Consider the following 56,579-nt stretch of genomic DNA (forward strand, 5'->3'; position numbering starts at 1 on the left):
AGTGGGAGATAACGAAGTGAATACATCCATATCCGGGATGAACGATGGCGCCGATTCGGTCCTGAAGTCCGCCATCTCGAAAGTGAAACGCCATGTACTGCCGCTGTTCGTGATCATGTTCATCGTCAACTACATCGACCGCGTGAACATCGGCTTCGTCCGCGCCCACATGGAACATGACCTGGGCATCGGCGCTGCCGCCTACGGCCTCGGCGCCGGGCTGTTCTTCATCGGTTACGCGCTGTTTGAAGTCCCCTCCAACATCCTTCTGCAAAAAGTCGGCGCGCGAATCTGGCTGACCCGCATCATGCTGACCTGGGGCCTGGTCGCCGCTTGCATGGCCTTCATCCAGAACGAAACCCACTTCTACATCCTGCGATTCCTGCTCGGCGTGGCCGAAGCCGGTTTCTTCCCCGGAGTGATTTACTACTTCACCCGCTGGTTGCCTGGCGTTGAACGCGGCAAGGCGATTGCCATCTTCCTCAGCGGTTCGGCGATTGCTTCGCTGATCTCCGGCCCGCTGTCCGGGTTACTGCTGCAAATCAGCGGCTTCGGCATGCACGGCTGGCAGTGGATGTACTTCATCGAAGGGATGTTCTCGGTGGGGCTGTGCGTGTTCGTCTGGTTCTGGCTGGACTCCAAACCCCACGACGCCAAATGGCTGAGCCGTGCCGAACAAGACGCACTGGTCAAGGCCATCGACGACGAACAACTGGCCCGCGAAGCCGCGACGCCGATCAAACCGTCGTTGGGCACCCTGCTCAAGGACCGCCAGATCATCCTGTTCTGCCTGATCTACTTCTTCATTCAATTGACCATCTACGCCGCGACCTTCTGGCTGCCGAGCATCATCAAAAAGATGGGCGACCTGAGCGACATTCAGGTCGGATTGTTCAACTCGATTCCATGGTTGCTGTCGATCGTCGGCATGTACGCCTTCGCTTCGCTGTCGGCCAAATGGAAGCATCAACAAGCCTGGGTCGCCGCGGCCCTGCTGATCGCAGCAGCCGGGATGTTCATGTCCACCACCGGCGGGCCGATCTTCGCCTTCGTTGCGATCTGCTTTGCTGCGCTGGGTTTCAAATCGGCGTCATCGCTGTTCTGGCCGATTCCACAGGCCTATCTGGATGCGCGGATCGCGGCGGGTGTGATCGCGCTGATCAACTCGGTGGGCAACCTCGGCGGCTTCGTCGCACCGACCACCTTCGGCCTGCTGGAAGAGCGCACCGGCTCGATTCAGGGCGGGCTGTACGGCTTGGCCGCGACCTCGATCATCGCCGCGATCATCGTCTTCGCCGCACGCAATAAACCGAAATCCGCACCCGCCGTTGCACTGGCCAAACCAGCGCCCAACCACGCCTGAACACTCATGTAAGAGCACTGTTTTGAAGGACATGACAATGAACACACAAGAAACCGCCAAAGCCCCGATCATCACCAGCATGCAGGTTGTTCCGGTGGCCGGCCACGATGGCATGTTGCTCAACCTGAGCGGCGCTCACGGGCCATTTTTCACCCGCAACATCGTGATCCTCAAGGACAACGCCGGTCACACTGGCGTCGGTGAAGTGCCGGGCGGTGAGCGCATTCGCCAGACCCTCGAGGACGCTCGCTCATTAGTGGTTGGCAGTCCGATCGGCACTTATCAGAAGATCCTCAATCAAGTGCGCCAGACTTTCGCCGATCGCGATGCCGGCGGTCGCGGGTTACAGACGTTCGATTTGCGTATCACCATCCACGCCGTTACCGGCCTTGAAGCTGCGTTGCTTGATCTCCTGGGTCAGCATCTGGACGTGCCGGTCGCCGCCCTGCTTGGTGAAGGCCAGCAACGTGATGAAGTGAAGATGCTGGGCTACCTGTTTTATGTCGGTGATCGCAACGAAACCGACCTGGCTTACCGCAGCGAGCCGGACGCCGACAGCGACTGGTTCCGCGTACGTCACGAAAAAGCCATGACCGCCGACGCCGTGGTGCGCCTGGCCGAAGCGGCCCACGCCCGCTACGGTTTCAAGGACTTCAAACTCAAGGGCGGCGTGCTCAGTGGTGATGAAGAAATCGAAGCCGTCACCGCCCTGGCTGAACGCTTCCCCGATGCGCGCATCACCCTTGATCCGAATGGCGCGTGGTCGCTGAAAGAAGCCATTCGCCTGTGCCGGGATCAGCATCACGTCCTGGCTTACGCCGAAGACCCGTGCGGCGCGGAAAACGGTTATTCAGGCCGGGAAGTGATGGCTGAATTCCGTCGCGCCACGGGTCTGAAAACCGCCACCAACATGATCGCTACCGACTGGCGGGAAATGGGCCACGCGATCCAGTTGCAATCAGTGGACATTCCCCTGGCCGACCCGCACTTCTGGACGATGCAGGGCTCGGTCCGCGTGGCGCAGATGTGCCATGAGTGGGGCCTGACCTGGGGTTCGCATTCCAATAACCACTTCGATATTTCCCTGGCGATGTTCACCCACGTCGCGGCCGCCGCGCCGGGTGAAATCACCGCCATCGACACGCATTGGATCTGGCAGGACGGTCAGCGCCTGACCAAAGCGCCGCTGCAAATCGTTGGCGGCTGTGTGCAGGTGCCGAAGAAACCAGGGCTGGGCGTCGAACTGGACATGGATCAGCTGGCCAAGGCCCATGAGTTGTACAAAGGCATGGGACTGGGCGCCCGGGATGACAGCGTGGCGATGCAGTTTCTGGTTCCGGGATGGAAATTCGATAACAAGCGGCCGTGTCTGGTGCGCTAGCCATCTGAAAAACACCGCAGTACCTGTGGGAGCGAGCTCGCTCCCACAGGAATGGCATTCGCTAAACCATCTGTGCCGCTTGCAGCAGCCAGCCCTTGAACGCCGCCATCGCCGACGTTTCAGGGCGTGACTGCAAACGGGTCAGCCAGTAACTGCCGGTGGTGATCCCGATGGCGAACGGTTGCTCTATTGCACCCGTCGCCAGTTGCCGGCCGAACATCAGCGGCGGCGCCAAGGCCACCCCCGCTCCTTGCAGCGCGGCCTCCATCATCGCCAGCGATGAGTCGAAGACGATGCTTCGGGGCGACGCTGTGTGGGTCGATAGGCCGGTGGCCTGGAACCATTCAGGCCACTCGTCTGTGCGATAGGAACGCAACAGCGTTTGCTGCAACAGGTCTGTCGGTGTTTTCAGTTGCCGGGCAATCTCTGGCACACACAACACCGATAACGGTGCCTCGATCAGCCTCACCGCTTCAATGCCATGCCACGCCCCCGCGCCAAAACGAATCGCGTAATCCAGCCCTTCAGCCGCCACATCCACTCGATTGTTATGGGTCGACAGGCGCACATCTATGAACGGATGTTTCGCCTGGAAGTCGGTCAATCGTGGCAACAACCAGCCCACCGCGAACGTCCCCACCGCGCCGACCGTCAATACCTCACGAAAATGTCCGCCCTCGAATAGCTCAAGGGTGCGCGCAATACGGTCGAAAGATTCGCGCAGCACCGGCAGCAGGGTTTCGCCCTCGCTGGTCAGCATCAGCCCGCGGGGCAAGCGCTTGAACAGGGTCACGCCAAGTTGAGACTCCAGGCTCTTGACCTGATGGCTCACCGCCGCCTGTGTGACGCACAACTCAACGGCCGCCCGGGTGAAACTCAAATGCCGGGCGGAGGCCTCGAAGGCACGCAATGCATTGAGCGGTAATTGAGGCCGGATCATGCCCACTCCCAAATTTTTCTAATGGCTCGTCCGAAATATCATCGGTTGTCGAACCTCGGCAGACTGCATAGATTTGGCTCGCCCATCAGCACCCCGGATTGAAAAGCCGCTCGGAGTGTAGCGGTTAACACTCTTGAACTCATGGAAAGTGAATACATCATGCAGAACAAACTCGCGTCCTACAGCGCTTTCGCACTTTTCCTCAGCGCCGGTCATTGCGTTGCTGATGACCGTATTGAAGCCATCGTGAAGGCCGCCATCGAACCGGTGATGCAGCAACAGCAGATCCCCGGTGTCGCAATTGCGATTACCATCAACGGCCAACCTCATTACTTTAACTACGGCGTGGCCTCGAAGGAGAACGGCAAAGCCGTCACGGAAGACACCCTGTTCGAGATCGGTTCGGTGAGCAAAACCTTCACCGCGACCCTCGCCGCCTACGCTCAGGCCACCGGCAAACTGTCCCTGTCGGACAAGGCCAGCAGCGTGCTGCCGGAACTGCGTGGCAGCGCGTTCGATAACATCAGCGTGCTGCAACTGGGCACTTACAGCGCCGGTGGCCTGCCGCTGCAATTCCCCGACGATGCCGATGCACCGGACAAGATGCTCGGATATTTCCAGCAGTGGAAACCGACCTATGCGGCGGGCACCCATCGGCAGTATTCGAACCCGAGCCTGGGGTTGTTCGGTTATCTGGCAGCCAAAAGCATGGGCGCGCCGTTTGATGACGTGATGGAAAAAACCCTGCTGCCGAAACTCGGGCTGAAACACACCTACCTCTCAGTGCCGCAGGCTCAAATGGGTCTTTACGCTCAGGGTTACAACAAGGAAGGCAAACCGGTGCGAGTCGGGCCGGGGGCACTTGGTTCGGAGGCTTATGGCGTGAAAACCAGCGCGGCGGACCTGATTCGTTATGTTGAAGCGAACATGAAGCCGGCCAGCCTCGAAGACCCGATGCAACGAGCAATCGCCACGACGCATACCGGTTACTACAAGGTGGGCGAGATGACTCAGGGGCTGGGTTGGGAGTTCTACCACTACCCGGTCACCCTCGATAAATTGTTGGCGGGTAACTCGACGCAGATGACGATGGAGGCTCACGAAGTCCAGTGGCTGACCCCGCCGCAACCTCAACCGGAAAGCGTGCTGATCAATAAAACCGGTTCAACGGGCGGCTTCGGTGCCTACGTGGCGTATGTGCCATCGAAAGACATCGGCATCGTGATCCTGGCCAACAAAAACTACCCGAACCCTGAGCGGATCAAGATTGCTCATACGATATTGAGTGCACTGGCCAAGTAGCCAAGAAACACAAATCTCGTAGCAGCTGTCGAGCAAGCAAACAAAATGGGTGACCCCTTTGAGGTCGCCCATTGTCGTTACTGCGTCAGCTCAATGCCGAGTCGGCGACTGAGCGTCAGGTGCATCGCTTCTCGGATAAAGATTTTCCCGCGCCTGATTCACCAACAACTCGGTGATCGCCGCCAAGTGCTGAATCGACAGCAGCACCTTGCGGTTCGAGCCTTCCAGTTTCCCGACAAAATTCGCAATCAGGACATTCAGGGAGGCAAGGTTTTCGCAGGCCTGATTTAGCAGGGTTAGTGTGTCGACGCCAGGAGCAAGAGTGTAAATCTGCTGGGTCGTGACGGTACGCCCGGGGCTTTGGGTGACTGCGCCTTTTGCGGTTTCACACGGCTCCGCGGGGTCGAGATGATCGGCGTCGTTTGGGGTTTGCGGTTGATGCTTGCTGATCTTTTTCACAGATGAGGCTCCTTTTTGTGCCATTGGTGTTTTCGTCCCTGGATCCCTCAGTCTCGCGGATTCCCACGTCCTACCGCGTTTTTGCGGTGGCTGACGAAGGCTAGCGGTGCGCTCTGACAGAAACCAGTTCATCAAGACCGACAGGACTTGCAGGAAACTTCCGAGACCAATAGAAACCAATGCATCTCCCCCAGAAATACGCTTCTTTTTGTAGCAGCTGTCGATTTCAATGGGGTAACCATTACATCGCTGCCCAAACCCGGTACGATCGCGCCCTTTTTAACCCACCCCGCCACGCATCCGCCCCTCCAAACCGCTTTTGGCTCAGGGACTATGCTGAATCAGGGCATGAGGGCTGATCGATGAGAGTGCTGTTGGTCGATGATCACGCGGTGGTGCGCATGGCGATCGGGATGATTCTGGCTCGCGAAGGCCATGAGATCGTCGGCGAGTGCGACAACGGCGTGGATGCCCTCAACAAGGCGTTCGAGCTCAAGCCCGATGCCATCGTGCTCGACCTGGACATTCCGCAGCTCGATGGCATGGCCGTCATCGACCGGTTGCGCATCGGTGGCAGTCCGGCTCGGGTCCTGGTGCACACGGGGCTGAAAAGCCAGGCCTATGCGGCGCAATGCCTGCGCGCCGGGGCGTCGGCCTTTCTGTCAAAAATCGATGATCCAGTGGAAATCGTCACCGCCCTCAAAGCCGTCGCCAGCGGCAAGACCTGGTTTCCCGTCAGCACGTTCGACTCGGTGCGTAAAAGCGATTTCGCCCAGAACGATGCGCAGTTGCTGAGCGCCATCACCCGGCGAGAACTCAAGGTGCTGCACGGTCTGGCGCTGGGCAAAAGCAACAAGCAAATCGCCGACGACATGCTGCTGAGCAACAAAACTGTCAGCACCTATAAAACCCGTCTGATGCAAAAGCTCAATGCTTCCACGCTGCTGGAACTGATCGAGTTCGCCAAGCGTAACGACCTGGTCTGAATCATGACTGCGATCTGTCGAGTTCTGTTGGGCGTGCTGATGCTTCTGTCCTTGCAGGCATCCGCCGAACCGCTTTTGCTGCTCAGTCGCGCGGCTGATAGCAGTGTGGCGCTGACGCTCACGACCGAGCAGCGCCAATGGCTCGCGCACAAGGCTGTGTTGCGTGTCGGCGTGTACTTGCCCGACCGGCCACCGCTGGACATGACCGCCAATCAACAGGATTACGAAGGCCTTTCCGCCGATTACCTTGATGTGCTGGCGCGAGGGTTGGGCGTGCGCCTGCAGATCAACGGTTACGCCAGCCAGGAACAGGCCCTGGCAGCTCTGCAACAGGGCGAAGTCGATCTGATTCCGCGTATCAATCACCTGGAACCGAAGCATGCAGATCTACTGCTCAGTGCGCCCTATGCCTACGATCAGGCGGTATTGATCAGCAAATTCGGTACTCGTTGGCCCAACGATCAACCGCCGGCCGGCACCACAGTGCTGTTCGATCCCGACTGGATAGCGCAGGAGCGTGTGGCGGCACTGTTCCCCCGGATGCAAGTGGAATCGGTGCCTTCCACTGAACACGGCCTTGGCCTGGTCGCCTATGGCGAAGGCATGGTGCTGCTGACCGATGCGATTTCCGCGCAGTACCTGGTGGAACGCAGTTATCAGCAGAGCCTGAAACAGACGATTCAGCGCGATTCCGAAGGGCTGGGGTTCAGCTTCGCCGTGCAACGTCAGGACAGTCAGTTGCGGACCCTGCTCAACAGCGGCCTGTCGAACATTTCACCCCAGGAGCGCTCCGTGATGGCCCGGCGCTGGGGCATCGGTGCCAATCCGAAACTGGGTTACAGCCGCCTGCAACTGACCGCGGCCGAGCAACAATGGATCAAGGATCATCCCCGCATCGACGTCCTGGCCAGCGACCTGTACTCGCCCTTCAGTTTTTTCAACGCCGACGACCAGCTGCGTGGCATGGCAGCCGATCTGCTGGAGCTGATCAACGACCGCACCGGCCTGGTGTTCCAGCCGAGCAGAATCACCTCCATCGACGCCATGGTCAGCCGTGCGCAACGGGACCCCGCCAGCATCATCGGCGCGCTGACTTACGGCGAGCGCCGCGAAGCCAGCCTGGTGTTCTCCCGACCCTACGTGGTCAACCCCTTTGTACTGGTCACCCGGGCCCAGACCGAACATGCAGGCCTCACGGGCATGAAGGGCCTGCGCGTGGCGATCATCAAAGACTCTGCCGCCGCCAACTGGCTGGAGCGTGAGTGGCCGGACATTCGACAGGTGGAAGTCGATGCGCCGATCGAGACCTATGAATTGCTCGCTGAGGGACGGGTCGACGGTGTCATCCAGCCGCAATTGGGCGCCGCTTACCTGATTGACCGCTTTTTCCGCGGCCGTCTGCAAATCGATTCGGTGATTGGCTCCCAACCCGCGCTGATCAGCTTCGCCACCGGGCACCAGAACGGCGAACTGATCTCGATCCTCAACAAGGCCCTGCTCGACATCCCGCCCGACGAGTTCAGCGACCTGGCCAATCGCTGGCAAAACCCGCAGGAAAGCGAGGGCGGCTGGAACGCCTACAAAAGCTGGTTCTACAAAGCGGTGCTGGGGTTGTTGGGGGTGGTGCTGGCGATTCTGGCCTGGAACCTGGGCTTGCGCCGGCAGATCGCCGAACGCCAAAAAGCGCAAAAAGCCTTGAACGACCAACTGGTGTTCATGAAGGTGCTGGTGGATGGCACGCCGCACCCGATCTATGTGCGTGATCGCCAGGGCTTGCTGCTGACGTGCAACCGAGCCTATCTGCAAGTGATGGAAATCGAACTTGATCAGGTGCAGGGCAAAGGCTTGATCGAGGCGAACATCCTCGCCCCCGAAGACGCCTACCGCTACGAGCGAATTCATCAGGCGACCCTTGCCAGCGGCGAGCCGTCCTTCGACAACTTCGCCATGACCGTCAACGGCAAGACGTATCACATTTACCACTGGGCCCTGCCCTATCGCGATTCCGACGGCACCATGACCGGCGTCATCGGCGGCTGGATCGATCTCACCGAACAACAGCATTTGCAGCACGCACTGCATCAGGCCAAGGATCTGGCAGAAGCGGCCAATCGCGGCAAAAGTCATTTCCTGGCGGTGATGAGCCATGAAATCCGCACGCCCATGAGTGCCTTGATCGGTGTTCTGGAATTGATGCGTGACAAACGTCCCGACGCTGAACTGATCGACATCGCCCAGAAGTCGGCCGGCGGCATGATGGAACTGATAGGCGAGATCCTCGACCTGTCGAAAATCGAGTCCGGCAAGTTCGAACTGCGTACCGGCACCTGCCATCCCGAGCGGTTGGTCAACACCGTGATCCAGAGTTTCGCCAGCCTTGCCCGGCAGAAAAACGTGGCGCTGGCATTCGTGCTTCACGGGACCGACTGCACAGTGGAAATGGATTCCCTGCGGTTCCGGCAGATTGTCTCGAACCTGATCAGCAACGCGATCAAGTTCACCCCCAAGGGCAGCGTCACCGTTGAGCTGATGCTTGAGCCTGATGACGATCTCGCCCATCTGCGCCTGGAGGTATTGGACACCGGCATCGGCATGGACGAGCAGCAACGCCAGCGGCTATTTCAGCCATACACGCAGTTCGATTCCAGCGACACCGAGCTGCAGGCAGGCAGCGGTCTGGGCCTGGCGATCTGTCAGCAATTAACGCAATTGATGGGCGGGCGACTGACCTGTGTCAGCGAACCGGGACGAGGCTCGTGCTTCACCCTGGAGCTGGACGTTGCAAGGGTTGCGGGCGACGAAGCGCTGCCCTCGGTCGATGCCGGGCACCTTGCGCCATTGCCTGAGCGCAACATCCTGATCGTCGAGGATCACGAGTTCAATCGAGTGGTATTGCAGCGGCAACTCGAGGCCTTGGGCATGCGCGTGACCTGCGCCGAGAATGGCCTGGAGGGCTTGCGGTGGTGGGCTCAGGAAGACTTCGACTACGTGATCACCGACTGCAACATGCCGCAGATGAATGGTGATCAGATGACCCGACAGTTAAGAACGCTGGAGGCCAACGAAGGTCGCCAACCCACCCATGTGGTCGGATTGACAGCCAACGCCCAGCCCCAGGAAATCCAGCGTTGCCTGGACGCCGGCATGAACGATTGCCTGTTCAAGCCCGTTACCCGAACCACACTTGAGCGCTATCTTCGCCAGGTCGAACAGACGCAACAGGCCGCCGCCCCGTGCTTCGACCTGTCCAAAATCAGCGACATCACGGCCGGCGACGCGGCGATGACCCGACAATTGCTGACCACCGTGCTGCGCACCAATCAGGAAGATTTCGACGCCATGCAAGCGCAGTACGCGGCGGGCGATTTCGCGGCCATGGGCAGCCGTTGCCACAAGATCCTCGGCAGTGCGCGGATCATCCACGCGGCGTCATTGATCAGCGCTTGCGAGCAACTTGAACAGGGTTGCGAAAATGCCGTTGCGGGAAACGAATTGAGCCTGTTGCATGAGACCTTCGTCCTGCAAATGAAGCGTCTTCAGGAGAGCATTCGAACCAGCATCAACGCCTGCGTGTAGGACGCTTCCCACAAAAAGTTAGGAAACACCCGCGTTACCCACCCCCCTCGCCTACGGAGAATCTGCGCCTCAATTTCCTGCAGTCGGCGGATGATCATGTTTACGTTTGGTGTGCGGTTCTCTCCAGTTTCGGTGTCCGGCGCGTTATTGATGCTCGGTTGCGTACCTGCTTCAGCAATCGCAGCCAGCTGCGACCAGATTGACTGCCTGACGACATCGCAATCAAACGTCGTGGTGAATGATGGCAGCACGTTCTCGGTCGGCACAGGGGGTTCCCTGAGCAACAGCACCGTGAGCTTCGGATTCATCCACATCCTGGACGCAGGGACCGCATCCGCCATCAGGATCAACAACAATGGCTGGCTGCATCTCGATGACTCTGGATCGTCATTCGGCTCCGTCCTCGAAAACGGCAACATGGTCGTCGTCGGTTCAGCCACGGCACGTCGCACCACCGTCCAGGGCGGTGACCTGGACGTGGCGCAAAACGCCGTGGTCAGCGAGACCCAACTCCAGGGCGGCAGAATGTGGGTGTATACCGATGCCACCGCCGAGAACACTCGCGTCAGCAACAGCCTTATGACCGTCTATCAAAACGGTAACGCCGACCGCACGACGGTCAATGGTGGCGGCGAGCTGTCGGTCAACGATAACGCGTCGGCGATCGACACCGTGGTCAATCAGGGCGGTTTGATGGAAAGCGTGGCGGGCACTCATGTGCACTTCACCACCGTCAATCAGGGCGGCGTGATGGTGCTGGGTGACCGCGCCGATGCCAGCGACACGACGATCAATTCGGGCGGTTTCCTGCAACTCAAGGGCGATGCGATTCTGGGCGGTGCGAGCCATGTCGACGGCCAGGTCGCGTTTGCCGATCCGGCCGTCAACGGTTTTCATACTCTGACGATCAAAGGGCCGCTGACCGGCAACGGCACGTTCCTGATGAACACCGATCTCGCTGCACTGCGGGGTGATCTGCTCAGGGTGCAAGGTCCGGTCAGCGACAGCCACACCCTGGTGGTAGCCGACTCGGGCAACTCGCCCAGTGGTGCGCGACAGAAATTGATGCTGGTGAATGGCAACGGTGGCAGCGGCGACTTCAAACTCTACGGCGACACCGTGGATGCCGGGGCCTATCGCTACCAGTTACAGCAGCAAGGCAGCGACTGGTACCTGGCCAATCTGGCGGATCAGGATCCGCAGAACCCGGATACGGGTGACGAGACCGAGACGCCAAGCACGCCAGATACTCCAGATGAACCAGACTCACCAGACTCACCAGACGCACCAATTTCACCCGGCGAAACACCCGCGCAGCCAAGACCCGTCCCTCAGGCGCAAACCCTGAGCAAGGGCGCCAACGCGGCGGTGGCCAGTCACGCCGCCAGCGCAGCGTTGATCAGCGCCCAGATGAACGCCACGGCCCAGCACTTTGGCGAACTGCGCTCGGGCAAGGATCAGGGCGGTCTCTGGACTCGCGGCTACGGCACCGATCAACGCTTGGACACCGGTGCCAGCCGCGCCTTCGACCAACAAATCAACGGCATGGAAATCGGTGCCGACAAAGCCCTGCCTTTCGCCGACGGCACGCTGTACGTGGGTGGTTTGCTCGGCAAGGGTCAGGGGCGGCAACAATTCGGCGAGGCCAGCAAAGGCACGATCGACAGCCGCACGCTCGGCGGTTATGCCAGCTACCAGGACCGTAGCGGCCTGCACATCGATGGCGCACTGAAATACAGCCGTCTGGATAACGAAATCGACATCACCAGCAACCTTGGGGACAAGGTCAAGGCGCGCTACAAGAACCACGCGGTCAGTGCGGATGTGCAAATGGGCAAGAACATTGATTTGGGCCAGGGCTGGTTCGTCGAACCTCAGGCGGGACTGCAAATGGCGCACATCAGTGGGGGGCGCTACACCGCCAGCAATGGCTTGAACGTCGAGCAGGATGCGATGAACTCGGTTCAAAGCCGTGTCGGCGGGATGTTCGGGCGCCATCTGGAGCTGGGCAACGGCATCGCCGTGAAACCCTATGCCAAAGCGACGTGGCTCACCGAGCATGCCGGCGATAGCCACGTGAAGGTCAACGGGGCAAAACTGGACAGCCGCCTGCCGGGTTCACGGGGCGAGATCGGTGGTGGGGTGATGGTCAATGCGGCAGACAGGCATAACTTCTTCGTCGAAGCGGGCTACACCAAAGGGAGCGATATCGAGCAGCCTTGGGCAGTGACTGCGGGGTATCGCTACAACTGGTAAACGCTGACTTGTAGCAGCAGGCTGCGCCAGCTGCTACAAAAGTCTGCGTTTAATCATCCGGCATTTCAGGCGGCTTGGCAGGCTTCGCCGGTTTGCCCGGTTTTACACCTTTGGCACCTTTGGCGGCAGGTTCCGCTACAACAGGCGTCGCGACCGTTGGCGCTGCGGCTTCTTTCTCGGTCGCTGGCAGGGCGTCGATCGTGTCGAAAATCTTCTTCAAATTGACCGATTTTGATTCATCCCCCGAACTCTCGAACTTCTTCTCTCCGTCCTTGCCCACCAGGATGACTTTGGGTAACGCCCCGGCACCGAGTTTCAGCGAGCGGATCAGTGCCATGGTGTCCTGTTGTCCGAGATCCTTGCCGTCGAACTGACCGAACATATTCAGCACGGTGTACACCCTGATATTGCGTTGGGCGACACCCTCCTTGTTGGCTGGATCGTCCAGCGACTTTTTCAGGCCCACCCAGACTGGGTCAACCGTGCTGGGAGCGATGACAATCAATGGTCGGGACCTGCCCTTGTCCATATCCAGCGGTGAGCCGTCATCGGCAGCGAACAAGGGGCCGGCTAAAGCCAGCAGGGTAGTCAGGGTCAATGACCTGATGAGCATGCGCATCTCCTTTTGATATCCACGCTCTAATGATTGCGCATCGCGGCGTTCGTTCCGGGTGACGCCCGCAATTATGTCTCGTCTTGCCCCAAGCTTAGGTCAGGGCGGTCATTGCGCAACAGGCTGAGCTAATCTCATGGCTCAACAACCAAGCCCTGATCCGCCGTGAGGACCTGTGCATGAGCGCTCAGTTGAACCACACCATCGTCTGGTGTCGCGACAAGCAGACATCAGCCAACTATCTGGCAGACATCCTCGGTCTGCCCTGCCCCGAACCCTTCGGCCCGATGCTGATCGTCAAGTTCGACAACGGTGTGTCGCTGGACTTCTACGACAATGACCCGCCGATAGCCTCCCAGCACTACGCGTTTTTGATCGGTGACGACGATTTCGATGCGGCCTTCGCCCGCCTGCAAGCCCGACAGCAGCCCTGGTGGGCTGACCCCGGCAAACAACGACCGAACGAGATCAACGATTACGGCGGTGGCCGGCGGGTTTATTTCGATGACCCGGACGGGCATCTGCTGGAGATTCTGACTCGGGCCTAAGGGCGCCTGCCAAGCTGGTTTGTTTCTGGAACCTCTACCCGATTAAAAGGCCAGTTTGTACCCGATCAGCACCAGCATCGTGGCCAGGCAAGGGCGCAGCACTTCATCGGAGATACGGCCCGTCAGGTGGCTGCCCAGGTAAATCCCTGGCAGCGAACCGATCAGCAAGTAACCCAGCACGTGCCAATCCATGTTGCCCATGCTCGCATGGCCGAGGCCGGCCACGAGGGTCAGCGGTACGGCGTGCGCGATTTCCGTGCCCACCAGGCGGCGGGTCGGCAGCAGCGGATAGAGAATGAACAACGCGACGGTGCCCAGGGCGCCAGCGCCGATGGAGGTCAGGGCAACCATGGTGCCGAGGACCAGGCCAGTGATCACGGTCAGCGCATTCAAGCGGTTGCCGCTGGGGTTGTAATGACCGCCCGCGCGTTTGTGAGCGAAATCGAGCAGGCGCTTCTTGAAGAAAATCGCCAGCGCCGTGGCAAACAGGACAAAGCCCAAGGCCTGCTTGATGACCGCGTTCATCGCCTCGGGCGACGTTTGCAAGGTGCTCAGGAACCACAACGTCAGCGCCACTGCCGGCACACTGCCGAGGGTCAGCCAACCGGTAATGGCCCAGTCGATGTTCTTGTTCTTTCGATGAACCAGCACGCCACTGGACTTGGTAATCGCCGCGTACAGCAAATCCGTCCCCACTGCGGTGGCCGGATTGACGCCGAACCACAACAGAATGGGGGTCATCAATGATCCGCCACCGACCCCAGTCATCCCGACAATAAAGCCGACCACCAGACCTGCCACGACTAAACCGAAATTACCGAATTCCATTAACACGCCCACAAAAAACGCATGAAAAATCTGGTCCGCAGCATAGCGATTTTTCTTATAACCACTTATATCGATGCGATCTATCTTTATGCCTTAAGCGCTTGGACTATCCCTGTGGGAGCGAGCTTGCTCGCGATGACGGACTTACAGCCAACATCATTGCTGAATGTTAAACCGCTATCGCGAGCAAGCTCGCTCCCACAGGGATTTGCTGAGTTGGCCGGGTTCATTGCACGGGCAGGAAGTTGAGGAACAGCAAACTCTGCGCGTAATTCAAACCGATCCGACGGTAGCGCTCGTCCAGCATCTGCGTCAGCAGGTCCAGCCGCGCGACGATCTTGCCGAACTCCACGGCAAAACTCAGGTTGCTGCCCTCCTCCGATATTTCGTTGGAAAACAGCAACGGCTCGCCGTTCTTGTTTTGCCGCTGGCTGAGTATCCAGGTGGCTTTCTCGATGTTGCGGGCGGCGTTGCTGACGAACACCGGGTTGATCGCATCCGTCATGTAGAACTCGAGCCGATTGCCGTGGGCGGTGACGAGCATGCTGCCGATGGCATAGATGAAGGCTCCGACCCGGTCGCCGAGAAACTCCGGGCTCATGGCGTAACTCAGCGCTGCCAGGTCTTTTTTGCCACCCAGGGTCGGCAGCGGTTGTTGCTGTTCGATGGCCATGCGCACTTGCTTGCCGGCGGTGCGGGCGTCGAGGAAGCCGGATTTTTTCAACTCGTCCGGGTTGCGCAGGTAGAGCTTGCTCATCAGCAGGTAGAGGCTGTCGAGGTTGTCACGCATCGCCAGGGTCGCCATGCGGTCGACGCTGGTCTGGAGGAATTCCTGGGGTTTACCTTCACGAAACTGGCTGACGATGTCGCTGCCCTGCTGCTGACTGCACCCGGAGGCGGCGAGCATAGACAAGGCCAACAGCAGGCAATAGCGGCGGATTGACGGGGTGGTGCGGGGTAAAACTCGAGCCATGGGTTCTTGAACTTGGGCATGGGCCGGCGGTGGGGATTCGCCGCAGGCTGGCCAAGGATAGAGCCGTGAATCCTGAAAAAGTGCAGTGCCGACGGTCCGTAAGCGCTGGTAACCGTTAAGAGGATCACCACATTAGTGCGATTACCGAAGCGTCCGATGGTCACACTGAAGTACACGCGCCTGGACCCGCCAACCAAACCTCCGACATCACGCGATCATGCAGTTGCCTTGTGGCGAGGGGATAAATCCCCTCGCCACAAGTCAGCGGCTACAGGTCGATGGAACCACCGGGGTATTCTGTTGCCAACCAAAGAGTACTCATCGATTCAAAATAAGGAGATTTGAATGCGGACCCTCGAACTGGCCGGCGTCAACGTACCGGTCATCGGTCAAGGCACCTGGCGCATGGGAGAAGATCGTTCCCGGCACACCCAGGAAGTGGCGGCTTTGCGCCAAGGCATCGAATTGGGCATGACCCTCATCGACACCGCTGAAATGTACGGCGAGGGCGGCGCTGAGGAAGTGGTCGGTGAAGCCATCGCCGGCAGGCGTGATGAAGTGTTTCTGGTCAGCAAGGTGTACCCGCACAACGCCAGCCGCAAAGGCATCCCCCAGGCGTGTGAACGCAGCCTGCGGCGGCTGGACACCGACTACATCGATCTCTACCTGCTGCATTGGCGCGGCCAGTATCCCCTCGAAGAAACGGTCGAAGCCTTCGAACGCTTGCGCGAAGAAGGCAAGATCGGTCGCTGGGGCGTCTCCAATTTCGACGTCGAGGACCTGGAAGAATTGGCCTCACCGGCCTGTGCCACCAATCAGGTGCTCTACAACCTGGAAGAACGCGGCGTCGAGTTTGATCTGTTGCCCTGGAGCCGCCAGCATCAAATGCCGGTCATGGCCTACTGTCCGATCGGTCAGGGTGGGCCTATGCTGAACCATACAACGCTCAAACAAATAGCCGCCCGTCACCGTGTGACGCCGGCCCAGGTAGCGCTGGCATGGATGCTGCGTAAGGAAGGCGTGATCGCCATCCCCAAAGCGGTCCGACCCGAGCACGTGCAACTCAACGCGCAAGCGGCGCAATTGCAACTGGAGGCTGGGGATCTGGAGGCGCTGGACGAGGCGTTTCACGCGCCACAACGCAAACAGCGGTTGGCCATGGTCTGAGCCATCGCAGTCTGTCAGAGGGCTTCGGCATGAGAAGCACTGATCAGGACGATTCCTTTAATCTGCAACGCTTTATCCAGGCACAGGACCCGGTGTACAAACGGGTCCAGGCCGAGCTGAACGCCGGTCACAAGCGCAGTCACTGGATGTGGTTCATCTTTCCGCAATTCTCAGGATTGGGCGGCAGCGAGATGTCCCGCCACTTTGCCATTCGTTCCAAAGAGGAAGCCGCGGCGTACCTCAATCATCCACTGCTGGGTTCACGGTTGCGCCTCTGCACGCAATTGGTGCTGGACATCGAAAACAGCTCAATTACGGCCATCTTCGGTCACCCCGACAATCTCAAGTTTCATTCTTCCATGACGCTGTTCGCCCAGGTTGCCGGCGCTAACAGCGACTTTCATCGAGCACTTGACCAGTATTTCCACGGCATTCTGGATGACTGGACGTTGTTGCTGCTCGACTCAAAACAGGCCCAACTGCCCACCAATCAAGGTTGAAAAGTCGTCGTCCACAAAGGGCAGAATGGCGTCCGCCACCGGTTGCAGTTGCCGGGTGACGTAGTGATCGTAGTCGATGGGCGCGCTGCGGATTTCCAGCGGCTCGGGGCCGGCGACGGTGATCACGTAACTGATCCAGCCACCGTTCTGGTATTGCCGCGGACGGCCCTGCCGGTCGTTGTACTCATCGGCCATTCGCGCGGCCCGCACATGCGGCGGCACGTTGCGCTGATAGTCATCAAGGGTGCGGCGCAGGCGCTTGCGGTAGATCAGGCGATCGTCGAACTCCCCCGCCAAGGTCTTGCGTACATAGTCGCGCACATAATCCTGATAAGGCTTGCGATTGAAAATGCGCAGGTACAGCTCCTGCTGGAATTGCCGGGCCAGCGGCGACCAGTCGGTGCGCACGGTTTCCAGGCCTTTGTAGACCATTTCGTCGGTGCCATCGGCGCGGGTCACAAGCCCCGCATAGCGCTTCTTGCTGCCCTCCTCGGCGCCGCGAATGGTCGGCATCAGAAAGCGTTTGTAGTGGGTTTCGAACTGCAACTCCAAGGCACTTTCCAGACCGTATTCCTGCTGCACATGCTCGCGCCACCACTGGTTGACGTGATCCACCAGCGCGCGGCCGATCTGTGCTGCTTCCTGTTGACCGTGCGCACGGCGCAGCCAGACGAAGGTCGAGTCGGTGTCGCCGTAAATCACCGTGTGGCCCTGGGCTTCGATCAGCTGTCGCGTACGCAGCATGATTTCGTGACCGCGCAGGGTGATGGATGACGCCAGGCGTGTATCGAAGAAGCGGCAACCGCTGGAACCGAGCACGCCGTAAAAGGCGTTCATGATGATCTTCAGCGCCTGGGACAGCGGCGCGTTGTGTTCGCGCTTGGCGGTTTCGCGACCTTCGGCGACCCGGGCCACGATGGCGGGCAGGCAATGTCGGGTTCTGGAAAAACGTGCGCCGCGAAAGCCTGGCACCGACTCGCTGTCATCGGGATGTTCAAGCCCCTCGATCAAGCCCACCGGGTCGATGAGGAAGGTTCGGATGATCGACGGATAGAGGCTTTTGTAATCGAGCACCAGCACCGACTCGTACAGGCCCGGTTGCGAGTCCATGACAAAACCGCCGGGGCTGGCCTGTGCAGGCTTGCTCCCAAGGTTCGGCGCAACGAAACCCTGGCGGTGCATCAGCGGCATGTAAAGGTGCGTGAACGCCGCCACCGAGCCGCCGCTGCGATCGGCCGGCAAGCCGGTGACGCTGGCCCGCTCCAGCAGGAAGGTCAGCAGCTCGGTCTTGGCGAAAATCCGCGTCATCAGCTCGCAGTCCTTGAGGTTGTACTTGGCCAGGGCCGGTTTGTCCTCGGCGAACATGCGGTTGATTTCGTCCATACGCTGGTACGGATTGTCGATCGACTTGCCCTCGCCAAGCAGGGTTTGCGCGACGTTTTCCAGGCTGAACGAGGGGAAACTCCAGGTTGCCGAACGCAGGGATTCGATCCCGTCGATGATCAGCCGGCCGGCGGCCGAGGCGAAGTAATGGTTGCGGCTCCCGTGTTCACGCCACTGCATCTCTTCACCGCCACGCCCCAGTTTCAGCGGTACCGCCAGGCGCCGGGCGTGCTCGTGGAGCACGCGCAGGTCGAATTGCACGACGTTCCAGCCGATGATCGCGTCGGGGTCATGCCGGGCGAACCATTCGTTGAGTCTTTTCAGCAGCAGGGTTCGGGAATCGCAGTATTCAAGCTGGAAATCCACCTCGCTGTCGTCGCCATTGGGCGGGCCGAGCATGTAGACCTGGCGCTCGCCACAGCCTTCCAGGGCGATGGAGTACAGCTCGCCCTGAGCGGTGGTTTCGATGTCCAGGGAGACCAGCCTGAGGTTCGGGCGATAGTCCGGGTCGGGTTTCATCTGCGCATCGAGCAGCAGGCCCTCGGCGTTCGGCGTGCCACTGAACCGGACCGGCGCGGTGATGAAACGCTCCATCATGTAGCGTTCCGGCGGGCGCACATCGGCTTCGAACATGTCGACGCCGGCCTTGCGCAGCGCGGTTTCCAGACGCATCAGTTGACCGTGCTGCTGGCAATACAGACCGAGCACCGGGCGGTGCTCGAAATCCAGCAGCGCCAACGGCCGCAGCTCGACGTTCTTTTCGCCGCGCAGCAGCACTTCGGCCTGCTCGCGCTGGGCTGCGGGGATGAACGCCACCGACGGTTGATCAGGCAGGCGGATCCGCTGGGGACCGGTGTCGGTCGCCAGCCAGAACTCGACTTCCGTACCGGCCGGGGTGTCGCGCCAATGCCGGGTCAGGACGAAGCCCCGCTGTAAATCCACCACTGCAACCTCAAGATTTGATTCAAGGCGCAATTCTACGCGTCATCGATGAGGGACAGCGCAGATTGATCTGACGACTCGCTCCCACAGGGTTTGATGGCGCCCATGAATGAGTGAATAACTATGGAATACTCCAGGTTTTCGGAAGAAAAACCGCTGAATGGCGTTTTTTGCGCGTTATCTGCCGCTTTCTGCCTTGCCCTCAGCGCCCGTGTCTACGATTCTTCAAGGACAACGACAACACCTGAGAAACTGCCATGAAAACCGTCGCCCAACTGCTGAAGTTAAAGGCTGAACAGAACCATGAAGTCCACACCATTGCACCGCATCAAATGGTGCTGGAAGCGCTGATGGTCATGGCCGCCAAAAACGTCGGCGCCTTGCCGGTCGTGAAGAATGGCGAGGTCGTCGGCATCATCAGCGAGCGTGACTATGCGCGCAAACTCGTGCTCAAGGGCCGCTCCTCCGTCGGTACACCGGTCGAGGACATCATGGTGTCGCCGGTGATCACCGTGGACACCCATCAAACCGTCGAAACCTGCATGGGCATCATGTCCGACAAACGCCTGCGCCACTTGCCGGTGGTGGAAAACGGCACATTGATCGGTTTGCTGTCGATCGGCGACCTGGTCAAGGAGGCCATCGCCGAACAGGCTGAGCTGATTCGCCAGTTGGAGCAGTACATTCGCGGCGAATAGATCAATCCGGCCAATGCCGCGCGAAGACCGGTGCCAATGTCGGGTGCCGGTCGATGCGCGTAAGCCACGCGAAAAACCCGGGCCTTGTACTGCGTAAATGTTCCCGACTGCCGGCCCATCTGGAAACCACCGCCGCCAGCACATCCAGGGCTCCCGGCGTCTCGTCGCCCAGATACAAATCACCCGAAAACTGATCGGCAAACACCTCCCAACTCCTGTGCAGGTGCGCGCGGGCGCCGGCCATGAGGTTTTGCCTGGACGATTCATCCGCCTCGGCCAACCAGCGCTCGGGGTAGTCGATGATGCCAATGGCCGAATAGCAATTGCTGACGATGTACACCAGGCCTCGAATGGCCTGATCCCGCGCGGCGGTGTTGTTCGGCAACAGGTTTGATTGGGGGAACGTGAGCCCCAGGTGAATCAGAATTGCCGCGCTCTCGGTGAGAACGCTGCCATCAGGCAACTGCAGGGTCGGGATCTGCTTGAGCGGATTGAGCTTCTCCAGCGCGTGGGTCGCCTCGGGAGAGGATTCAACGTCGATGAAGCGGTAAGGAATTTCGCAAAGCTCCAGTGCCGCTTCTATCGCGGCAGCGCCGGAATTCTGGTGTCCGTATAGCTGGTACATATCGCACGCTCCTGGCGAAACGAAAATAGAGTCAGCAGACGAGTGGGCACGAGGCACGTTCCCTGCCATCGGGCCGGGCGATACAGGTAAGATACGCCTCCCTGGCCGCACTCATGACTACCCGTCGCGGCTCAAGCCCTACTGCACACATCAAGGAAAGAACATGCGCCAACAGGATGGCGGACTCGCCCCGTTTCTTCGTCTCTATGGATTTCTTCTCGCTGGCCTGGCCTTGAGTGGCTGCTCGCCGAGCGAACACTCGTCATCGGCCAGTTTAGCCGGTGAACAAGGGCGCGGTGGTGCCATGCTCGCCTATGAGCACGAACTGCAACTGTTGCTGCCCCAGGCGCAAATCGGGCCGCGCTTGCAGGCCACGCGCGAGGCGTGCGAAACCGCACGCTTCGGGGCCTGTAACGTTCTGCGTATCGAGCAAGGTGCCGGCCGCGCCGAGATCACCTTGCGCATTGCACCTGCCGGCGTCGAACCGCTGGTCACGATGGCCGCCGAGGGTGGGGAGCTGGGTCAACGAATCACCAGTGCCGAAGACCTGGCCGATGCCGTGGACGACACTCGTCGTCGTCAAGAGCGGCTCAAGGCTCAGCAGCAGCGTCTGGATGAGTTGGCGACCCGCAAAGACATCAGCGTCACGGATCTGATTACCTTGAGCAAGGAACAGGCCGGGATCGAAAACGACCTGCAAGCCTTGGCCCAGATTGCCGCCGGGCACCAGCGCCGACTGGACACCAATCGGGTCACGCTGTCGTTCCTGCCGACCGGCGCCAGCAGTCGCTCGTCGCACCTGAGCCAAGCGTTCAGCAATTTGCTGGACAACCTGGCCGATGGCGCTGCCGATGCGCTGGAAAAAGTCAGCTATGCCCTGCCCTTCCTGATTCTGGCCTTCCCGCTGTTCATGATGTGGGTCTGGTTGTGGCGCAAGTTTGTTCGCCGTCGCACGTGAGTCGCGGAACTGAACCATCACGCTCGCGTGAGATGCCTCGTCCTTCCTATCATTGCCGTCGATGTTCACCATCACAGCAATGAAGTTCTCATAAAAAATCCGCGGCGTAACATCAGCTCCAGACCCAACAACTACACCCCGGAGCACACCCTCATGAAACGCCAAACTATCCTCAGCATCGTTTTCTCGGTTTTTGCAGTTAACGCTTTCGCCGCTACCTCTGTTCACCCGGTTGTCGCTGAAGGCGGCTCGGATCGCCTGATTGAAAGTCGTGTGGCTGAAGGTGGTTCGGATCGTCTGATCGAGAACCGCGTCGCTGAAGGTGGCTCGGATCGTCTGATCGAGAACCGCGTCGCTGAAGGTGGTTCGGATCGTTTGATCGAGAACCGCGTCGCTGAAGGTGGCTCCGATCGTTTGATCGAAAACCGCGTTGCTGAAGGTGGTTCGGATCGTTTGATCGAGAACCGCGTCGCAGAAGGTGGCTCCGATCGTTTGATCGAAAACCGCGTTGCTGAAGGTGGTTCGGACCGCCTGATCGAAAGCCGCGCTGTATAAATGAATGGTTTTACCGCAGCACTCAATGAAAAACCCGGCCTCATCAGCCGGTTTTTTTTACGCCTGTTTTTTGCGCTCGGTCACTTGCCGGCCCGGGCCATGCAACGCTGATAACGCTCATCGACCCGCTTGGCAAACCACGCCGTGGTGAGTTTGCGGGTGATTTTCGGGCTTTGCAGCGCAATCCCCGGCAACACCGCTCGCGGTAATGGCCGACCTTCCGCTTTTTCGGCCAGGTCGAAAACCCGTGCATAGAGCTGGGTGTCCTCGAACGCGAAGTTTTTACCCTCCTCCAGTTGGTCCCGAATGGTCGGGTTGCGCATGCCCAGTTGCTTGCCGAGGGTACGCACCGCCAATTCCGTGGTGCCAGGCATGATCGAATCGTAGCGAACCAGGTCACCATCCAGCGCCAACGGTATGCCCGACGCGCGACTCACCGCGTTCTGAAACGCGGCATTGCGACTGGCGTACCAGCCGGCATTGAAATCGGCAAAGCGATACAGCGGTTGTTTGTAGCTCACCGGATAACCGAGCAAGTGGGCGATACCGAAGTACATGCCGCCGCGACGAGTGAACACTTCATGACGAATCGAGCCGTCCACCGGGTACGGATACGCCTTCGCCTGTTGCTCGGCGAAATCGATGCTGACCTGCATCGGCCCACCGGTGTGCACCGGGTTGAACCCACCGAACAGCGTCCGGCCCATGGGCACCATGCCGATGAAGTCATCGAAGATCGCGCTGAGCTCTTTCTCGCTGCGCGCCGCATTGAGCCGGTCGCTGTAGCTTTTGCCGTTGGATGAACTCACCTGCAGCGCACCGCTCACCAGCAGGCCGGGAATGTGGACTTTGTCGGCTCGGCGGTCAATCTCCTCGCGGGCGATTTTGCCCAGGCCCGGTACGGGTGGGTCCACCTGAAAGGTCGACTCCTGCTCGGTGACCGCCAGTACCGAGCACAGGTTTTGGGTGGATGGATAAATGTCTTGGGCAGCAAATGCTGCGTAAATATCGGTGGCCCAGCCCTGGCGATCGGCGGTTTTGGCCGGCAGCAGACGCACGATCTCGGCCTTGACCTCGGCAGGCTTGCGCGCAGGGAGCTCTTGCGTGCGCTGAGTACCGCAACCCGCCAGCACCAGCAGTGCGGCGACGCTCATCATCAATCGATTGGCTTGCATGTTGCTCCATCAAATCCGTTGAGCCGGGGTAACCATACGATCAATGGCATGGCGCAGGCTATGACTCTCGCCGCCCTCCACTGTTCCCCGTAGCAGCTGTCGAGCCTGCGAGGCTGCGTCCGGCTGCGCGGCAGTCGTAGTCCGATGAACACGGTTTACCTGAAGGTAACGCCAGTCAGTCACGGCGCAGAACCTGTGGGAGCGAGCTTGCTCGCGATGGCGAACTGGCAGACAACATAGGTGTTGAATGTAAGACCGCTATCGCGAGCAAGCTCGCTCCCACAGGTTTTTCACCGTAACTGAACGGCATCAGGGCAGCGGGGGCCTTTTTCCGTTTGGCAGACAGCCTGCCCGTCTGTCGCGGCTGAACCATACTTGTGCCACACACCGAGGAGGACAGTCTCATGAACCGTAGCGACGTTCTGATCATCGGCGCCGGCCCGACCGGGCTGGTGTTGGCGTTATGGCTGAGCAAACTTGGCGTGCAAGTGCGCATCCTCGACAAGTCGTCGGCACCCGGAACCACTTCACGGGCGCTGGCCGTGCAGGCGCGGACGCTGGAGCTGTATCGCCAGCTCGACCTCAGCCATGCGGTGGTGCAGAACGGTCATCGAGTGGCTGCGGCGAACTTCTGGGTCAAGGGTGAACCCGTGGCGCGCTTGCCGCTGAGCCGCATCGGCGAAGGCCTGACGCCCTATGCGTTCCTCGAAATCTTTCCTCAGGACGAACACGAACGGCTGTTGATAGACCGCCTCGAAACCTTTGGCATCAAGGTGGAGCGCAACACGGCGCTGGAAAGTTTCGTGGAAACCGGTGACGGCATCACCGCCTATTTACGCTTGGCCGATGGTCAGGAGGAAACCTGCCAGACCTGCTATCTGGCGGGTTGCGACGGTGCCCGGTCGATCGTGCGCAAGACCCTGGACACCGGTTTTCCCGGTGGCACCTACCAGCAGATTTTCTACGTCGCCGATGTGCAGGCCAGCGGGCCGACGTTCAACGGCGAACTGCACGTGGACCTTGATGAAGCGGATTTTCTCGCGGTATTTCCCTTGGCCGGTACAGGCCGCGCCCGTCTGATTGGCACCGTACGCGACGAACGCGCCGACCAGGTCGACACCCTGCAATTTGAAGACGTCAGCAGCCGGGCCATCGAGCATATGAAAGTAAAGATCGAGAAACTGAACTGGTTCTCGACCTACCGCGTGCATCATCGGGTGGCGGATCATTTTCGCACCGGGCGCGCGTTTCTATTGGGTGACGCCGCCCACGTCCACAGCCCTGCCGGTGGCCAGGGCATGAACACCGGCATAGGCGATGCCATCAACCTCGCCTGGAAACTCGCGGCGGTGTTGAGCGGCGGCGCTGAGGCCAAGCTCCTCGACACTTACGAAACCGAGCGCATCGCGTTTGCCCGCAAACTGGTCGCCACCACCGATCGGGTGTTCAGTTTCGTCACGGCCGAAGGGCGCATGGCCGATTTGCTGCGCACGCGTCTGGCGCCGTTCGTGATTCCGAAAATGGCATCGTTTGAGGCGTCCCGCGAATTCCTGTTTCGCACGGTGTCGCAGATCACCCTGAATTATCGCGGGATGCCGTTGAGCACGGGCGTTGCCGGTCATGTTCACGGTGGCGACCGCCTGCCCTGGGCTCATGACGGTGAGGGGGACAATTTCGAATCGCTGAAGTGTCTGACCTGGCAGGTGCATGTGTATGGCGACACCAGCGATGAAATGATCGCCTGGTGCCACGAACATCATTTGCCGTTGCATGTTTTTGACTGGCGGCCGGCGTTTGAAGCGGCTGGCCTGGGGCGTAACGGGTTTTACCTGTTGCGGCCGGATACGTATGTGGCGATTGCCGACAATTCTTCCGATCCCAAGGTGATCGAGCGGTACTTCCGGGATCACGGGATCAGGCCGTTTTTTGGCGCCCGCTGACTCAACACAGTCCAAATGTGGGAGCGGGCTTGCTCGCTCCCACATTTAATCTGCAGTGATACTTAGATCCCGGCCAGTGCCAGGTCCATCGCGAAGTAAGTGAAGATCAGATCCGCCCCGGCCCGCTTGATCGCGCCAAGGCTTTCACGTACCACGCGATCTTCATCGATCGCACCGGCCTGGGCGGCGAATTTGATCATCGCGTACTCGCCGCTCACCTGATACGCCGACAGCGGCAAACGCGAGGCTTCACGGATGTCGCGGATGATGTCCAGGTAGGCGCCGGCCGGTTTGACCATCAGCGCGTCGGCGCCTTCCTGCTCGTCCATCAGTGATTCGCGCACGGCTTCGCGGCGGTTCATCGGGTTCATCTGATAGCTTTTGCGGTCGCCCTTGAGCGCGCTGCCGCCGGCTTCACGGAACGGACCGTAGAGCGCCGAGGCAAACTTGGTCGAATAGGCCATGATCGCGGTCTGGTTGAAACCCGCTTCATCAAGCGCCCGGCGAATGGCCTGAACCTGCCCGTCCATGGCGGCCGACGGGGCGATCACATCGGCACCGGCACGGGCCGCGGCCACCGCTTGTTTGCCGAGATTGATCAGGGTCTGGTCGTTGTCGACCTCATGGTTGTGCAGCACGCCGCAATGACCGTGGTCGGTGTATTCACAGAAGCAGGTGTCGGACATCACAATCATGTCCGGCACCGCGTCCTTGGCGATGCGCGACATGCGTGACACCAGACCGTTGTCGCTCCAGGTGTCGCTGCCGCTGCCGTCCAAATGGTGCGACACGCCGAACGTCATCACCGACTTGATCCCCGCCCGGGCATAACGCTCGATCTCACCCGCCAGTTTCGACTCCGGAATACGCATCACGCCGGGCATGCTTTTGATCGGTACGAAGTCGTCGATCTCTTCCTCAACGAAAATCGGTAACACCAGATCGTTCAAGCTGAACTCGGTTTCCTGGAACAGGCTGCGCAGGCTTGCATTGCGACGCAGACGGCGTGGACGTGCTTCGGGGAACTGACTGGACATGAGGGGTTCCTGAAAAACGGAGGACGAGACGAAAGTCTTAGGGGGCGAAGCTTATGCCCTGAACCTTGCAGGGCACAAATCTCAGGTGAGGAAAAACCCTTACCGGTTCGGCAATAATCACTGAGATATGAGCCTTGCCGCTTACAGCGTCAGCTTCCCGCTGATGCAGGTCACCACCGCGCCGCCGATCCAGATCTCGTCGCCCACTTGTTCGACCTGAATGCGTCCGGCGCGGCCCATGGTCAGGCCCTGGCTGACCACATAGGACGCCGGCGCCAGTCCTTCGCTGAGCAACCACTGGGCAATCCCGGCGTTCAGGCTGCCGGTGGCGGGGTCTTCCGGCATGCCGTCGCCGGAGATGAACGCCCGCACTTCGAACTGTGCGTCATCGCCATCGCGCTCGGGATGCCATGGCGCGATGACACCGACGGCCAGGCCGAGCATTTGCGAATGATCCGGTTGCAAGTCCAGCACCTGCTGGCGATCCTCGACCATCACGGCCAGCCATCCGGCACCGTTGTCGACCCACTGAGTGCGCACAATCGCCCCCGATTCCAGCCCTAGCCCCCGCCGTACCCGTTCCACGACATCCGCCTCCACCGGCCCGGTTTTGAGCAATGGCGGTGCGAGAAAGGCCAGCTCTGTCCCTTGCAGACGAACCCGCACCAGCCCCACGCCGCACTCCTGAATGATCTCTTCGCCCTTGGGCACGCCACCGGCCTCCAGCCACGCATGGCAGGTGCCCAGTGTCGGATGGCCGGCGAACGGCAATTCGTTCAGGGTGGTGAAGATCCGCACGCGATAATCGGCGCGAGGATCGCGCGGTTCGAGTATGAATGTGGTTTCGCTGAGGTTGGTCCAGCTGGCGAACGCCGCCATGCGCTCATCGCTGAGCTCATCGGCGCCGAATACCACTGCCAACGGATTGCCCTTGAGCGCAACATCTACTTGCTTGAAATCGAATGAGTGCATGGCCTGCCTTGGTCTTGATCAAATCGAAGCGTTTACTTGGGGATTTCCAGCCCGCGCATCACCGCCGGCCGCGCCAGAAAGCGCTCCAGGACCCGCGTGACGTTGGTGAAGTCGTCGATGCCCACCAGCTCGCCAGCCTCATAGAAGCCGATCAGGTTGCGCACCCAGGGGAAGGTCGCGATGTCCGCGATGGTGTAGCGCTCGCCCATGATCCAGTCGCGCCCTTCCAGGCGGTTATTGAGCACATTAAGCAGGCGTTTGCTTTCATCGACGTAGCGGTCGCGGGGACGTTTGTCCTCGTAGTCCTTGCCGGCAAATTTGTTGAAAAATCCGAGCTGACCGAACATCGGCCCGATGCCGCCCATCTGAAACATCAGCCATTGAAGGGTCTCGTATCGTGCCGCCGATTCCTGGGCCAGCAGTTGCCCGCTTTTGTCGGCCAGGTAAATCAGAATCGCTCCGGACTCGAACAGCGCCAGGGGTTGGTCCCCCGGACCGTGGGGGTCGAGGATTGCCGGGATCTTGTTGTTGGGGTTCAGCGAAAGAAATTCGGGGGACATCTGGTCGTTGGTGTCGAAGCCCACACGATGCGGCTCGTAGGGCAGTCCGATCTCTTCGAGCATGATCGACACCTTGACGCCGTTGGGGGTCGGCAAGGAGTAAAGCTGGATCCACTCGGGGTATTGAGCCGGCCATTTTTGGGTGATCGGGAACGCGGACAGATCGGTCATGGGAAGCATCCACACGGAAAAAGTAGACGCTGATCATAATGTAGGGTTGCCGAAGGCTGCGATCTTTTGGCGTTATCAATATTGATGATGAGCAAGATCAGAAGATCACAGCCTGTGAATGGGGCCGGCACGTGTACTGTGTCCATAAATCCGCAACATCCTGTCGATAACCTCTGCTCTAACCCATCTCAGGTTGCCGCTACAGTGCTGCGCACTCGCTCGGATCGAACCAAATGGGCTTCAGAGGACTCTGAGCATTGCCCTTTCGGAAACGGACCGGCCCAACGACATGGAAAACACCCGATGCAGGGAGCTCGCGGTGTAAAGGTTTGTCAGCCTTAACCGAATGCGCTGAAGACCACCTATTCAAATGACGAACCTTTTGAAATTCGCCAAACGCTTCAAACATCGCGCGTATGTTGTCCTGCCCACCCTGTTGGCAGTCAGCGCGCTGTTCCTGTCCCTTGAGTCCAGCGAAAGCCGTGCCCAACCGGCGGACGGCACCCAGACGCTGGTGTTCCTGCGCCACGCGGAAAAACCCGAAGGCGGCCTCGGCCAGCTCAACTGCCAGGGCCTGAACCGCGCCATCGACCTGGCCACCTTGCTGCCGGAAAAATTCGGCAAGGCCAACTACGTATTTGCCGCCAACCCGACGCGCAATGTCGAAGAAGGCGAACTGGACAATTCCTACAGTTACATCCGTCCCCTGATGACCATCAGCCCCAGCGCGATCAAGCTTGGTTTGCCGGTGAACATCAACTTTTCGGCCAACGACACCAGCGACCTGGCCGATGAATTGCTGCACGACAAGTATCACAACTCGGTCATCTACACCGCCTGGTCCTCCGGCTACCTGCCGGAGTTGATCAACAGGGTCGCTGGAGAAGCCGTCGGCAAGAAACAGAACATCACCGACGACTGGGAATCCAGCGACTACGACTCGCTGTACGTGCTCACCCTGACCTGGCACAACGGCAAGGCCAGTGTGCAAAGCCACGCCTACAAGCAAGGTCTGGATAATGGGCGGGAGACCTGTCCGACGTAAGCTTCAAGGGATTTGGCGCCTGTCAGGGCCTCATCGCGAGCAGGCTCACTCCCACACTAGATCTCGGTGATACACAAAACCTATGTTCACTGAAGATCTAATGTGGGAGCGAGCCTGCTCGCGATGAGGCCGGCAAAAACACCATCAACCTCGTTGACTGACCCGCTCGCGCAGGTACTCAAGCACCGCAGCCCGCTCCCCGGCGAATTCGATACGACCCCCTTTCTTCTCCCGCTGAAACGCATACATCGGGTCGTAATACTCTCGGAGCAACCCTTCGATCCAGCCCCGGTGCAAGTCCACCGCCCCACTACTCGCCTGCTCCGCCAGCGCGTCTTCCATCAACATCAGCATCCGCCGATGGCGCTCACCGCCCAGACGTTTCTGCACATTGTTCAGGCTCTCCAGCAAGCGCTCGGAAAACAGTGCGAAGCCTTCATCGCCATGTACGCCGATGAACTCGGCACACAAGTCCACCACGTAATCGCGCAGGATCCGTTCGACCCGCCCTTCCAGGCTGTCTTCAAGCCAGACCATCGGAAACTGTTGCATGCCCTGAAACAGCGGCAACGGCAGCGCACAACTGCCGATCGCGCGGCTCTCGTCTTCCAGTACAAACTGCTCGATGCCGTGGGCGCGCTTCTTCAGCACATCTACCGCCAGACGGTTCTCAAAATCGATGTTGGAGGGTTGGCCGGTGGCGCGTTTACCGAAACTGGAACCGCGGTGATGGGCGTGACCTTCAAGGTCCAGGCCGTTGCGCAACTGCGTGAGCACTTCGGTTTTACCGGTGCCGGTCATGCCGCCCAGCAAGACGAAATCACACTGGGTAACGGCCTGATCGAGCGTGTCGAGCAAGAAGGTGCGCATCGCCTTGTAGCCGCCACCCACTCGCGGATAGTCGATGCCCGCCTCGTCCTTGAGCCATTGCTGGACGATCTGCGAACGCAAACCGCCGCGAAAACAATACAAATACCCATCAGGATGAGCCCGGGCAAAATCGGCCCAGGCCTGGATGCGCTCGGCTTTGATCTCGCCGGACACCAACTGGTGCCCCAGCGTAATGGCCGCTTGCTGGCCGTGTTGCTTGTAACAAGTGCCAACCCGTTGCCGCTCGTGGTCGTTCATCAGCGGCAGGTTGATCACGCCGGGGAATGAGCCTTTGAGAAACTCGACTGGCGCCCGGGCATCCATCATCGGTCGGTCGTTGAGGAAAATGTCGCGGTAATCGGTGAATTCGATGGACATCAAAACACCTCAACCGCGTTCGTCTGTCGCTCGATCAGTTCACCGATCGGCTCAAGGGTCAGGCCCAGCTCGGCGGCTACTTTGAGGAAGTGTTCGTTGCCTTCGGGGGTGACCGCAACCAGCAGGCCACCGCTGGTCTGCGGATCGCAGAGCACGCGTTTGTGCATTTCCTGAAGACGCCCAAGCTTGCTGGCGTAGCTGTCGAAGTTGCGCAGCGTCCCGCCCGGCACACAGCCTTGGTCGAGGTAATACTCGACACCCGGCAGACGCGGCACGCGATCGTACTCGATGCGAGCAGTCACGTTGCTGCCGTCGGCCATTTCCACCAAATGCCCCAGCAGGCCAAAACCGGTGACGTCGGTCATCGCGGTGACGCCTTCAAGTTTGCCGAAACGGCTACCGGGTTTGTTCAGGGTGCACATCCAGTCGCGGGCCAGGCCGATGTCGGCCTGGCGCAACTTGCCCTTCTTCTCGGCGGTGGTAAGGATGCCGATGCCCAGCGGCTTGGTGAGGTAGAGCAGGCAACCGGCGGTGGCGGTGTCGTTGCGCTTCATGTGGCGCTTTTCCACCAGACCGGTCACGGCGAGGCCGAAGATCGGCTCCGGCGCGTCGATGGAATGCCCCCCGGCCAACGGAATTCCGGCTTCATCGCAGACCGAACGCCCGCCGCGAATCACTTCCCGGGCAATCTCCGGCGCCAGTACGTTGACCGGCCAGCCGAGGATCGCAATCGCCATCAGCGGATCGCCGCCCATGGCGTAGATGTCGCTGATGGCATTGGTGGCGGCGATGCGACCGAAATCGAACGGGTCGTCGACGATCGGCATGAAGAAGTCGGTGGTCGACACCACGCCGCGTTCTTCATCGATGGCGTACACCGCCGCATCATCGCGCGAGGCGTTGCCGACCCAGAGTTTCGGGTCAAGGTTCTGCGCCCCGCTGCCGGCCAGAATCACCTCCAGCACCTGCGGGGAGATTTTGCAGCCGCATCCTGCGCCGTGGCTGTATTGGGTCAGACGAATCGGCTCGCTCATGGGGGGACACACCTCGTGAAGTCAGTGCCACAGAGTCTACATCAACGTCGTCTCCCCTGAGGCCCCGCGAATCGTTGACCGAAAGGACAGTTAAACCACCAATTCCCTAGCCTTTTCCGTGCCTTGAGAAAAATTGGTATGCCTTGTGCAAACGTTTGCGAGTCGCTGATACAAGCGTTTTCGCTACATAACTGCGCAAGCCCGCAGAACCGGGCCTTCGATCCGCACGAAAAGGGACTTTTAATGCACCGCACGTCCAGCCGCGTCACTTGCTCGCGCACTTTTGCTGTTTCCTTGCTGCTGGCCAGCGTTACAGGACTACTCAGCAGCACCGTTTTGGCGCAACCCGCTCCCGCCGAAGAATCCGCCCAAGGGGAAACCCTCAGCCCCGAAGCCAGCCCACCGAAAAAAGGCGTGTACCTCTCGGACTGGTTCAACCAGGACCTGACCGTCATCGGCAGCAAAGACATCAGTTTCGGCCCGCAACCGGCCGACGATATCTACCTGGAATACGAGTACTTCGGGCGCAAGGGGCCGTTTGAGTTGTACGGCTACATCGACATCCCGAAGATCTTCGACATCGGCAACAGCCATGACAAAGGCGTGTGGGACCACGGCTCGCCGGTGTTCATGGAGCACGAACCGCGGATCTCCATCGACTACCTCGCCGGCCGCAGCCTGGCCATCGGGCCGTTCAAGGAATGGTACGTCGCCTTTGACTGGATCTATGACCACGGCAGCAACAGCGCCAACCGTGCCAATACGCTGTACAGCGGTTTGGGCACCGACATCGACACCCATTCGCGGGTCAACCTGTCGGCCAACTTCTATGGGCGCTACCAGTGGGAAAACTACGGCGCCAGCAACGAGTATTCATGGGACGGCTATCGCGCCCAACTCAAATACATCGTGCCGATCAGCAGCTTCAGCAACGGCGCGTCACTGACCTACATCGGGTTCACCAACTTCGACTTCGGTTCGGATTTGCACAAGGACAACCCGGCTCGCACCGCCAACGCCACCGTCGCCACCAACGTCTTGCTCTACTCGTTCACCCACTTGCGTTTCACCCTGGTCGGCCGTTATTTCCACAACGGCGGCAACTGGGAGGATGGCAGCGAATTGAATTTTGGCGACGGTAACTTCCGTGCCCGCTCCGACGGCTGGGGTTACTACGCCGGTGTTGGTTACCAGTTTTAAGTCTTGTTTGAATCAGGAGGTTTTATGCATGCAATGACGCGTCTTTCCCTGGCCTGTGCCGCCCTGCTCTCTTCAACGGCCTGGGCGACTGAAGCGCCGATCCAGCCGAAAGTGATGCTGATCACAATGTTCGCCCCCGAGGCGCAAAACTGGATCGATCGGCTGGAACTCAAGCAGGAAGTGCGGGTGCCGGGGCTGTCCGCCGAGTACCCGACCATTCGCTGCAACAGCCAGCAGGTGTGCCTGATGGTCACCGGCATGGGCCAGACCAACGCCGCGGCGTCGACGCTGGCCCTGGCGCTGTCGACGAAATTCGACCTGCGTAAAAGTTACTTCCTGATCGCCGGGATTGCCGGCATCAGCCCGAAACACGGGACCATCGGCACCACCGCGTGGGCGCATTATCTGGTGGAGTTCGGCACTCAATGGGAGATCGATTCCCGGGACGCGCCGAAAGACTGGCCGACCGGTTATATCGGCATCAACACCAAAGGCCCGAACGAGAAACCGCCACTGGATTACAAGACCGAAGTCTTCGAACTCAACCCGAAGTTGCAGGCCAAGGCGTTTGCCCTCAGCCACAAAGTCGAGCTGAGCGAGAGCAAGGAATCGGCCGCGTGGCGCATGAAGTATCCGTCGGCCCCGGCCAATCAGCCGCCGGTGGTGACGCAGTGCGACACGCTCGCGGGCAATACCTGGTTTTCCGGGACGCGGTTGAGTGAGCGCGCCGAGGTCTGGACCCAACTGCTGACCGATAACAAAGGTGAGTACTGCACGACGCAGCAGGAAGACAACTCCACTTATGAGGCGCTGCTGCGGGCCAGCCGTGAAGGGTTGGTGGATGTACAGCGTTTGGCGGTGGTGCGTGCGGGTTCCGATTTTGACCGGCCGGCGCCGGGCCAGAGTGAGGTGGATAACCTGCTCAAGTATGCGGATCAGGGCGGGTTTGTGCCGGCGCTGGAGAACCTGTACCGGACAGGGAATCCGTTGGTGCAGGAGATTTTGAAGAATTGGTCGGCGTGGGAAAACGGTGTTCCCGAGGCCTGATCTGACAATACAAAACCTTGTGGGAGCGAGCTTGCTCCCACATTTTGATTGGGGTTATGGCAACAAAATCACCTTGTCACCACTGCCCTGGCTCACCTCGGCATACCGCGCCAGCCCTTCCGCCAACGGAGATTCAAACAAGCCCTCAGGCAACGGCAACAAGCCCTGATCGAAGAACGTGCCGAACTGCTCAAGCATCGCCGCACACGCCTGGACGCCGTACAGCAACGAATTGATCCCCACCACCGAACCGCCCTTGCGATACAGCGCCAGGGCCGGCAATTGCACCAGGCCGTCCACCGGCGCGGCGATGATCGCGATGCGACCGAACGCGGCCAGCGCCGGGACCGAGGCCGGCAGCCAGAAACCGGTGGTGTCGAAGATCACATCGGCACCGCCGGCATACACCACGTTCACCTGAGCGCCGAGGTCCTCGGGTTTATCCAGTTGCAGCGTCTGATACCCCTGGGCCTGCAAATCCTTGACCTGCTCGGGCCGCCGCGCCGCTGCCAATACTTGAGCGCCACGCACCTTGGCCAGCGCCAGCGCCGCAGTGCCAACCGCCCCGCCACCGATCACCAGCAACCGGGTTTCGGCTGTCACCCCACTGCGCTCCAACGCATCCCACGCCGTGGTGTACGGCACACCGAGGCTGGCCGCCTGGGCAAAACTCAGATGAGTCGGCTTTTGCGCCACGCCGTTGGCCGGCAGTTTGACGAATTGTGCGTGCGAGCCATCGGCGAAAAAGCCCAGTTCACGGCCGGTGCCCCAGACTTCCTGACCGATCAGCGCCTGCGGGCCTTCAACGACTACACCGGCGAAATCACGACCGGGAATCCGCGGCAGTGTGGTGTAGGGAAAGCGCCCCAGCACGTTCTTCACATCGCTAGGGTTGAGGCCGGCCGCCTTGATCTGGACCAGCACTTCATCGGCGCCGGGGACGGGGGTGGGCACCTCAACGTAGCGCAGGGCCGAGAGGTCACCGGTCTTGTCGAATTGCAGTGCTTTCATCAGCGTTTCCCTCGAATGAATAAACGGTTCAGGAGATCCAGCCAGTCACCAACTGCCGGCCCATTGGCCACAACTTCTCACCGGCCAACATGCCGAGCAGCCCTACCAGCGCAATGGCCGGCGGTGCGGGGGAACGAAAATCCAGAGCGCCGTAGAGCAGACCGACACCCAGACCGATGACCAATGAGATGAGGTAACTCATGGCGGACTCCGTGGGCAATTAAGGTAGGCCCAGAGTCTAAGGAGTGGCAGCGAAGAGCATCGGCCAAGTGCTTCTGAATATCGGACAAAGCACTTTCAATCCTGGCGTTGGCTCGCCGAAAACTGCGAAGGCGCGACGCCCAGTTCCCGTCGGAACATGTCGCTGAAGCTGCTCGGTGAATAACCCAGCTCCCGGGCAATCGCACTGACCGGCACGCCCTGGATCAACTCCGCCACCGCCGTCGCCAATTGCACCTGGCGCCGCCACTCGGCGAAGCCCATGCCCAGACCGTCCTTGAACAATCGGGCCAGGGTGCGCACGCTGGCACCGGCGTTTTCGGCGTGTTGTTCGAAGGCAATGTCTAGCGATGGCGCGGCCATAACCGCTTGGCACAGGTTCATCAGGCGCCGGTCGGAATCATCCGGCAACGGAATCTTCAGCAGCGAGCGCCTGGCTCGCCTGAGCTCCAGCAGCGCCAGGCCGACCAGCGCTTCGTAATACTCGGGCGCGCCATCGTCGCCCTGCTCCACCAGCCCGACGATCAGCTCACGCAGCAGTCCGCCGACTTCGATCACTTGAACCGTGTCGTCCAGCGTCGCCGCCAATGACGGCCGCAGGTAGATATTGCGCATCTGTAAATCCGAGACCACGCGAATCCCGTGGGGCACACCCGGCGGCAGCCACACCGCTCGTTGCGGCGGCACCACCAGCGCTTCATGGGGCGTCTCGACCCACATCACCCCGCTCATTGCATACAACAATTGCCCCCAGACATGCTCATGCGGCTCGATGTACAAGCCACGCGGATAGGTGCGCGCCAGCGGTTGCACGGGCACATCGGTGTCACTCAGGTCTGGAGGGGCGGCAAGGGCCATGGGCAGCAATCATTGGGGGTTTCAGAGATTGCATGGTAACGGGCCACCGGGCTTGTCGCTACGGGCGGCATCCATCTGACAATTCGACTGAATTTTCCGTAACCCCAACGATCCTTGTATTACCACAGGGAGGAATATGGGCTTTATGAACAACGCAAAACTTTTCGTCATTGAATACACCCTTCATGGCGCGCCCAAGTCTTTCATCATCCGCCTGGACAAGATGGATAACGCGGAGGCTTGGCATTGGGCAAGTTGCGACGCGGGGGTCGGACGAATCCCTCGCTTCGGGCGAGAGAAGGTGCAAAAAACCAGCAAGCCGATGGCGGAGAAGTTCGGCGTGGAAAACGTCAAGTGGCGACCGGCAAATTGAAATGAAAGTGGAGCCCGATCAGGCTCCACCTTTTTTTGGATGAGTGGTCAGGGTTTGGCGCACTTGCAGCCCTTGCTGGCACATTCTTCGCCATGTTCGTGGTGCTTGGCGCAGGCTTCACAGCAATAGTGCTTGCCGTGGCGCGCGATCGGATGTTCGCCCAGTTTGCAGGAGCATTTGGGGCAGTCGCACTTACTTTCACTGTCGATCATGAGCCTGACTCCATTGGTTGTGGTCGTCCGGGTCTGGCAAATGCGACCCGTACCACCAGTGTAGGAGCTTGCGTCAGCCCTGCCGGGTACTGCTGCGATACATGAACAGCAACGCCAACGCGAGACACACCATCGCCAGCATCCGGCTACTCGACAACTCGATCGCCGGGTTGCCCAGCCAACCGAAGTTGTCGATCAACATCCCCATCCCCAGTTGCCCGACGATCACCGCCACCGTCGCCACCGCCGTGCCGACCCGCGGCACCGCGCCAACCATCACCATCATGTAGATCACCCCGAACAGCGCGCCGCTGAGCTGCCATTTCGGCACGTCCAGCAAACTCACGGCATGGGCCGGTTCGAAAAACAGGATCAGCAGCCCGGTGGTCACGGCACCGACCACGAAGGTCAACAAACTGCTGCGCAACACGCCCACCGTTTCGCCCAGACGTCCATTAATCGCCGCCTGGACACTCAACACCGCGCCAGCCGCCACGACCACCGCCAACAAAATAATCAGATTCATCTTCAACCCCGAGCGATCAGAACAAGTGCCGCGACAATCAGCAGCAAGGCCAGCCAACGTTCACCATTGACCTTTTTGCGGGTGGCACCGAACCAGCCGAAATGGTCGATCAACACGCTTTTGCCGACCTGCCCGGAGAGGATCGCGATCATGGTCATGGCAATGCCGATGTGCGGCGTGGCCAAGGTCAGCACGATCACGTACATCGGCCCCAGGAAACCGCCGATCAACTGCCAGCGCGGCAGCTCATTCAAGGCAGGGCCCTGTTGCCTACCGCTGAACAGCAACAGCAAAAACAGAATCGCCGAGCCGACACCGAAGATGCTCAAGGTTGCCCACAAGTGCCCGACCTGAACCCCGAGCGGCCCGAGTAAACCGGCCTCCACGGACAGGCCCATGCCGGCCAGAATCACAAGTGGCAGCAGCAACAGTCGCAGCCCTGGTTGGGTGGCGACAACGCCAACGTCGTCGATTGAAGAAGATTGCATTAGGGGACACCTACCAGTTATCAGATAGAACACGCTCCCACAGGGTTTTGTGTTCTCAGTGGAATAGGTGGGCATTATCGGCTGGCGGTCCTTTGCGATAAATGGGAGCATCCTGACAACACTTTTGCGCAACTCGCACAGCAGGATTCGTCATGCATGGCCTCAACGATCTGGGATTCAAGGCACTTCGGCTGTTTGTAGCGGTGCTGGATCACGGCAGTTTTTCCGAAGTCGCACGCCGCGAGGGCCTGGCACCCTCTTCGATTTCCCGGCAGATCCAATTGATGGAACAGGCCCTCAGCCAGCAATTGCTCTATCGCCACACCCGCGCCGTCTCGCCCACCGAGGCCGGACGCATGCTCGGTCATCACGCGCGGCTGGTGCTGGTGCAACTCGAAGAGACCGAACAGGCCCTGCAGGAACAGCAAAGCGAACCGAGCGGACTGGTGCGGATCAATGCGCCAGTGGTGTTCGGTCAGCGGCACCTGACGCCGTGGCTGGGACAGCTCTGCGAGCGCTACCCGAAACTGCAACTGGATATCCAGCAGACCGACAGTTACGTCGACCCGCTACAGGAAGGCGCCGACCTGCTGTTTCGCATCGGCCCCCTGCACGATTCGAGCATGCAGGCGCGGATTCTGGCGCCCCATCGTTTTCAAGTCGCCGCGAGCCCGGCCTATCTGGAACGTCACGGCACGCCGCAACACCCCGAAGAACTGGCCGCGCATCAGTGCCTGGCCTACAAGGGTGTGACCGGCCAGCAACGCTGGTTTTTTCGCAAGGATCAGCAGGACTGGACGGCCTACTCGGTGAAGGGACCGATCACCGGCAACCACGCCGACACCCTGACCCAAGCCGCCGAACAAGGCTTGGGGCTGGTGATGTTTCCGTCGTGGCTGATTGGTGAGGCGGTGCGCAACGGCACGCTGGTGCCGGTGCTGGGGGCGTATCAGGTGTCCAACAGTCTTGAGCCGCAGCAGATTGCGGTGCTGTGGCCTGGGAGCCGACGGTTGTCGGTGAAGGTGCGGACGGTGATTGATTTCTTCGTGGAATGCTTCGGCACGGTGCCCTACTGGGACAGGCCTTCAATTAACGATTGAACACCACAATCCCTGTGGGAGCGGGCTTGCTCGCGCCCACAGGTTCCGGGGTGTCAGATACGGAACTGGCCGACTAGTTTGCCCAGGCGCTGACCGAGGTCGGCGAGGCTGCGCGACGTCTGGGCGCCGAGTTGGGTTTCGTCGGCAACGCTGTCCACGGCCACGGCGATCTGATGCACGCTGCGGTTGATCTCTTCGGCCACGGCGGTCTGCTCTTCGGCGGCGCTGGCGATCTGCGCGTTCATCGAATTGATGGTGCCGATCAGCTGGGCCATGGTGTCCAGCGATGCCCCCGCTTCGTTGGCCTGAGCCGACGTGCCGTCGCCCGCCTCGCTGGAACGGCGCATCGCTTCCACCGCCGACTGAGTGCCGGCCTGCAAGCGATCGATCATGCCCTGGATTTCCTGGGTGCTGATTTGCGTGCGACTGGCCAGCGCTCGAACCTCGTCGGCGACCACGGCAAAACCACGACCGGCCTCACCGGCACGGGCGGCTTCGATGGCGGCATTGAGGGCCAGCAGGTTGGTTTGCTCGGCAATCGAACGGATCACCCCAAGCACGCTGACAATCGACGACACGTCTTTTTGCAGACTGTCCAGAGACACGCCACTGCTGCGAATGTCGTCCACCAACGCATGAATCTTCACGATGCTGCCGGCCACCACACGCTTGGCAGCCTGGCCTTCTTCGTCGGTCTGCTGGGCAGCCACCGCGGCGTTTTGCGCGCTTTTCGCCACTTCCTGAGCGGTGGCGGACATTTGGTTGATCGCCGTGGCGACCTGATCGGTTTCGTGACGCTGACGCTCCATGGCCTGATCCGAGCGCTGGGCCTGATCGGAGACCTGATTCACCAGCCCGGTCAGTTGCGAGGTCATTTCAGTGATCTGGCGCACCAGGCCGTGGATCTTGTCGACGAAGCGGTTGAACGAGCCGGCCAGTTCGCCGAGTTCGTCCTGGCTGGTGATGGTCAGACGACGCGTCAGGTCGCCCTCGCCCGCCGCGATGTCATCGAGGTTGGCTTTCATCAGGTTCAGCGGACGCAGGATGGTGTTGGCCAGCAGCATCCCGGCGACGGCGATCACCAACAGCACCACGGCGGCAATTCCGACGATGCTCAGCACCACGCCTTGCATACGCTCCTGGACCTTGATTTCGACCAATGCCACTTGGGCTTCGATGCCGTCGAGGTTGACCGAGGTGCCGACCGCCATGTCCCACTTCGGCAGGTATTCGGTGTAGCCGAGCTTGGGCACCAGCACTTGGGTGTTGCCGGGCAGCGGCGAGCTGTATTGCAGGTAGTGCGTGCCGTCCTTGGCGACTTTCACCAGATCACGGTTGACGTAGACGCCGTTCGGATCGCGGTTGTCCTTGAAGCTCTGGCCCACGCCTTCAGGGCTGTTGGCCTTGAACAGGCGCACGGTGTTGGAGTCGTAGCCGAAGAAGTAGCCGTCCTTGCCGTAGGTGATGCTCGACAGCAACTTGACCACTTGGGCCCGCGCCGCGTCATCACCGGGGGCGGCCGCATCGTAGAGCGGTTTGATCGTGGTCATGGCCACCGCGACGTAGCTTTGCAGCGTTGCCTTGGCATCGCTGAGCAGGCGCTGGCGAGTTTCCTCGACTTCCTTGCGGGCCTGCTCCTGCAGAATGAACAACGTGGTCAGGCTGATGACCAGCGCAAAGAGCAACACCGGGAGGACGGCAAGGGACAGGACTTTAGCCTTCAGGCTCATGCGCATGACGGTTCACTCTTTTGATTTTATTGGCGTGGTTAAAGGCTTTAACGGCACGTCAGGACAAAAGTTGAGTGAAGGTCACCCCCAATCAAATGTGGGAGCGAGCCTGCTCGCGAAAGCGGTATGTCAGTCACATCAATGCTGGATGTGCCGCCGCCTTCGCGAGCAGGCTCGCTCCCACAGGGGAATTGTGTTTAGAGGACCATCGCCGCCACCCAGCCGAACGCCAGCAACGGGAGGTTGTAGTGCAGGAAGGTCGGGACCACGGTGTCCCAGATGTGGTGATGCTGGCCGTCGATGTTCAGGCCCGAGGTCGGGCCGAGGGTCGAGTCCGACGCCGGCGAACCGGCATCGCCCAGCGCACCGGCAGTCCCGACGATGCACACGATCGCGATCGGGCTGAAACCCAACTGTACGCACAACGGCACAAAAATCGCGGCCAGGATCGGTACCGTGGAAAACGACGAACCGATGCCCATGGTCACCAACAGTCCAACCAGCAACATCAGCAACGCGCCAATGCCTTTGCTGTGGCCGATCCACGAGGCCGAGGCTTCGACCAGTGTCTGCACCTCACCGGTGGCTTTCATCACTTCGGCGAAACCTGAGGCAGCGATCATGATGAAGCCGATCATCGCCATCATCTTCATGCCTTCGGTGAACAGGTCATCGATTTCACGCCACTTCACGATCCCCGACACCGAAAAAATCAGAAAGCCTGCCAGCGCACCGATGATCATCGAGTCCAGCAACAGCTGAATGATGAACGCCACCGCGATGGCCAGACCGGCGACCATCAGGCTCAGCGGGTTGTACTGCACCGCGACCTGTTCGACCTGCTCGATCTTTTCCAGATCGTAGACACGCTTCTTGCGGTAGCTGACAAACGCTACCGCGAGCCCGACGACCATGCCCAATGCCGGAATCCCCATGGCATGGGTGACGTTGATGCCGCTGATGTCCACACCGCTACGGGCGACGTTGGCCAACAGGATTTCATTAAGGAAGATGTTGCCGAAGCCCACGGGCAAGAACATGTACGGCGTAATCAGGCCGAAGGTCATGACGCAGGCAATCAGTCGGCGGTCCAGTTGCAGCTTGGTCAGCACATATAAAAGCGGCGGCACCAGCAGCGGAATAAAGGCGATATGTATCGGCAGAATGTTCTGCGAAGCGATGGCCACCACCCACAGCAGACCGATCAACAGCCATTTGACCTGTCGGCCACCGCTGGCGTGCTGGCGGTCGACCATCAGCAAGGCTTTGTCTGCCAGCGCGTGCGCGAGGCCGGACTTGGCAATGGCCACTGCGAAAGCGCCGAGCAATGCGTAGGACAATGCGACCGTCGCGCCGCCGCCGAGGCCGCTGTTGAAGGCTTTGAGTGTCGCGTCGATGCCCAGGCCACCGGTCAAACCACCCACCAGGGCGCCCACGATCAGCGCGATCACTACGTGCACGCGGGACAGGCTGAGGATCAGCATGACGCCGACCGCGGCAATTACAGCATTAATCATCGTTACCTCAAGGCAAACGGAAAGAGTCCGGCCGGCAGTCTGCAAAGAGCCGCCAGCGGATTAATGAGTGGGTTTTATTAGAGGGCGCGCACTGTGCCGGACCGCTGCCACCTTGTCAAAGCCAACACGATCACTTGTTGCCGCTGGTGATGCCCTTGTGGGAGTGAGCTTGCTCGCGATGACGGAGTGTCAGTCGACATTTGTGTTGCCTGATCCACCGCTATCGCGAGCAAGCTCGCTCCCACAAGGGCTGCGCCAGCTGCTACAGGTTTGTGTGCCTCGATATTCGTCGAGCGGCATAAAGAATGCCAAATCACGGCCGTTATAGTGCCGAGTCTCAGATATTTATCGAATAAAGGACGTCTCCATGTCGCTCAGACAACTTTCCATTCAATGGAAAATCACCCTGCTGGCCGGATTGTGCCTGGCCGGCATCGTGACCCTGCTGGTGGGTCTTTCGCTGTATCGCATGGAGCACAGCTCCGAGATGGTGAAAGCATCCAGCATGGAGATGCTCACCGAAGCGGCCCAGGCCCGGATCGAATCCCAGGGTGAAAACCAGGCGCTGGGCATTCGCCAGCAGTTCATGGACGCCTATCAATATGGCCACGGCTTTTCGCGTCAGGTGCTGTTCCTGCGCGACCAGGCCGAGAAGCGCTTCCTCGATGCCTTTGACCTGCGTGAAGACCTGACGCGTCAGGTCAAGTCGGCCCTGCAAGCCAACCCGGACCTGCTCGGCCTCTCGCTGGTGTTTGAAGCCAACGCGCTGGACGGCAAGGACGATCTGTTCGCCGGCCAGGCCGAGTTGGGCAGCAACGACAAGGGCCGTTTCGCGCTCTATTGGTCGCAGCCGACACCAGGCAAGGTGACGTCGATGGCGCTACCGGAAAGCGACATGGCCGACACCAGCACCGGCCCCAGCGGTGAACCGGCCAACGCCTGGTTCACCTGCCCGCGCACGACACTCAAGCCCTGCGTGATCGAACCCTACTTCTATGTGATCGACGGCCAGAACGTGCTGATGACCAGCATCGTTTTCCCGCTGATGGTCAACGGCAAAGTCATCGCTTCGCTGTCGGTGGACATCAACCTCAACAGCCTGCAAGCCGTCAGCCAGGGTGCGAGCAAGAAGCTCTATGACGGCCAGACCAACGTCAGCATCATCAGCCCGGTCGGTTTGCTGGCCGGTTACAGCCCGGACGCCAGCAAGCTCAGCCAGCGCCTGGACACCGTGGACAAGGCCAACGGTGCAGAGCTGATCCGCATGCTCGCCACCAGCAGCAAGACCGAAAGCCTGCACAACAATCAACAGCTCAAAGTGCTGTCGCCATTCCAGCCGATTCCCGGTGGCAAGTCCTGGGGCGTGTTGCTCGAGGTGCCGGAGAAGGTCCTGGTCGGCCCCGCTGAAGCGCTGAAAAAACAACTCGATGAAAGCAACACTGCCGGCACCCTGGTCGAACTCGGCCTGGGTGTGCTGGCCGCGTTGATTGGCCTGTTGCTGGTGTGGCTGATGGCCCGCAGCGTGACCAGGCCGATCCTGGGTGTGGCGCACATGCTCGAAGACATTGCCAGCGGCGAAGGCGATCTGACCCGCCGTTTGGCCTACGACAAGCAGGACGAACTCGGCCAATTGGCCGGCTGGTTCAACCGCTTCCTCGACAAGCTGCAACCGACCATCGCCGAGGTCAAACGCTCGGTGCAGGACGCGCGCAGCACGGCGGATCAGTCGTCCGCCATCGCCACGCAGACCAGCGCCGGCATGGAACAGCAGTACCGTCAGGTGGATCAGGTCGCTACCGCTTCTCACGAAATGAGCGCCACCGCTCAAGACGTTGCTCGCAGTGCAGCGCAAGCGGCACAGGCAGCGCGGGATGCGGATCAGGCCACCCGCCGCGGTTTGACCGTGATCGACCGCACCACCGCCAGCATCGACAACCTCGCCGCCGACATGAGCGCGGCGATGGTCCAAGTCGAAGGCCTGGCGGCCAACAGCGAGAAGATCGGTTCGGTGCTGAAAGTGATTCGAGCCATCGCCGAACAGACCAACCTGCTGGCGCTGAACGCCGCCATCGAGGCCGCTCGTGCCGGTGAAGCCGGACGTGGTTTTGCCGTGGTGGCCGATGAAGTGCGCAACCTGGCACGCCGGACCCAGGAGTCTGTCGAAGAAACCCGCCTGGTGATCGAGCAGTTGCAGAGCGGCACTCAGGACGTGGTCGGTTCGATGAACAACAGCCATCGTCAGGCTCAGGGCAGCGTCGAACAGGTGGGTCAGGCGGTGACCGCGCTGCGGCAGATTGGTGAAGCGGTGACGGTGATCAGCGACATGAACTTGCAGATCGCCAGTGCTGCCGAGGAGCAGAGTGCGGTGGCCGAGGAGATCAACAACAACGTGGCGACGATTCGGGATGTGACTGAATCGCTGTCAGGCCAGGCCAATGAATCGGCGCGGGTGAGTCAGTCGCTCAATAGCCTGGCGAATCAGCAGCAGAGTTTGATGGATCAATTCCGCGTTTAACCGGACGCCGATCGTTCCCACGCTCCGCGTGGGAATGCCGCCAGGGACGCTCCGCGTTCCGCTTTGGGATGTGACGCAGAGCGCCACGGGATGCATTCCCACGCGGAGCGTGGGAACGATCATCGACGAGGTAATCCGATCATCACCTTCAACCCGCCCCACTCACTCTCCTCCAGCCGCAACACCCCGCCCCACGTATCGACGATGTCCCGCACAATCCCCAATCCCAACCCATGCCCGTCAGTCTGTTCATCAAGCCTGGTGCCCCGGCTGAACACCTGATCGCGCTGGTTTTCGGGAATCCCCGGCCCATCGTCTTCCACGCTTAACTCAAACCTTTCGGTCGTCTCGACCACGCTCAACCGAACCTCGGCATCCGCCCACTTGCAGGCGTTGTCCAGCAAGTTACCGAGCAGTTCGAGCAAATCCTCTCGATCCCAAGGCAGTTGTAAACCGGCCGGTGCACGGTAGCTGAGATCAAGATGCTCACCATGAATCATGTTCAACGTCGCCAGTAACCCAGGCAATTCAGCATCGCAATCAAACAACGCCCCCGGCAACGCATCGCCGGATAACCGTGCGCGATTGAGTTCGCGATTGAGTCGCTGCTGGACCTGTTCCAGCTGCGCCTGAATCACCTTGCGCAGTTCCGGATGCGCATCGAGCTTCTCGCTTGAGGCCAGGCTCAACAACACCGCCAGCGGGGTTTTCAAGGCGTGGCCGAGGTTGCCCAGCGCATTGCGCGAACGCTTCAGGCTGTCTTCGGTGTGCGCCAGCAAATGGTTGATCTGCGCCACCAGCGGCTCAAGCTCTACCGGCACCTGGTCATCGAGTTGCGAGCGCTGGCCCTGCTGCAACTGGGCGATCTGCTCTCGCGCCTTTTCCAGCGGGCGCAAGGCGCGGCGCACGGTGATCCGTTGCAGCAGCAGAATCAGCAACAACCCCGCCAATCCAAGGCCGAGACCAACCTGTTGCATACGCTGGAAACTCTCGCGCACCGGCGTGTAATCCTGGGCCACGCTGATGGAAATCGATTGGCCCAAGCGCCGATAGTCCGAACGCAGCACCAGCAATTGCTGGCCTTCCGGCCCCAATTGCAGGTTGCTGTGCAGGCCGGCATGGTCGAGGCGCGGCAGTTCCTGATCCCACAGTGAACGGGAACGCCAATGGCTGTCGGCAAAATCGATGCGGAAGTAATGCCCGGAGAACGGTCGCTGATAGGCCGGCGACAGGTGCCGCTCATCCAGCTGCAAACCCTGCGGCCCACGCACCAGCGCCACCAGCAGGCTTTCGCTGTCGTTGCGCAGCCCGGCTTCGAGGTAGCGCTGCAAACCCATTTCGAACAGCCACAGGCTGGTCTGCGCCAGCACCAGGCCGACGATCACCATCACGCTGATCAGCCCCAGGCTCAAGCGGCGCTGGATCGACCTCACTGGGCTTGCCCGCCGAACAGGTAACCCTGGCCGCGACGGGTTTCGATGACGCTGCGCCCGAGTTTGCGCCGCAGGTGGTTGACGTGGACTTCGAGCACGTTGGAGTCGCGCTCGGTTTCACCGTCGTAGAGGTGTTCGGCAAGGTGGCTTTTGGAAAGAATCTGCTCGGGGTGCAGCATGAAATAACGCAGCAGGCGGAATTCAGCGGCAGTGAGCAGGATGTCGGCGCCGTCGCGAGTCACGCATTGACGGCCTTCGTCCAGGTGCAGTCCGGCAGACTTGAGCGTCGGCTGGTTGGCATGCCCATGGGAACGGCGCAACAGCGCCTGGACGCGCAAGTGCAGCTCTTCGGGGTGGAAAGGTTTGGTCAGGTAATCGTCGGCGCCGGCCTTGAGGCCTTCGATCCGTTCGGCCCAGGAATCACGCGCGGTGAGGATCAGCACGGGCGTGGACAGACCACCGGCCCGCCATTGAGTCAGCACCTCGAGCCCGGGCAAACCCGGCAGGCCGAGGTCGAGGATGATCAGGTCATAAGGCTCGCTGCTGCCCTGATACACCGCGTCGCGACCGTCGGCCAGCCAGTCCACGGCGTAACCCTGACGGTTGAGGCCGGCCATCAGTTCGTCGGCCAGCGGCACATGGTCTTCCACCAAAAGCAAACGCATCGATCAATCTTCCTTGTCTTTCAGTAACTGGCCGGTGGTGGCCTCGAGGTCCAGTTCGCGGACCACGCCTTCGGCGGTCAGCAACTCGACTTCATAAACGTAGACGTCGTGTTTCTCTTCAAGCTCGGCTTCCAGCAATTTGGCCCCAGGGTAGCGGTCCAGCGCTTGCTGCAACAGCTGCTCCAGCGGCAGGATCACGCCCTGTTGACGCAGGCGCAGGGCTTCGTCCTGATCCAGGTCGCGGGCCATGACCACCGAGCAAAATGCCAGAAGCGCCAGGGCCATTCGACCTCTGCCGCATAGATTTACCTTCATTACGTATCCTGATGATCCTTGAGAATCTGCCCGCTGACAGCGTCCAATTCCAGGTCCCACTCAATGCCCTGAGGGTCGCGCAACTCCACCTGATAGATGTACTTGCCGTACTCTTCTTCCAGCTCGGTTTCGGTGATCTTGGCGCCGGGATGTTTGGCCAGAGCGGTGGCGTTGAGCTTCTCGAAAGACACAATGGTACCAGCGTCGCGCAGTCTCAGGGCTTCGTCTGGACCGAGGTCGCGAGCGTGGGCGATGCTGGCGGTCATGCCGATGATGGACGCGGTGAACAGGGCAGTGAAGGTTTTCATGGGATATCTCCGGTTTTTTTATGTGTTGCCTACGGAGTGCACCTTAACGGGGCGAACTTAATTGAAACTGAATTGCCATCATTGGTGATGACAACGCGACATCACAGGAATGCACAAAACCCACAGTGGACTGGTGGCGTTGCCTGACCTGTTTATACTCCCCCGCTTGCCAGACATAGAGACCGGTATGACCGCTATCCACATCAAGTTCCCCTCCCTGACCCTCAAGGCCGGCCCTCGCGCCTTGGCGCGCATCCGTGAAAACGGTTTGAGCGCCGCCGATGTCGGCACACTGCCGGGTGCCGCCGGTGGTCCCAAGGCGTTGGGGATTCAAGGTCTGGACCTGGCGTTGTTCGGTGAATGGCTGCCGGCGGCACCGCGGGAGCGCTCGTTGATCGGTGCGTCGGTGGGTTCCTGGCGCTTCGCCAGCGCGTGTCTGCCGGATGCCGCCGAAGGTATCCGCCGCCTCGGTCACCTCTATACCGAGCAGAACTTCGCCAAGGGCGTGACCATGGCGCAGATCAGCCAGAGCTCCCGGCGCATGCTCGATGAGCTGCTTGATGGCCGCGATGCCTCGATTCTGGACAACGCCCATTACCGACTGAACATCATGGTGGTCAAAAGCCACGGCCTGCTGGCGGACGATCATCGCGGCCGACTGGGGTTGGGCCTGTCATCGGTGATCGCCGACAACTTGCGCGGCCGGGCGCGGCTGTCGCGGCATTTCGAGCGGCTGATCATTCACGATCCGCGCCTGGCACCGCCGGTCAATGCATTGAACGATTTCCCCTCGCGCTTCGTTGCACTGAATGCCGGCAACCTGCGCCAGGCCTTGCTCGCATCGGGCTCGATCCCGATGGTGATGGAAGGCGTGCGTGACTTGCCGGGTGCCGGTGCCGGAACTTTTCGCGATGGCGGTCTGCTGGACTATCACCTCGACCTGCCCTACAGCGGCAACGACATCGTGCTCTATCCGCATTTCACCGACCGGGTCATTCCCGGCTGGTTCGACAAAACCCTGCCGTGGCGCCGCGCGTGTCCTGCGCGGTTACAGGATATCTTGCTGCTGGCGCCGTCGAAGGATTACCTGGCGCGCCTGCCTTACGGCAAACTTCCGGACCGCAACGACTTCAAACGCTTCATGGGCGATGCCACGAGCCGACAGAAATACTGGCGCACGACGATGGAAGAAAGCCGTCGCATGGGCGATGAGTTCCTCGAACTGGCGGCCAGCGGTCGCCTCGGGGAGCGCTTGCTGACCCTTTAGTCAGTGTTTTTCCGCAACGCCAAACGCAAACTGTTAAACTCGCCGCCTGCCCACATCGCCGCGGCGATCGCCACCTGACAGAGCTGAAATCACTGTGGAAATTTTCAAAGAGTTCACCTTCGAATCCGCCCACCGCCTGCCCCACGTACCGGAAGGCCACAAGTGCGGCCGCCTGCACGGTCACTCGTTCAAAGTGGCGATCCACCTGAGCGGCGACCTCGATCCGCACACGGGCTGGATCCGTGATTTCTCGGAAATCAAGGCGATCTTCAAGCCGCTCTATGAGCGCCTGGACCATAACTACCTGAATGACATTCCTGGCCTGGAAAACCCGACCAGTGAAGTCCTGGCCAAATTCATCTGGAAAGAATTGAAGCCTCTGCTGCCGGAACTCAGCGCGATCCGCATCCACGAGACGTGCACCAGCGGTTGCATCTATCACGGCGAATAAGCCGATCGATAAAAAAACCACCGAGACCGGTGGTTTTTTTATGCCTGTCGTTTCGCCGTCCTCCCCGGTACAGTCGGACCTCATCCTTGGCCCAAAGGAACCCGCCTGATGTCGCTGCTTATTCGTCCCGCTACGCTTGAGGATATCGCGCAGATCGAGGCCATCGTCGAGGCGGCTTACTCGCCTTACATCGAGCGTATCGGCCGCAAACCCGCACCGATGCTGGATGACTATGCCAGTCAAGTGCTGGCCAGGCGCATCCATGTGCTCGCCCGCGAGCAGACACTCAGCGGCTTTGTGGTGTTGATCGACACGGAAGAGTACTTGCTGCTGGACAACATCGCAGTCAGCCCGGCGGTCAAGGGGCAAGGTTATGGCCGTCAGTTGCTGGACTTCGCCGAACGCCACGCACGCGACGCGGATTACCCATCGATCAGGCTGTACACCAACGAAGCCATGAGCGAAAACATTGCGCTGTACACCCGCCGAGGGTATGTCGAAACCCACCGGGTCGAAGAGAACGGCCTGCGCCGCGTGCACATGAGCAAATCACTGGGCTGAGTGCACTAAAAACCTGTGGGAGCGAGCTTGCTTGCGGTGGCGTCTGTACATTCAACATCAGTTTGACTGCCAGGCCGCCATCGCGAGCAAGCTCGCTCCCACGGTGAACTGCGTTTCGTCAGTGAATTTAAAAACAGCCTTCAACGGCTGTTTTTTTATGCCTATGCTTTTTGGCTCCCACACGCCAAGAGGACACCCCCAATGACTGACTGGCCGCTGCCTCAATCCTACCGCTTCAACGGGCACTCCGTTCGCTACGCCGTACGGGGTGATGGTCCGCCGTTGGTGTTCGTGCATGGCACGCCCTTCTCTTCTTACGTGTGGCACCGGATTGCGCCGCACTTCATCACCACCCATCGGGTGCATTACTTTGATCTGTTGGGGTATGGGCTATCAGAGAAAGTCGAGGGCGATGTGTCGCTGGGTGTGCAGAACGACCTGTTGGCTCACTTGCTCGATCACTGGGGCCTGAAACGGCCAGACGTGGTTGCCCACGACTTCGGCGGCGCCACCGCCCTGCGTGCTCACCTGCTGAACGGCAAGGACTACCGCAGCCTGACGCTGATTGATCCAGTGGCGCTGACGCCCTGGGGTTCGCCGTTTGTGCAGCATGTGCGTCAGCATGAGGCGGCATTCAGTGGCCTGCCCGATTACATTCAGCAAGCGATCGTGCCGACCTATATTCGCGGGGCGATCAAACGTGAAATCCCGGACGACGAACTCGCGCCTTACGTGCAGCCGTGGCTCGGCGATCCGGGGCAAGCGGCGTTCTATCGGCAGATTGCGCAGATGGACGAGCGTTATACCCGTGAGGCCGAAGGGCTGTACCCGACGATTCGGTGTCCGGTGCAGATTCTGTGGGGGGAAGATGATCAGTGGATCCCCATTGAGCGCGGGCAGGCATTGCATCAGATGATTCCGGGGTCGCGATTTCAGGCGATTCCGAATGCCGGGCATCTGGTTCAGGAAGATGCGCCAGAAGCGATTGTCGCGGCACTCCTGCGGTTTCTCCCACAACACAAATCCCCCTGAAAATACCGAATCCACTGTGGGAGCGAGCCTGCTCGCGATGACTGAGTCACATCCGACATTGATGTCGACTGACCCACCGCTATCGTCGGAACGCCGCCCGGAGCCGGCTCGCTCCCACATGGGCTCTGTGTTCCTTCAGGTGCACCTCTTTCGCGCCCTTCCTCAAGCCAAATCCCCCCGCTCGGCTATAAATAACTAAGCCACCCCACGCTTGGCACGACCACTGCAACACGCCCCCGCGTCACTCATTCAGCAAGGAACGCCCCATGACGCAGAACGATCCCGGCAACGACTACCCCCTCAGCGAAGTCCCGATGCATGCCCGTAAAGGCCTGGCCTCAACGGCCATGGTGTTGCTGGGTTTCACCTTTTTTACCGCCACCATGTTTGCCGGCGGCAAGCTCGGTGTGGCGTTCAGTTTCGGCGAGATGATGGCGGTGATTATCGTTGGCAATCTGCTGCTGGGGATCTACGCCGCTGGCCTTGGCTACATCGCCTTCAAGAGCGGCCTGAATTCGGTGCTGATGGGACGCTTTTGTTTTGGTGAAGTGGGCAGCAAGCTCAGCGACCTGATCCTCGGTTTTACCCAGATCGGCTGGTACGCCTGGGGCACGGCCACTGCCGCCGTGGTGCTGGGCAAGTATTTCGAATTGAGCGAGGGCACCGTTCTCGGGCTGATGGTGCTGTTCGGCCTGATGTTTTGCGCGACCGCGTATGTCGGTTATCGCGGTTTGGAGATTCTGTCGTACATCGCCGTACCGGCGATGATGTTGCTGCTGATGCTGTCGATGTGGGTGGCCACGGTGAAGGTCGGCGGCCTCGACGGTTTGCTCGCGGTAGTCCCGACGGGAACACTGGATTGGTCGACCGCGATTACGCTGGTGTTTGGCACCTTTGTCAGCGGCGCAACCCAGGCGACCAACTGGACGCGTTTCTCCCGCTCAGCACGCGTCGCGGTGCTGGCGAGCCTGATCGGTTTCTTCATCGGCAACGGCCTGATGGTGTTGATCGGTGCTTACGGTGCCATCGTTTACCAGCAACCGGATGTGGTCGAAGTGTTGCTGTTGCAAGGCTTCGCCATGGCGGCGATGGCGATGCTGCTGCTCAATATCTGGAGCACCCAGGACAACACGATCTACAACTTCGCCGTCGCCGGTTGCAACCTGCTGCGCACCGGCCGTCGCAAAACCGTAACCCTGGCTGGCGCAGTGATCGGCACGTTGCTGGCGCTGCTCGGCATGTACGACATGCTGGTGCCCTACCTGATTTTGCTGGGCACTGTGATTCCGCCGATTGGCGGCGTGATCATGGCGGACTTCTTCTACCGCTATCGTGGTCAATATCCACGTCTGGCCGATGCTCGATTGCCGGCGTTCAATTGGTCCGGTTTGACCGCCTACGCAGTCGGCACTGTCGCCGCGTTCAGTTCACCGTGGGTCGCGCCGCTGGTAGGGATTGCCGCTGCCGCGCTAACGTATGTATTACTGACCGGCGTGCTGGGTGCCCGTACTGCCAACGCACCATTACAAGATCTATAAAAGGATTCGCCTGATGCACATCATCAACGCCCGCCTGCGCAACCAAGATGGCCTGCATGAGTTGCACCTGGAAAACGGCCTGATCAGCAACATCGCCCGACAGACCGAAGCCCCGACCCTGGGCCCCGATGATCTCGACGCTGGCGGCAACCTGGTGGTGCCGCCCTTCGTCGAGCCGCACATTCACCTCGACGCGACGCTCACCGCTGGCGAGCCACGCTGGAACATGAGCGGCACCCTGTTCGAAGGCATCGAATGCTGGGGCGAGCGCAAGGTGACCATCACCGAAGAGGACACCAAGACCCGCGCCAAGAAAACCATCCAGACCCTAGCCGCCCACGGCATCCAGCACGTGCGCACCCACGTCGACGTCACCGACCCGCAGCTCACCGCGCTCAAGGCGATGCTCGAAGTGCGCGAGGAAAGCCGTCACCTGATCGACATGCAGATCGTTGCGTTCCCGCAGGAAGGCATCGAGTCGTACCGCAACGGTCGCGAGCTGATGGAAGAAGCGATCCGCATGGGCGCCGATGTGGTCGGCGGCATTCCGCATTTCGAGTACACCCGCGATCAAGGCGTGAGCTCAGTGAAATTCCTGATGGATCTGGCCGAGCGCACCGGATGCCTGGTGGACGTGCATTGCGATGAAACCGACGACCCGCACTCACGCTTTCTAGAGGTGCTGGCCGAAGAAGCCCGCAGCCGCGACATGGGCTCGCGAGTGACCGCCAGCCACACCACGGCCATGGGCTCTTATGACAACGCTTACTGCGCCAAATTGTTCCGTCTGCTCGGGCATTCGGGGATCAGTTTTGTCTCCTGCCCCACCGAAAGCATTCACCTGCAAGGACGTTTCGACAACTTCCCGAAACGCCGTGGCGTGACCCGTGTCAATGAGCTGCTGGAAGCCGGGATGAACGTGTGTTTCGGCCAGGACTCGATCGTCGACCCGTGGTATCCGCTGGGCAACGGCAATATCTTGCGCGTGCTCGAAGCCGGCTTGCATATCTGCCACATGCTCGGTTACCGCAACCTGCAAAGCGCACTGGACCTGGTCACCGACAACAGCGCCAAGGCCATGAACCTGGGTGATCGTTACGGACTGGAACGCGGGCGGCCGGCGAATTTGCTGATTCTGTCGGCGGACAGCGATTACGAGGTGATCCGCAGCCAGGGCCTGCCACTGTATTCGGTGCGCGATGGCAAGGTGTTGATGAAGCGGCAGATGCCGGTGGTGGAATTCTTCGGCGATCAGAGCTGAACTTTGCGCTGGCTGGGCTGACGCCTTCGCGAGCAGGCTCGCTCCCACATTGGATCTGTGTCGTTCACAAATCCCCTGTGGGAGCGAGCCTGCTCGCGAAGGCAATCTTGAATTCAATCCATTAATCGAGCCGTACCAAACAGACTGACCCGACTCAACTCCCCCGACTCTTCTTCTAGAAGAATCGGCGCCGTACCACCGGGCATGACCACTTTCACCTCCCCGGCGCTGACCCAACCCACCCGCCACGCCGCGCAAGCCACCGCACTGGCGCTGGTGCCCGACGACGCCGTCGGCCCTTCTCCACGCTCAAACACCCGCGCAACCACTCGCCCCTCGGATTCAAGCATCGCCCATTGCAGATTCACGCCAGCAGCACACGGCTCCCCTGCTCCGGTCGGCATGGCGTAAGCGATACGCGTCAACCCTTCGGACAATCGCGGTTCGCGCATCTGCTCATTGCTCGGCAATGCATCGGCGCTTTGTAAAAGCGTCACACAATGTGGATTGCCGATGCGCACAAACTGGCTTCGAGACCAGGCGGGGTCGAGCGCCGACAACGGCTGCACATGGCTGACATCGCGACCGTTCAACAGCACGCTTTCAACCCTTTTAGCCCCCACCGCGTCCGGCCCGAACGAGGGTTTTCCCAAATCCAGCCAGAAGCCTTTCACACCCTCGACCTCGGCCGGTTTCACCGAAGTGTCCACAGGCGAAACCGCATCAGCCTTGTCGTGATGAACCCTGAGCAAACAAACCTCGTCCCTCGGCAGCAGCCCTTGCTCACTCAGGGCCTGAGAGAAAATCGTCAGCCCGTTGCCACTGCGCTCGGCGAGCGTGCCGTCGGTGTTGACGATCAGCAGGTCAAACGGTGGCGAGTCTTGAAACGGCCCGATCAGCAAGCCATCGCAGCGATGCGACTTGGCATTGGCGGGACGCGTATGCGACGGCCATTCGCAGAATGCATCCACCGCTTGCCGACTCCAGACCGCCCGGGACGACACGGCCTGCCCGGCCGTTGTCGGCAAGTCGACACCGGCGCGACGCACCGCTGCGGGAGACACCACACCATAAATATTGCCGCGTGCATCGTAGAACTGCGCCATTACCGGTCCTTTTTTATCTCTTGGGGCGGCGCCCACTCTAATGCTTCAGCAGGCCTGCAATCACGCTGCAAGCCTGAAAAAGCACTCTTTCCAGGGAGAAAGTGATAGCACTTCGCCAAGAAACATCTTGTATCAACACCACTACGAACAGACAGGCCGGCCCTCTCAGCCCATGTGCGCAACTTTTTGCGCAACTTTTAACCTTTATGATCCCGCACGGTTCTGATTTACGCCTTCGCGTGGACGCAGAACTTCATGGAACGCCAGCAACACCTCAAGGAGTCCGAGATGTTCAGCCCTGCCAACCTGACCCATTTCAGCCTGACCGTTGAAGACTACGTCGGCGACCTGCAAGTGCTGTCGTTCACCGGCACCGAAGGCATCAGCCAGCCGTATCGCTTCGACCTGGAACTGGTCAGCGAAAACCCCGACCTCGACCTGGAAACCCTGCTGCACAAACAGGCGTTTCTCGCGATGGACGATAAAGGCAGTGGCATCCACGGCCAGATCTACCGCGTCGCCCAAGGCGATGCCGGCAAACGCCTGACCCGCTACAAAATCTCCCTGGTGCCGCAACTGCAATACCTGCACCACCGCACCAACCAGCGCATCTACCAGCAGATGTCCGCGCCGAAAATCATCGCGCTGATCCTCGACGAACACGGCATCAAGGCCAACGCCTACAGCTTCCAACTCAGCCAACCCTGCCCGGACCGCGACTACTGCGTGCAGTACGACGAAACCGACCTGCACTTCGTCCAGCGCCTGTGCGAAGAGGAAGGCATTCACTACCACTTCCAGCACAGCTCCAAAGGTCATCTGTTGGTGTTCGGCGACGATCAGACCGTGTTCCCTAAACTCGGGCAGCCCACGGCGTATGTGCAAGGCAGCGGCATGGTCGCCGACGAGCCGGTAATCAAAGGCTTCAAACTGCGCCTGGAAACCCGCACCGGCCGCGTCACCCGCCGCGACTACGACTTCGAAAAACCACGCCTGCAACTCGAATCCGCCTACAAACCCGAGGCGCAAAGCGATGAACCGGACCTCGAAGACTACGACTACCCCGGCCGCTTCATCGACCGCGCACGCGGTAAATTCCTCAGCCAACGCGCCCTCGAACGCCACCGCGCCGACTACCGTCAGGCCGAAGGCAAAAGCGATCAGACCACCCTGGTCAGTGGCCACTTCCTGGAAATGTCCGACCACCCGCGCACCGAGTGGAACGACCTCTGGCTGCTCACCGAAATCTTCCACGAAGGCAAACAACCGCAAGTCCTAGAAGAGTCGGTGACCAGCGACACTACCGACCAAAAGGACGACTTCCACCAGGGCTACCGCAACCGCTTCCTCGCCACCCCGTGGGACGTGTTCTACCGCCCGGCGCTGGAACATCCGAAACCGCGTGTACTCGGCAGCCAGACCGCCATGGTCACCGGCCCTAAAGGCGAAGAGATTCACTGCGACCAGTACGGCCGGATCAAGGTGCAATTTCACTGGGACCGCGAAGGTTTGGCTGATGACAAAACCAGCTGCTGGATGCGTGTTTCTTCGAGTTGGGCCGGCGACCGCTATGGCGCCATCGCCATTCCGCGCATTGGCATGGAAGTGCTCGTCACCTTCCTCGAAGGTGATCCCGACCAGCCCGTGGTGACCGGTTGCCTGTATCACAAGGAAAACCAGGTTCCGTACGATTTGCCGGCGAACAAGACTCGCAGCGTGTTCAAAACCCTCAGCTCACCGGGTGGCGGCGGGTTTAATGAACTGCGGATTGAAGACAAGAAAGGTGCCGAGCAGATCTTTATTCATGCCCAGCGGGATTGGGATGAAAACGTTGAGCACGATCAGAAGATTCGCGTGGGTAATGAGCGACACGACACGGTCGAGCAGAACACCTACACCGAGCTGAAGGCCGAAGAACATCGCACCACGATTGCGGATCGTAAGGTAGAAGTGAAAGCCAACGATCACCTCACTGTCGGCCAAAACCAGCACATCAAACTGGGTACCGCGCAATTGATGAGCGCGGGCAAAGAGATTCACTTGAAAGCGGGCGACAAAATGGTGATTGAGGCTGGCATGGAACTCACGGTCAAGGCTGGCGGGAGCTTCATCAAGCTGGATGCCGGTGGTATTACCGTGGTTGGGCCGGTGGTGAAAATTAATGCAGGCGGTGCTGCCGGGAATGGTTCCGGGATTGCGATTTTGATGCCGGTGTTGCCGATACCCGCCCCGTCAGCGGCGGCTGGCAATCTGCTGGGAACGGCCCAACCCGGGATTGTGCCGCCTAAACTGGAATCCAAGCCAAAGGAGTACTTTTTCGACATCAAGTTGACTGATGTCCCTGGCGATGAAGGTTTTCCATTGGCCCACACCTCCTGGAAGATCGTTCAGGACGGCGAAGATAAACCGCTGCTCGAAGGTATGACCGGCGAAGACGGGCGGGTCAATATCGATGAGCCGCAACGCCTCAAGCTATCCGAAGCCTATTCACAGAAAGGCCCGTTGTGGCTGTGTTATCCGGGCCAACGCGTGCCGGTCGCGCTTCACCAAGAGCCCTCGGCGGCTGACAAGGAGCGCTTCGCCCTCGCCGCGCTGGACTTTCATGACAGCA

General features: G+C 60.1%; 53 protein-coding genes and 1 pseudogene (1 of these 54 running past the window's edge). 26 read left to right on the forward strand and 28 right to left on the reverse strand.

What is annotated here, in order from left to right:
• Window positions 1–16 precede the first annotated feature (16 nt).
• Together ACMXYJ_RS24165 and gudD are read left to right on the forward strand one after the other, a co-directional pair.
• Window positions 17–1,363, forward strand: coding sequence for an MFS transporter (locus tag ACMXYJ_RS24165; RefSeq protein WP_415757218.1), 1,347 nt, complete (start codon window positions 17–19; stop codon window positions 1,361–1,363).
• Between the two features lie 37 nt (window positions 1,364–1,400).
• Entirely contained in the window at window positions 1,401–2,744 is a 1,344-nt protein-coding gene (gudD, locus tag ACMXYJ_RS24170) for a glucarate dehydratase (protein WP_415757219.1), read from the forward strand.
• A gap of 61 nt (window positions 2,745–2,805) precedes the next feature.
• Here the strand turns inward: gudD and ACMXYJ_RS24175 are convergent, their stop codons facing one another.
• On the reverse strand, window positions 2,806–3,684 hold the full coding sequence (locus tag ACMXYJ_RS24175; RefSeq protein WP_415757220.1) for a LysR family transcriptional regulator: 879 nt from the start codon (window positions 3,682–3,684) through the stop codon (window positions 2,806–2,808).
• Between the two features lie 141 nt (window positions 3,685–3,825).
• Between ACMXYJ_RS24175 and ampC the strand changes: the two genes are divergently transcribed.
• Window positions 3,826–4,986, forward strand: a complete 1,161-nt coding sequence (gene ampC / locus ACMXYJ_RS24180; RefSeq protein WP_415757221.1) for a class C beta-lactamase — start codon at window positions 3,826–3,828, stop codon at window positions 4,984–4,986.
• Between the two features lie 90 nt (window positions 4,987–5,076).
• On the opposite strand, the gene ACMXYJ_RS24185 is transcribed toward ampC, so the two are convergent.
• Window positions 5,077–5,469: a DUF6124 family protein gene (locus ACMXYJ_RS24185; RefSeq protein ID WP_415757222.1), complete on the reverse strand. Its 393-nt coding sequence runs from the start codon at window positions 5,467–5,469 to the stop codon at window positions 5,077–5,079.
• Between the two features lie 338 nt (window positions 5,470–5,807).
• Between ACMXYJ_RS24185 and ACMXYJ_RS24190 the strand changes: the two genes are divergently transcribed.
• Window positions 5,808–6,431 carry a response regulator gene (locus ACMXYJ_RS24190; RefSeq protein WP_415757223.1) on the forward strand — a complete coding sequence of 208 codons (624 nt, stop codon included), beginning with the start codon at window positions 5,808–5,810 and terminating at the stop codon, window positions 6,429–6,431.
• Window positions 6,432–6,434: 3 nt separating this feature from the next.
• A complete protein-coding gene (locus ACMXYJ_RS24195; protein ID WP_415757224.1) occupies window positions 6,435–10,007 on the forward strand; it encodes an ATP-binding protein in 3,573 nt (1,190 codons plus the stop codon).
• On the opposite strand, the gene ACMXYJ_RS24200 is transcribed toward ACMXYJ_RS24195, so the two are convergent.
• Entirely contained in the window at window positions 9,968–10,315 is a 348-nt protein-coding gene (locus ACMXYJ_RS24200; RefSeq protein WP_415757225.1) for a hypothetical protein, read from the reverse strand. The two genes, ACMXYJ_RS24195 and ACMXYJ_RS24200, sit on opposite strands and share 40 nt — an antisense overlap.
• Here ACMXYJ_RS24200 and ACMXYJ_RS24205 point away from each other — a divergent pair.
• Window positions 10,299–12,263, forward strand: coding sequence for an autotransporter outer membrane beta-barrel domain-containing protein (locus tag ACMXYJ_RS24205; RefSeq protein WP_415757226.1), 1,965 nt, complete (start codon window positions 10,299–10,301; stop codon window positions 12,261–12,263). The genes ACMXYJ_RS24200 and ACMXYJ_RS24205 overlap by 17 nt on opposite strands.
• Window positions 12,264–12,312: 49 nt before the next feature.
• Here ACMXYJ_RS24205 and ACMXYJ_RS24210 read toward each other — a convergent pair whose 3' ends face one another.
• Window positions 12,313–12,876, reverse strand: a complete 564-nt coding sequence (locus tag ACMXYJ_RS24210; RefSeq protein WP_415757227.1) for a DUF4174 domain-containing protein — start codon at window positions 12,874–12,876, stop codon at window positions 12,313–12,315.
• Window positions 12,877–13,055: 179 nt separating this feature from the next.
• On the opposite strand from ACMXYJ_RS24210, the gene ACMXYJ_RS24215 reads away from it, so the two are divergent.
• Complete coding sequence (locus ACMXYJ_RS24215; RefSeq protein WP_415757228.1) at window positions 13,056–13,424, forward strand: VOC family protein; 369 nt, start codon at window positions 13,056–13,058, stop codon at window positions 13,422–13,424.
• Window positions 13,425–13,466: 42 nt separating this feature from the next.
• Here the strand turns inward: ACMXYJ_RS24215 and ACMXYJ_RS24220 are convergent, their stop codons facing one another.
• The gene (locus ACMXYJ_RS24220) at window positions 13,467–14,252 is read right to left on the reverse strand and encodes a sulfite exporter TauE/SafE family protein (protein WP_046047606.1); all 786 of its coding nucleotides are present in this window, start codon (window positions 14,250–14,252) and stop codon (window positions 13,467–13,469) included.
• A 226-nt stretch (window positions 14,253–14,478) separates the two neighbouring features.
• Window positions 14,479–15,225: a hypothetical protein gene (locus ACMXYJ_RS24225; protein WP_415757229.1), complete on the reverse strand. Its 747-nt coding sequence runs from the start codon at window positions 15,223–15,225 to the stop codon at window positions 14,479–14,481.
• A gap of 345 nt (window positions 15,226–15,570) precedes the next feature.
• Between ACMXYJ_RS24225 and ACMXYJ_RS24230 the strand changes: the two genes are divergently transcribed.
• Complete coding sequence (locus ACMXYJ_RS24230; protein WP_415757230.1) at window positions 15,571–16,392, forward strand: aldo/keto reductase; 822 nt, start codon at window positions 15,571–15,573, stop codon at window positions 16,390–16,392.
• Window positions 16,393–16,421: 29 nt separating this feature from the next.
• Complete coding sequence (locus ACMXYJ_RS24235; RefSeq protein WP_415757231.1) at window positions 16,422–16,892, forward strand: DUF1810 domain-containing protein; 471 nt, start codon at window positions 16,422–16,424, stop codon at window positions 16,890–16,892.
• On the opposite strand, the gene ACMXYJ_RS24240 is transcribed toward ACMXYJ_RS24235, so the two are convergent.
• The gene (locus ACMXYJ_RS24240; protein ID WP_415760797.1) at window positions 16,857–19,217 is read right to left on the reverse strand and encodes a DNA polymerase II; all 2,361 of its coding nucleotides are present in this window, start codon (window positions 19,215–19,217) and stop codon (window positions 16,857–16,859) included. The genes ACMXYJ_RS24235 and ACMXYJ_RS24240 overlap by 36 nt on opposite strands.
• 257 nt (window positions 19,218–19,474) lie before the next feature.
• On the opposite strand from ACMXYJ_RS24240, the gene ACMXYJ_RS24245 reads away from it, so the two are divergent.
• The gene (locus ACMXYJ_RS24245; RefSeq protein ID WP_033057363.1) at window positions 19,475–19,915 is read left to right on the forward strand and encodes a CBS domain-containing protein; all 441 of its coding nucleotides are present in this window, start codon (window positions 19,475–19,477) and stop codon (window positions 19,913–19,915) included.
• A gap of 1 nt (window position 19,916) precedes the next feature.
• Here the strand turns inward: ACMXYJ_RS24245 and ACMXYJ_RS24250 are convergent, their stop codons facing one another.
• Window positions 19,917–20,540 (reverse strand): glutathione S-transferase, encoded by a 624-nt coding sequence (locus tag ACMXYJ_RS24250; RefSeq protein ID WP_415757232.1) that lies wholly within the window; start codon window positions 20,538–20,540, stop codon window positions 19,917–19,919.
• Window positions 20,541–20,703: 163 nt separating this feature from the next.
• Between ACMXYJ_RS24250 and ACMXYJ_RS24255 the strand changes: the two genes are divergently transcribed.
• Window positions 20,704–21,498: a DUF4349 domain-containing protein gene (locus ACMXYJ_RS24255; RefSeq protein ID WP_415757233.1), complete on the forward strand. Its 795-nt coding sequence runs from the start codon at window positions 20,704–20,706 to the stop codon at window positions 21,496–21,498.
• Window positions 21,499–21,651: 153 nt separating this feature from the next.
• Window positions 21,652–22,053: a hypothetical protein gene (locus ACMXYJ_RS24260; RefSeq protein ID WP_415757234.1), complete on the forward strand. Its 402-nt coding sequence runs from the start codon at window positions 21,652–21,654 to the stop codon at window positions 22,051–22,053.
• An 80-nt stretch (window positions 22,054–22,133) separates the two neighbouring features.
• Here ACMXYJ_RS24260 and ACMXYJ_RS24265 read toward each other — a convergent pair whose 3' ends face one another.
• Window positions 22,134–23,228 (reverse strand): DUF1615 domain-containing protein, encoded by a 1,095-nt coding sequence (locus tag ACMXYJ_RS24265; protein WP_415757235.1) that lies wholly within the window; start codon window positions 23,226–23,228, stop codon window positions 22,134–22,136.
• Window positions 23,229–23,632: 404 nt separating this feature from the next.
• Between ACMXYJ_RS24265 and ACMXYJ_RS24270 the strand changes: the two genes are divergently transcribed.
• On the forward strand, window positions 23,633–25,168 hold the full coding sequence (locus ACMXYJ_RS24270; RefSeq protein WP_415757236.1) for an FAD-dependent oxidoreductase: 1,536 nt from the start codon (window positions 23,633–23,635) through the stop codon (window positions 25,166–25,168).
• A gap of 62 nt (window positions 25,169–25,230) precedes the next feature.
• Here the strand turns inward: ACMXYJ_RS24270 and hemB are convergent, their stop codons facing one another.
• The 3 genes from hemB to ACMXYJ_RS24285 form a co-directional block, all read right to left on the reverse strand.
• Window positions 25,231–26,205: a porphobilinogen synthase gene (gene hemB, locus ACMXYJ_RS24275; RefSeq protein WP_415757237.1), complete on the reverse strand. Its 975-nt coding sequence runs from the start codon at window positions 26,203–26,205 to the stop codon at window positions 25,231–25,233.
• Between the two features lie 141 nt (window positions 26,206–26,346).
• Window positions 26,347–27,177, reverse strand: coding sequence for a PhzF family phenazine biosynthesis protein (locus tag ACMXYJ_RS24280; protein WP_415757238.1), 831 nt, complete (start codon window positions 27,175–27,177; stop codon window positions 26,347–26,349).
• 32 nt (window positions 27,178–27,209) lie between these two features.
• A complete protein-coding gene (locus tag ACMXYJ_RS24285) occupies window positions 27,210–27,908 on the reverse strand; it encodes a glutathione binding-like protein (protein ID WP_415757239.1) in 699 nt (232 codons plus the stop codon).
• Window positions 27,909–28,278: 370 nt separating this feature from the next.
• Here ACMXYJ_RS24285 and ACMXYJ_RS24290 point away from each other — a divergent pair, with 370 nt between their 5' ends.
• Window positions 28,279–28,953 (forward strand): histidine phosphatase family protein, encoded by a 675-nt coding sequence (locus tag ACMXYJ_RS24290; protein WP_415757240.1) that lies wholly within the window; start codon window positions 28,279–28,281, stop codon window positions 28,951–28,953.
• A 144-nt stretch (window positions 28,954–29,097) separates the two neighbouring features.
• Here ACMXYJ_RS24290 and mnmH read toward each other — a convergent pair whose 3' ends face one another.
• Both mnmH and selD read right to left on the reverse strand, forming a co-directional pair.
• Window positions 29,098–30,201 (reverse strand): tRNA 2-selenouridine(34) synthase MnmH, encoded by a 1,104-nt coding sequence (mnmH, locus tag ACMXYJ_RS24295; protein ID WP_415757241.1) that lies wholly within the window; start codon window positions 30,199–30,201, stop codon window positions 29,098–29,100.
• On the reverse strand, window positions 30,201–31,235 hold the full coding sequence (gene selD, locus ACMXYJ_RS24300) for a selenide, water dikinase SelD (RefSeq protein ID WP_415757242.1): 1,035 nt from the start codon (window positions 31,233–31,235) through the stop codon (window positions 30,201–30,203). The genes mnmH and selD overlap by 1 nt, the downstream gene beginning before the upstream one ends.
• A 243-nt stretch (window positions 31,236–31,478) precedes the next feature.
• On the opposite strand from selD, the gene ACMXYJ_RS24305 reads away from it, so the two are divergent.
• Entirely contained in the window at window positions 31,479–32,435 is a 957-nt protein-coding gene (locus tag ACMXYJ_RS24305; protein WP_095128842.1) for a nucleoside-specific channel-forming protein Tsx, read from the forward strand.
• Between the two features lie 24 nt (window positions 32,436–32,459).
• Window positions 32,460–33,482, forward strand: a complete 1,023-nt coding sequence (locus tag ACMXYJ_RS24310; RefSeq protein WP_415757243.1) for a purine-nucleoside phosphorylase — start codon at window positions 32,460–32,462, stop codon at window positions 33,480–33,482.
• A gap of 54 nt (window positions 33,483–33,536) precedes the next feature.
• On the opposite strand, the gene ACMXYJ_RS24315 is transcribed toward ACMXYJ_RS24310, so the two are convergent.
• The 3 genes from ACMXYJ_RS24315 to ACMXYJ_RS24325 all read right to left on the reverse strand — a co-directional run bounded on the left by ACMXYJ_RS24315 (window position 33,537) and on the right by ACMXYJ_RS24325 (window position 35,570).
• Complete coding sequence (locus tag ACMXYJ_RS24315; RefSeq protein WP_415757244.1) at window positions 33,537–34,493, reverse strand: quinone oxidoreductase family protein; 957 nt, start codon at window positions 34,491–34,493, stop codon at window positions 33,537–33,539.
• A 28-nt stretch (window positions 34,494–34,521) separates the two neighbouring features.
• Window positions 34,522–34,695, reverse strand: a complete 174-nt coding sequence (locus tag ACMXYJ_RS24320) for a DUF1427 family protein (protein ID WP_008035179.1) — start codon at window positions 34,693–34,695, stop codon at window positions 34,522–34,524.
• A 95-nt stretch (window positions 34,696–34,790) separates the two neighbouring features.
• On the reverse strand, window positions 34,791–35,570 hold the full coding sequence (locus ACMXYJ_RS24325) for an AraC family transcriptional regulator (RefSeq protein ID WP_134099418.1): 780 nt from the start codon (window positions 35,568–35,570) through the stop codon (window positions 34,791–34,793).
• 145 nt (window positions 35,571–35,715) lie between these two features.
• On the opposite strand from ACMXYJ_RS24325, the gene ACMXYJ_RS24330 reads away from it, so the two are divergent.
• Window positions 35,716–35,943 (forward strand): DUF6555 family protein, encoded by a 228-nt coding sequence (locus ACMXYJ_RS24330; protein ID WP_008152143.1) that lies wholly within the window; start codon window positions 35,716–35,718, stop codon window positions 35,941–35,943.
• 47 nt (window positions 35,944–35,990) lie between these two features.
• Here the strand turns inward: ACMXYJ_RS24330 and ACMXYJ_RS24335 are convergent, their stop codons facing one another.
• The 3 genes from ACMXYJ_RS24335 to ACMXYJ_RS24345 form a co-directional block, all read right to left on the reverse strand.
• On the reverse strand, window positions 35,991–36,155 hold the full coding sequence (locus ACMXYJ_RS24335; protein WP_415757245.1) for a metallothionein: 165 nt from the start codon (window positions 36,153–36,155) through the stop codon (window positions 35,991–35,993).
• Between the two features lie 73 nt (window positions 36,156–36,228).
• Entirely contained in the window at window positions 36,229–36,681 is a 453-nt protein-coding gene (locus ACMXYJ_RS24340; RefSeq protein WP_415757246.1) for a DMT family transporter, read from the reverse strand.
• Window positions 36,682–36,683: 2 nt separating this feature from the next.
• On the reverse strand, window positions 36,684–37,169 hold the full coding sequence (locus ACMXYJ_RS24345; RefSeq protein WP_415757247.1) for a DMT family transporter: 486 nt from the start codon (window positions 37,167–37,169) through the stop codon (window positions 36,684–36,686).
• Window positions 37,170–37,321: 152 nt separating this feature from the next.
• On the opposite strand from ACMXYJ_RS24345, the gene ACMXYJ_RS24350 reads away from it, so the two are divergent.
• The gene (locus ACMXYJ_RS24350; protein WP_415757248.1) at window positions 37,322–38,269 is read left to right on the forward strand and encodes a LysR family transcriptional regulator; all 948 of its coding nucleotides are present in this window, start codon (window positions 37,322–37,324) and stop codon (window positions 38,267–38,269) included.
• A 53-nt stretch (window positions 38,270–38,322) separates the two neighbouring features.
• On the opposite strand, the gene ACMXYJ_RS24355 is transcribed toward ACMXYJ_RS24350, so the two are convergent.
• The 3 genes and pseudogenes from ACMXYJ_RS24355 to ACMXYJ_RS24365 form a co-directional block, all read right to left on the reverse strand.
• Entirely contained in the window at window positions 38,323–39,144 is an 822-nt protein-coding gene (locus tag ACMXYJ_RS24355; protein WP_415760798.1) for a methyl-accepting chemotaxis protein, read from the reverse strand.
• 84 nt (window positions 39,145–39,228) lie between these two features.
• Window positions 39,229–40,005: pseudogene (locus ACMXYJ_RS24360) on the reverse strand (cache domain-containing protein); the annotation flags it as partial.
• Window positions 40,006–40,196: 191 nt separating this feature from the next.
• A complete protein-coding gene (locus ACMXYJ_RS24365; RefSeq protein ID WP_415760799.1) occupies window positions 40,197–41,513 on the reverse strand; it encodes a Na+/H+ antiporter family protein in 1,317 nt (438 codons plus the stop codon).
• Window positions 41,514–41,883: 370 nt separating this feature from the next.
• Between ACMXYJ_RS24365 and ACMXYJ_RS24370 the strand changes: the two genes are divergently transcribed.
• Complete coding sequence (locus ACMXYJ_RS24370; protein WP_415757249.1) at window positions 41,884–44,031, forward strand: methyl-accepting chemotaxis protein; 2,148 nt, start codon at window positions 41,884–41,886, stop codon at window positions 44,029–44,031.
• A 119-nt stretch (window positions 44,032–44,150) separates the two neighbouring features.
• On the opposite strand, the gene ACMXYJ_RS24375 is transcribed toward ACMXYJ_RS24370, so the two are convergent.
• The 4 genes from ACMXYJ_RS24375 to ACMXYJ_RS24390 are packed head-to-tail and all read right to left on the reverse strand — an operon-like array spanning window position 44,151 to window position 46,752.
• Window positions 44,151–45,464, reverse strand: coding sequence for a sensor histidine kinase (locus ACMXYJ_RS24375; RefSeq protein ID WP_415757250.1), 1,314 nt, complete (start codon window positions 45,462–45,464; stop codon window positions 44,151–44,153).
• The gene (locus ACMXYJ_RS24380; RefSeq protein ID WP_415757251.1) at window positions 45,461–46,129 is read right to left on the reverse strand and encodes a response regulator transcription factor; all 669 of its coding nucleotides are present in this window, start codon (window positions 46,127–46,129) and stop codon (window positions 45,461–45,463) included. The genes ACMXYJ_RS24375 and ACMXYJ_RS24380 overlap by 4 nt, the downstream gene beginning before the upstream one ends.
• 3 nt (window positions 46,130–46,132) lie before the next feature.
• Complete coding sequence (locus ACMXYJ_RS24385; protein ID WP_415757252.1) at window positions 46,133–46,444, reverse strand: PepSY domain-containing protein; 312 nt, start codon at window positions 46,442–46,444, stop codon at window positions 46,133–46,135.
• Window positions 46,444–46,752: a PepSY domain-containing protein gene (locus tag ACMXYJ_RS24390; RefSeq protein WP_415757253.1), complete on the reverse strand. Its 309-nt coding sequence runs from the start codon at window positions 46,750–46,752 to the stop codon at window positions 46,444–46,446. The genes ACMXYJ_RS24385 and ACMXYJ_RS24390 overlap by 1 nt, the downstream gene beginning before the upstream one ends.
• A gap of 187 nt (window positions 46,753–46,939) precedes the next feature.
• Here ACMXYJ_RS24390 and ACMXYJ_RS24395 point away from each other — a divergent pair, with 187 nt between their 5' ends.
• From ACMXYJ_RS24395 to codA, 6 genes are all read left to right on the forward strand, one after another.
• Window positions 46,940–48,019 (forward strand): patatin-like phospholipase family protein, encoded by a 1,080-nt coding sequence (locus ACMXYJ_RS24395; RefSeq protein ID WP_415757254.1) that lies wholly within the window; start codon window positions 46,940–46,942, stop codon window positions 48,017–48,019.
• A gap of 94 nt (window positions 48,020–48,113) precedes the next feature.
• Entirely contained in the window at window positions 48,114–48,470 is a 357-nt protein-coding gene (queD, locus tag ACMXYJ_RS24400) for a 6-carboxytetrahydropterin synthase QueD (protein WP_008152165.1), read from the forward strand.
• Between the two features lie 108 nt (window positions 48,471–48,578).
• Window positions 48,579–49,031 (forward strand): GNAT family N-acetyltransferase, encoded by a 453-nt coding sequence (locus ACMXYJ_RS24405; RefSeq protein WP_415757255.1) that lies wholly within the window; start codon window positions 48,579–48,581, stop codon window positions 49,029–49,031.
• A 201-nt stretch (window positions 49,032–49,232) separates the two neighbouring features.
• Complete coding sequence (locus ACMXYJ_RS24410; RefSeq protein ID WP_415757256.1) at window positions 49,233–50,063, forward strand: alpha/beta fold hydrolase; 831 nt, start codon at window positions 49,233–49,235, stop codon at window positions 50,061–50,063.
• A gap of 266 nt (window positions 50,064–50,329) precedes the next feature.
• Window positions 50,330–51,601: a cytosine permease gene (gene codB, locus ACMXYJ_RS24415; RefSeq protein ID WP_415757257.1), complete on the forward strand. Its 1,272-nt coding sequence runs from the start codon at window positions 50,330–50,332 to the stop codon at window positions 51,599–51,601.
• Between the two features lie 13 nt (window positions 51,602–51,614).
• Window positions 51,615–52,862: a cytosine deaminase gene (gene codA, locus ACMXYJ_RS24420; RefSeq protein ID WP_123368400.1), complete on the forward strand. Its 1,248-nt coding sequence runs from the start codon at window positions 51,615–51,617 to the stop codon at window positions 52,860–52,862.
• 113 nt (window positions 52,863–52,975) lie between these two features.
• Here codA and ACMXYJ_RS24425 read toward each other — a convergent pair whose 3' ends face one another.
• Window positions 52,976–53,968 (reverse strand): diaminopimelate epimerase, encoded by a 993-nt coding sequence (locus ACMXYJ_RS24425; protein ID WP_415757258.1) that lies wholly within the window; start codon window positions 53,966–53,968, stop codon window positions 52,976–52,978.
• A gap of 288 nt (window positions 53,969–54,256) precedes the next feature.
• Here ACMXYJ_RS24425 and tssI point away from each other — a divergent pair, with 288 nt between their 5' ends.
• A protein-coding gene (gene tssI, locus ACMXYJ_RS24430; RefSeq protein WP_415757259.1) for a type VI secretion system tip protein VgrG crosses the window boundary here: on the forward strand, window positions 54,257–56,579 show its 5' portion. The gene runs 101 nt beyond the window's last position; only the first 2,323 of its 2,424 coding nucleotides appear in the window; its start codon is at window positions 54,257–54,259; its stop codon lies beyond the right edge, outside the window.

It is taken from the genome of Pseudomonas arabinosi, from assembly GCF_047758675.1.
GTDB classification, from domain to species: domain Bacteria; phylum Pseudomonadota; class Gammaproteobacteria; order Pseudomonadales; family Pseudomonadaceae; genus Aquipseudomonas; species Aquipseudomonas arabinosi.

Bases quoted from the DNA above. Each gene is read 5' to 3' on its own strand.
- gudD (WP_415757219.1), top strand. From the start codon at position 1,401: ATGAACACACAAGAAACCGCCAAAGCCCCGATCATCACCAGCATGCAG.
- ACMXYJ_RS24175 (WP_415757220.1), bottom strand. From the start codon at position 3,684: ATGATCCGGCCTCAATTACCGCTCAATGCATTGCGTGCCTTCGAGGCC.
- ampC (WP_415757221.1), top strand. From the start codon at position 3,826: ATGGAAAGTGAATACATCATGCAGAACAAACTCGCGTCCTACAGCGCT.
- ACMXYJ_RS24185 (WP_415757222.1), bottom strand. From the start codon at position 5,469: ATGGCACAAAAAGGAGCCTCATCTGTGAAAAAGATCAGCAAGCATCAA.
- ACMXYJ_RS24190 (WP_415757223.1), top strand. From the start codon at position 5,808: ATGAGAGTGCTGTTGGTCGATGATCACGCGGTGGTGCGCATGGCGATC.
- ACMXYJ_RS24195 (WP_415757224.1), top strand. From the start codon at position 6,435: ATGACTGCGATCTGTCGAGTTCTGTTGGGCGTGCTGATGCTTCTGTCC.
- ACMXYJ_RS24200 (WP_415757225.1), bottom strand. From the start codon at position 10,315: ATGAATCCGAAGCTCACGGTGCTGTTGCTCAGGGAACCCCCTGTGCCG.
- ACMXYJ_RS24210 (WP_415757227.1), bottom strand. From the start codon at position 12,876: ATGCTCATCAGGTCATTGACCCTGACTACCCTGCTGGCTTTAGCCGGC.
- ACMXYJ_RS24215 (WP_415757228.1), top strand. From the start codon at position 13,056: ATGAGCGCTCAGTTGAACCACACCATCGTCTGGTGTCGCGACAAGCAG.
- ACMXYJ_RS24220 (WP_046047606.1), bottom strand. From the start codon at position 14,252: ATGGAATTCGGTAATTTCGGTTTAGTCGTGGCAGGTCTGGTGGTCGGC.
- ACMXYJ_RS24225 (WP_415757229.1), bottom strand. From the start codon at position 15,225: ATGGCTCGAGTTTTACCCCGCACCACCCCGTCAATCCGCCGCTATTGC.
- ACMXYJ_RS24230 (WP_415757230.1), top strand. From the start codon at position 15,571: ATGCGGACCCTCGAACTGGCCGGCGTCAACGTACCGGTCATCGGTCAA.
- ACMXYJ_RS24235 (WP_415757231.1), top strand. From the start codon at position 16,422: ATGAGAAGCACTGATCAGGACGATTCCTTTAATCTGCAACGCTTTATC.
- ACMXYJ_RS24245 (WP_033057363.1), top strand. From the start codon at position 19,475: ATGAAAACCGTCGCCCAACTGCTGAAGTTAAAGGCTGAACAGAACCAT.
- ACMXYJ_RS24250 (WP_415757232.1), bottom strand. From the start codon at position 20,540: ATGTACCAGCTATACGGACACCAGAATTCCGGCGCTGCCGCGATAGAA.
- ACMXYJ_RS24255 (WP_415757233.1), top strand. From the start codon at position 20,704: ATGCGCCAACAGGATGGCGGACTCGCCCCGTTTCTTCGTCTCTATGGA.
- ACMXYJ_RS24260 (WP_415757234.1), top strand. From the start codon at position 21,652: ATGAAACGCCAAACTATCCTCAGCATCGTTTTCTCGGTTTTTGCAGTT.
- ACMXYJ_RS24265 (WP_415757235.1), bottom strand. From the start codon at position 23,228: ATGCAAGCCAATCGATTGATGATGAGCGTCGCCGCACTGCTGGTGCTG.
- ACMXYJ_RS24270 (WP_415757236.1), top strand. From the start codon at position 23,633: ATGAACCGTAGCGACGTTCTGATCATCGGCGCCGGCCCGACCGGGCTG.
- hemB (WP_415757237.1), bottom strand. From the start codon at position 26,205: ATGTCCAGTCAGTTCCCCGAAGCACGTCCACGCCGTCTGCGTCGCAAT.
- ACMXYJ_RS24280 (WP_415757238.1), bottom strand. From the start codon at position 27,177: ATGCACTCATTCGATTTCAAGCAAGTAGATGTTGCGCTCAAGGGCAAT.
- ACMXYJ_RS24285 (WP_415757239.1), bottom strand. From the start codon at position 27,908: ATGACCGATCTGTCCGCGTTCCCGATCACCCAAAAATGGCCGGCTCAA.
- ACMXYJ_RS24290 (WP_415757240.1), top strand. From the start codon at position 28,279: ATGACGAACCTTTTGAAATTCGCCAAACGCTTCAAACATCGCGCGTAT.
- mnmH (WP_415757241.1), bottom strand. From the start codon at position 30,201: ATGTCCATCGAATTCACCGATTACCGCGACATTTTCCTCAACGACCGA.
- selD (WP_415757242.1), bottom strand. From the start codon at position 31,235: ATGAGCGAGCCGATTCGTCTGACCCAATACAGCCACGGCGCAGGATGC.
- ACMXYJ_RS24305 (WP_095128842.1), top strand. From the start codon at position 31,479: ATGCACCGCACGTCCAGCCGCGTCACTTGCTCGCGCACTTTTGCTGTT.
- ACMXYJ_RS24310 (WP_415757243.1), top strand. From the start codon at position 32,460: ATGCATGCAATGACGCGTCTTTCCCTGGCCTGTGCCGCCCTGCTCTCT.
- ACMXYJ_RS24315 (WP_415757244.1), bottom strand. From the start codon at position 34,493: ATGAAAGCACTGCAATTCGACAAGACCGGTGACCTCTCGGCCCTGCGC.
- ACMXYJ_RS24320 (WP_008035179.1), bottom strand. From the start codon at position 34,695: ATGAGTTACCTCATCTCATTGGTCATCGGTCTGGGTGTCGGTCTGCTC.
- ACMXYJ_RS24325 (WP_134099418.1), bottom strand. From the start codon at position 35,570: ATGGCCCTTGCCGCCCCTCCAGACCTGAGTGACACCGATGTGCCCGTG.
- ACMXYJ_RS24330 (WP_008152143.1), top strand. From the start codon at position 35,716: ATGAACAACGCAAAACTTTTCGTCATTGAATACACCCTTCATGGCGCG.
- ACMXYJ_RS24335 (WP_415757245.1), bottom strand. From the start codon at position 36,155: ATGATCGACAGTGAAAGTAAGTGCGACTGCCCCAAATGCTCCTGCAAA.
- ACMXYJ_RS24340 (WP_415757246.1), bottom strand. From the start codon at position 36,681: ATGAATCTGATTATTTTGTTGGCGGTGGTCGTGGCGGCTGGCGCGGTG.
- ACMXYJ_RS24345 (WP_415757247.1), bottom strand. From the start codon at position 37,169: ATGCAATCTTCTTCAATCGACGACGTTGGCGTTGTCGCCACCCAACCA.
- ACMXYJ_RS24350 (WP_415757248.1), top strand. From the start codon at position 37,322: ATGCATGGCCTCAACGATCTGGGATTCAAGGCACTTCGGCTGTTTGTA.
- ACMXYJ_RS24355 (WP_415760798.1), bottom strand. From the start codon at position 39,144: ATGACCTCGCAACTGACCGGGCTGGTGAATCAGGTCTCCGATCAGGCC.
- ACMXYJ_RS24370 (WP_415757249.1), top strand. From the start codon at position 41,884: ATGTCGCTCAGACAACTTTCCATTCAATGGAAAATCACCCTGCTGGCC.
- ACMXYJ_RS24380 (WP_415757251.1), bottom strand. From the start codon at position 46,129: ATGCGTTTGCTTTTGGTGGAAGACCATGTGCCGCTGGCCGACGAACTG.
- ACMXYJ_RS24385 (WP_415757252.1), bottom strand. From the start codon at position 46,444: ATGAAGGTAAATCTATGCGGCAGAGGTCGAATGGCCCTGGCGCTTCTG.
- ACMXYJ_RS24390 (WP_415757253.1), bottom strand. From the start codon at position 46,752: ATGAAAACCTTCACTGCCCTGTTCACCGCGTCCATCATCGGCATGACC.
- ACMXYJ_RS24395 (WP_415757254.1), top strand. From the start codon at position 46,940: ATGACCGCTATCCACATCAAGTTCCCCTCCCTGACCCTCAAGGCCGGC.
- ACMXYJ_RS24405 (WP_415757255.1), top strand. From the start codon at position 48,579: ATGTCGCTGCTTATTCGTCCCGCTACGCTTGAGGATATCGCGCAGATC.
- ACMXYJ_RS24410 (WP_415757256.1), top strand. From the start codon at position 49,233: ATGACTGACTGGCCGCTGCCTCAATCCTACCGCTTCAACGGGCACTCC.
- codB (WP_415757257.1), top strand. From the start codon at position 50,330: ATGACGCAGAACGATCCCGGCAACGACTACCCCCTCAGCGAAGTCCCG.
- codA (WP_123368400.1), top strand. From the start codon at position 51,615: ATGCACATCATCAACGCCCGCCTGCGCAACCAAGATGGCCTGCATGAG.
- ACMXYJ_RS24425 (WP_415757258.1), bottom strand. From the start codon at position 53,968: ATGGCGCAGTTCTACGATGCACGCGGCAATATTTATGGTGTGGTGTCT.